Annotated in this window: 52 protein-coding genes and 2 rRNA genes (1 of these 54 running past the window's edge); 34 read left to right on the forward strand and 20 right to left on the reverse strand. The window is 53.9% G+C overall.

The window, feature by feature from the left end; genetic code table 11:
- The 4 genes from ACSIPU_RS12660 to ACSIPU_RS12675 form a co-directional block, all read left to right on the forward strand.
- A 23S ribosomal RNA gene (locus ACSIPU_RS12660) occupies positions 1 to 117 on the forward strand; the annotation flags it as partial.
- A gap of 201 nt (positions 118 to 318) precedes the next feature.
- A 5S ribosomal RNA gene (rrf, locus tag ACSIPU_RS12665) occupies positions 319 to 434 on the forward strand.
- Positions 435 to 648: 214 nt separating this feature from the next.
- Positions 649 to 1,104, forward strand: coding sequence for a DUF4385 domain-containing protein (locus ACSIPU_RS12670; RefSeq protein WP_024274570.1), 456 nt, complete (start codon positions 649 to 651; stop codon positions 1,102 to 1,104).
- A 273-nt stretch (positions 1,105 to 1,377) separates the two neighbouring features.
- Complete coding sequence (locus tag ACSIPU_RS12675; protein WP_004104606.1) at positions 1,378 to 2,676, forward strand: MFS transporter; 1,299 nt, start codon at positions 1,378 to 1,380, stop codon at positions 2,674 to 2,676.
- Between the two features lie 2 nt (positions 2,677 to 2,678).
- Here the strand turns inward: ACSIPU_RS12675 and ACSIPU_RS12680 are convergent, their stop codons facing one another.
- The 5 genes from ACSIPU_RS12680 to trxC all read right to left on the reverse strand — a co-directional run bounded on the left by ACSIPU_RS12680 (position 2,679) and on the right by trxC (position 8,402).
- On the reverse strand, positions 2,679 to 3,005 hold the full coding sequence (locus ACSIPU_RS12680; protein WP_004104604.1) for a YfiM family lipoprotein: 327 nt from the start codon (positions 3,003 to 3,005) through the stop codon (positions 2,679 to 2,681).
- Positions 3,006 to 3,045: 40 nt separating this feature from the next.
- Entirely contained in the window at positions 3,046 to 4,401 is a 1,356-nt protein-coding gene (gene pssA, locus ACSIPU_RS12685) for a CDP-diacylglycerol--serine O-phosphatidyltransferase (protein ID WP_004104602.1), read from the reverse strand.
- A gap of 93 nt (positions 4,402 to 4,494) precedes the next feature.
- A complete protein-coding gene (locus ACSIPU_RS12690) occupies positions 4,495 to 7,173 on the reverse strand; it encodes a bifunctional acetate--CoA ligase family protein/GNAT family N-acetyltransferase (protein WP_126489435.1) in 2,679 nt (892 codons plus the stop codon).
- A gap of 35 nt (positions 7,174 to 7,208) precedes the next feature.
- Entirely contained in the window at positions 7,209 to 7,907 is a 699-nt protein-coding gene (locus ACSIPU_RS12695; protein ID WP_016809503.1) for a tRNA-uridine aminocarboxypropyltransferase, read from the reverse strand.
- Between the two features lie 69 nt (positions 7,908 to 7,976).
- Entirely contained in the window at positions 7,977 to 8,402 is a 426-nt protein-coding gene (trxC, locus tag ACSIPU_RS12700; RefSeq protein ID WP_004104599.1) for a thioredoxin TrxC, read from the reverse strand.
- A 203-nt stretch (positions 8,403 to 8,605) separates the two neighbouring features.
- Between trxC and ACSIPU_RS12705 the strand changes: the two genes are divergently transcribed.
- Entirely contained in the window at positions 8,606 to 9,679 is a 1,074-nt protein-coding gene (locus ACSIPU_RS12705) for a tRNA/rRNA methyltransferase (protein WP_004104598.1), read from the forward strand.
- Between the two features lie 106 nt (positions 9,680 to 9,785).
- Here the strand turns inward: ACSIPU_RS12705 and ung are convergent, their stop codons facing one another.
- Entirely contained in the window at positions 9,786 to 10,475 is a 690-nt protein-coding gene (gene ung / locus ACSIPU_RS12710; protein WP_004104597.1) for a uracil-DNA glycosylase, read from the reverse strand.
- A gap of 311 nt (positions 10,476 to 10,786) precedes the next feature.
- Here ung and grcA point away from each other — a divergent pair, with 311 nt between their 5' ends.
- Positions 10,787 to 11,170 carry an autonomous glycyl radical cofactor GrcA gene (grcA, locus tag ACSIPU_RS12715; RefSeq protein ID WP_004104596.1) on the forward strand — a complete coding sequence of 128 codons (384 nt, stop codon included), beginning with the start codon at positions 10,787 to 10,789 and terminating at the stop codon, positions 11,168 to 11,170.
- A 44-nt stretch (positions 11,171 to 11,214) separates the two neighbouring features.
- Here the strand turns inward: grcA and srmB are convergent, their stop codons facing one another.
- Positions 11,215 to 12,546, reverse strand: a complete 1,332-nt coding sequence (gene srmB / locus ACSIPU_RS12720; RefSeq protein ID WP_023321440.1) for an ATP-dependent RNA helicase SrmB — start codon at positions 12,544 to 12,546, stop codon at positions 11,215 to 11,217.
- A 131-nt stretch (positions 12,547 to 12,677) separates the two neighbouring features.
- On the opposite strand from srmB, the gene trmN reads away from it, so the two are divergent.
- Entirely contained in the window at positions 12,678 to 13,418 is a 741-nt protein-coding gene (trmN, locus tag ACSIPU_RS12725; RefSeq protein ID WP_004104592.1) for a tRNA(1)(Val) (adenine(37)-N(6))-methyltransferase TrmN, read from the forward strand.
- On the opposite strand, the gene nadB is transcribed toward trmN, so the two are convergent.
- Positions 13,403 to 15,022: an L-aspartate oxidase gene (gene nadB, locus ACSIPU_RS12730; RefSeq protein ID WP_023329931.1), complete on the reverse strand. Its 1,620-nt coding sequence runs from the start codon at positions 15,020 to 15,022 to the stop codon at positions 13,403 to 13,405. The genes trmN and nadB overlap by 16 nt on opposite strands.
- Before the next feature lie 285 nt (positions 15,023 to 15,307).
- On the opposite strand from nadB, the gene rseD reads away from it, so the two are divergent.
- The 12 genes from rseD to acpS all read left to right on the forward strand — a co-directional run bounded on the left by rseD (position 15,308) and on the right by acpS (position 24,968).
- Positions 15,308 to 15,406 carry a rpoE leader peptide RseD gene (gene rseD, locus ACSIPU_RS12735; protein WP_148720832.1) on the forward strand — a complete coding sequence of 33 codons (99 nt, stop codon included), beginning with the start codon at positions 15,308 to 15,310 and terminating at the stop codon, positions 15,404 to 15,406.
- Positions 15,407 to 15,445: 39 nt separating this feature from the next.
- Positions 15,446 to 16,021 (forward strand): RNA polymerase sigma factor RpoE, encoded by a 576-nt coding sequence (rpoE, locus tag ACSIPU_RS12740; protein ID WP_004104583.1) that lies wholly within the window; start codon positions 15,446 to 15,448, stop codon positions 16,019 to 16,021.
- Between the two features lie 32 nt (positions 16,022 to 16,053).
- Complete coding sequence (gene rseA, locus ACSIPU_RS12745; RefSeq protein ID WP_004104582.1) at positions 16,054 to 16,704, forward strand: anti-sigma-E factor RseA; 651 nt, start codon at positions 16,054 to 16,056, stop codon at positions 16,702 to 16,704.
- Positions 16,704 to 17,660 (forward strand): sigma-E factor regulatory protein RseB, encoded by a 957-nt coding sequence (gene rseB / locus ACSIPU_RS12750; RefSeq protein WP_004104581.1) that lies wholly within the window; start codon positions 16,704 to 16,706, stop codon positions 17,658 to 17,660. The genes rseA and rseB overlap by 1 nt, the downstream gene beginning before the upstream one ends.
- Positions 17,657 to 18,136: a SoxR-reducing system protein RseC gene (gene rseC, locus ACSIPU_RS12755; RefSeq protein WP_004104579.1), complete on the forward strand. Its 480-nt coding sequence runs from the start codon at positions 17,657 to 17,659 to the stop codon at positions 18,134 to 18,136. Before rseB ends, rseC begins: the two co-directional genes overlap by 4 nt.
- Positions 18,137 to 18,321: 185 nt before the next feature.
- Complete coding sequence (lepA, locus tag ACSIPU_RS12760; RefSeq protein WP_004104577.1) at positions 18,322 to 20,121, forward strand: translation elongation factor 4; 1,800 nt, start codon at positions 18,322 to 18,324, stop codon at positions 20,119 to 20,121.
- Between the two features lie 15 nt (positions 20,122 to 20,136).
- Positions 20,137 to 21,111, forward strand: coding sequence for a signal peptidase I (gene lepB / locus ACSIPU_RS12765; protein WP_196557882.1), 975 nt, complete (start codon positions 20,137 to 20,139; stop codon positions 21,109 to 21,111).
- A gap of 224 nt (positions 21,112 to 21,335) precedes the next feature.
- Positions 21,336 to 22,016 carry a ribonuclease III gene (gene rnc / locus ACSIPU_RS12770; RefSeq protein WP_004104573.1) on the forward strand — a complete coding sequence of 227 codons (681 nt, stop codon included), beginning with the start codon at positions 21,336 to 21,338 and terminating at the stop codon, positions 22,014 to 22,016.
- Positions 22,013 to 22,918 carry a GTPase Era gene (gene era, locus ACSIPU_RS12775; RefSeq protein ID WP_004104571.1) on the forward strand — a complete coding sequence of 302 codons (906 nt, stop codon included), beginning with the start codon at positions 22,013 to 22,015 and terminating at the stop codon, positions 22,916 to 22,918. Before rnc ends, era begins: the two co-directional genes overlap by 4 nt.
- A 198-nt stretch (positions 22,919 to 23,116) precedes the next feature.
- The gene (gene recO / locus ACSIPU_RS12780; RefSeq protein WP_070555754.1) at positions 23,117 to 23,845 is read left to right on the forward strand and encodes a DNA repair protein RecO; all 729 of its coding nucleotides are present in this window, start codon (positions 23,117 to 23,119) and stop codon (positions 23,843 to 23,845) included.
- Positions 23,846 to 23,856: 11 nt separating this feature from the next.
- A complete protein-coding gene (pdxJ, locus tag ACSIPU_RS12785; protein ID WP_004114481.1) occupies positions 23,857 to 24,588 on the forward strand; it encodes a pyridoxine 5'-phosphate synthase in 732 nt (243 codons plus the stop codon).
- On the forward strand, positions 24,588 to 24,968 hold the full coding sequence (gene acpS, locus ACSIPU_RS12790) for a holo-ACP synthase (RefSeq protein WP_004104568.1): 381 nt from the start codon (positions 24,588 to 24,590) through the stop codon (positions 24,966 to 24,968). Before pdxJ ends, acpS begins: the two co-directional genes overlap by 1 nt.
- A gap of 45 nt (positions 24,969 to 25,013) precedes the next feature.
- Here acpS and ACSIPU_RS12795 read toward each other — a convergent pair whose 3' ends face one another.
- Positions 25,014 to 25,274: a YfhL family 4Fe-4S dicluster ferredoxin gene (locus ACSIPU_RS12795; protein ID WP_004114478.1), complete on the reverse strand. Its 261-nt coding sequence runs from the start codon at positions 25,272 to 25,274 to the stop codon at positions 25,014 to 25,016.
- A gap of 37 nt (positions 25,275 to 25,311) precedes the next feature.
- Complete coding sequence (locus ACSIPU_RS12800; RefSeq protein WP_026056006.1) at positions 25,312 to 26,238, reverse strand: LysR family transcriptional regulator; 927 nt, start codon at positions 26,236 to 26,238, stop codon at positions 25,312 to 25,314.
- A gap of 116 nt (positions 26,239 to 26,354) precedes the next feature.
- Here ACSIPU_RS12800 and ACSIPU_RS12805 point away from each other — a divergent pair, with 116 nt between their 5' ends.
- Positions 26,355 to 27,551 carry an L-lactate MFS transporter gene (locus tag ACSIPU_RS12805; RefSeq protein ID WP_004104562.1) on the forward strand — a complete coding sequence of 399 codons (1,197 nt, stop codon included), beginning with the start codon at positions 26,355 to 26,357 and terminating at the stop codon, positions 27,549 to 27,551.
- 21 nt (positions 27,552 to 27,572) lie between these two features.
- Complete coding sequence (locus ACSIPU_RS12810) at positions 27,573 to 28,490, forward strand: oxidoreductase (protein ID WP_016809504.1); 918 nt, start codon at positions 27,573 to 27,575, stop codon at positions 28,488 to 28,490.
- 38 nt (positions 28,491 to 28,528) lie between these two features.
- Here ACSIPU_RS12810 and ACSIPU_RS12815 read toward each other — a convergent pair whose 3' ends face one another.
- A complete protein-coding gene (locus tag ACSIPU_RS12815) occupies positions 28,529 to 29,377 on the reverse strand; it encodes a MurR/RpiR family transcriptional regulator (RefSeq protein ID WP_004104559.1) in 849 nt (282 codons plus the stop codon).
- Between the two features lie 209 nt (positions 29,378 to 29,586).
- On the opposite strand from ACSIPU_RS12815, the gene yfhb reads away from it, so the two are divergent.
- Together yfhb and tadA are read left to right on the forward strand one after the other, a co-directional pair.
- Positions 29,587 to 30,222 carry a phosphatidylglycerophosphatase C gene (yfhb, locus tag ACSIPU_RS12820; protein ID WP_004104558.1) on the forward strand — a complete coding sequence of 212 codons (636 nt, stop codon included), beginning with the start codon at positions 29,587 to 29,589 and terminating at the stop codon, positions 30,220 to 30,222.
- Between the two features lie 58 nt (positions 30,223 to 30,280).
- Positions 30,281 to 30,787: a tRNA adenosine(34) deaminase TadA gene (tadA, locus tag ACSIPU_RS12825; RefSeq protein ID WP_004104556.1), complete on the forward strand. Its 507-nt coding sequence runs from the start codon at positions 30,281 to 30,283 to the stop codon at positions 30,785 to 30,787.
- Here tadA and mltF read toward each other — a convergent pair.
- Positions 30,784 to 32,400, reverse strand: coding sequence for a membrane-bound lytic murein transglycosylase MltF (gene mltF / locus ACSIPU_RS12830; protein WP_004104554.1), 1,617 nt, complete (start codon positions 32,398 to 32,400; stop codon positions 30,784 to 30,786). The genes tadA and mltF overlap by 4 nt on opposite strands.
- Before the next feature lie 174 nt (positions 32,401 to 32,574).
- Here mltF and purL point away from each other — a divergent pair, with 174 nt between their 5' ends.
- From purL to glnB, 5 genes are all read left to right on the forward strand, one after another.
- The gene (gene purL, locus ACSIPU_RS12835; RefSeq protein WP_024274563.1) at positions 32,575 to 36,462 is read left to right on the forward strand and encodes a phosphoribosylformylglycinamidine synthase; all 3,888 of its coding nucleotides are present in this window, start codon (positions 32,575 to 32,577) and stop codon (positions 36,460 to 36,462) included.
- Between the two features lie 671 nt (positions 36,463 to 37,133).
- Positions 37,134 to 38,570, forward strand: coding sequence for a sensor histidine kinase (locus tag ACSIPU_RS12840; RefSeq protein ID WP_134882393.1), 1,437 nt, complete (start codon positions 37,134 to 37,136; stop codon positions 38,568 to 38,570).
- 13 nt (positions 38,571 to 38,583) lie between these two features.
- Entirely contained in the window at positions 38,584 to 39,288 is a 705-nt protein-coding gene (gene qseG, locus ACSIPU_RS12845; RefSeq protein ID WP_017145533.1) for a two-component system QseEF-associated lipoprotein QseG, read from the forward strand.
- Positions 39,275 to 40,612, forward strand: coding sequence for a two-component system response regulator GlrR (gene glrR, locus ACSIPU_RS12850; protein WP_004104547.1), 1,338 nt, complete (start codon positions 39,275 to 39,277; stop codon positions 40,610 to 40,612). The genes qseG and glrR overlap by 14 nt, the downstream gene beginning before the upstream one ends.
- Positions 40,613 to 40,677: 65 nt before the next feature.
- A complete protein-coding gene (gene glnB / locus ACSIPU_RS12855) occupies positions 40,678 to 41,016 on the forward strand; it encodes a nitrogen regulatory protein P-II (RefSeq protein ID WP_002914032.1) in 339 nt (112 codons plus the stop codon).
- 64 nt (positions 41,017 to 41,080) lie between these two features.
- Here the strand turns inward: glnB and ACSIPU_RS12860 are convergent, their stop codons facing one another.
- Genes ACSIPU_RS12860 through ACSIPU_RS12880 form a run of 5 tightly spaced genes read right to left on the reverse strand, consistent with a single transcriptional unit; the run spans position 41,081 to position 45,652 of the window.
- Positions 41,081 to 42,196, reverse strand: a complete 1,116-nt coding sequence (locus ACSIPU_RS12860) for a glycerol dehydrogenase (protein WP_204746110.1) — start codon at positions 42,194 to 42,196, stop codon at positions 41,081 to 41,083.
- 26 nt (positions 42,197 to 42,222) lie between these two features.
- Positions 42,223 to 42,888, reverse strand: coding sequence for a transaldolase family protein (locus ACSIPU_RS12865; RefSeq protein WP_014230388.1), 666 nt, complete (start codon positions 42,886 to 42,888; stop codon positions 42,223 to 42,225).
- A gap of 43 nt (positions 42,889 to 42,931) precedes the next feature.
- Positions 42,932 to 44,248, reverse strand: coding sequence for an MFS transporter (locus tag ACSIPU_RS12870; RefSeq protein ID WP_014230387.1), 1,317 nt, complete (start codon positions 44,246 to 44,248; stop codon positions 42,932 to 42,934).
- Positions 44,248 to 45,159: a PfkB family carbohydrate kinase gene (locus tag ACSIPU_RS12875; RefSeq protein ID WP_014230386.1), complete on the reverse strand. Its 912-nt coding sequence runs from the start codon at positions 45,157 to 45,159 to the stop codon at positions 44,248 to 44,250. Before ACSIPU_RS12875 ends, ACSIPU_RS12870 begins: the two co-directional genes overlap by 1 nt.
- Positions 45,146 to 45,652 (reverse strand): ureidoglycolate lyase, encoded by a 507-nt coding sequence (locus ACSIPU_RS12880; RefSeq protein WP_142448191.1) that lies wholly within the window; start codon positions 45,650 to 45,652, stop codon positions 45,146 to 45,148. Before ACSIPU_RS12880 ends, ACSIPU_RS12875 begins: the two co-directional genes overlap by 14 nt.
- Positions 45,653 to 46,036: 384 nt before the next feature.
- On the opposite strand from ACSIPU_RS12880, the gene ACSIPU_RS12885 reads away from it, so the two are divergent.
- Positions 46,037 to 47,041 carry a LacI family DNA-binding transcriptional regulator gene (locus ACSIPU_RS12885; RefSeq protein WP_071881745.1) on the forward strand — a complete coding sequence of 335 codons (1,005 nt, stop codon included), beginning with the start codon at positions 46,037 to 46,039 and terminating at the stop codon, positions 47,039 to 47,041.
- 53 nt (positions 47,042 to 47,094) lie between these two features.
- On the opposite strand, the gene hmpA is transcribed toward ACSIPU_RS12885, so the two are convergent.
- Positions 47,095 to 48,285, reverse strand: coding sequence for an NO-inducible flavohemoprotein (gene hmpA / locus ACSIPU_RS12890; protein ID WP_196557878.1), 1,191 nt, complete (start codon positions 48,283 to 48,285; stop codon positions 47,095 to 47,097).
- 325 nt (positions 48,286 to 48,610) lie between these two features.
- Between hmpA and glyA the strand changes: the two genes are divergently transcribed.
- A complete protein-coding gene (gene glyA / locus ACSIPU_RS12895) occupies positions 48,611 to 49,864 on the forward strand; it encodes a serine hydroxymethyltransferase (RefSeq protein WP_004104543.1) in 1,254 nt (417 codons plus the stop codon).
- A gap of 55 nt (positions 49,865 to 49,919) precedes the next feature.
- Here the strand turns inward: glyA and ACSIPU_RS12900 are convergent, their stop codons facing one another.
- Together ACSIPU_RS12900 and ACSIPU_RS12905 are read right to left on the reverse strand one after the other, a co-directional pair.
- The gene (locus tag ACSIPU_RS12900; protein WP_265090770.1) at positions 49,920 to 50,342 is read right to left on the reverse strand and encodes a DoxX family protein; all 423 of its coding nucleotides are present in this window, start codon (positions 50,340 to 50,342) and stop codon (positions 49,920 to 49,922) included.
- Between the two features lie 74 nt (positions 50,343 to 50,416).
- A complete protein-coding gene (locus ACSIPU_RS12905) occupies positions 50,417 to 51,613 on the reverse strand; it encodes an ROK family transcriptional regulator (protein ID WP_017145536.1) in 1,197 nt (398 codons plus the stop codon).
- Between the two features lie 112 nt (positions 51,614 to 51,725).
- Here ACSIPU_RS12905 and ACSIPU_RS12910 point away from each other — a divergent pair, with 112 nt between their 5' ends.
- The 4 genes from ACSIPU_RS12910 to ACSIPU_RS12925 all read left to right on the forward strand — a co-directional run.
- Positions 51,726 to 55,001 carry a DUF5107 domain-containing protein gene (locus ACSIPU_RS12910; protein ID WP_196557874.1) on the forward strand — a complete coding sequence of 1,092 codons (3,276 nt, stop codon included), beginning with the start codon at positions 51,726 to 51,728 and terminating at the stop codon, positions 54,999 to 55,001.
- Positions 55,002 to 55,071: 70 nt separating this feature from the next.
- The gene (locus ACSIPU_RS12915) at positions 55,072 to 56,508 is read left to right on the forward strand and encodes a sugar porter family MFS transporter (RefSeq protein ID WP_016809513.1); all 1,437 of its coding nucleotides are present in this window, start codon (positions 55,072 to 55,074) and stop codon (positions 56,506 to 56,508) included.
- Positions 56,508 to 57,344, forward strand: a complete 837-nt coding sequence (locus tag ACSIPU_RS12920) for an aldose 1-epimerase (RefSeq protein WP_016809514.1) — start codon at positions 56,508 to 56,510, stop codon at positions 57,342 to 57,344. Before ACSIPU_RS12915 ends, ACSIPU_RS12920 begins: the two co-directional genes overlap by 1 nt.
- Positions 57,345 to 57,421: 77 nt before the next feature.
- On the forward strand, positions 57,422 to 57,671 hold the start of the coding sequence (locus ACSIPU_RS12925) for a 3-phenylpropionate MFS transporter (RefSeq protein WP_004104522.1). It continues 884 nt past the right edge of the window; 250 of the gene's 1,134 nt are visible here — the first part of the coding sequence; the start codon lies at positions 57,422 to 57,424; the stop codon falls past the right edge of the window.

Raw genomic sequence — 57,671 nt, forward strand, 5'->3', positions numbered from 1 at the left:
CCTGACTCCTTGAGAGTCCTGAAGGAACGTTGAAGACGACGACGTTGATAGGCCGGGTGTGTAAGCGCAGCGATGCGTTGAGCTAACCGGTACTAATGAACCGTGAGGCTTAACCTTACAACGCCGAAGATGTTTTGGCGGATTTGAGAAGACAACAATTTCAGCATTGATTACAGATTTTCGGGAACGAAAGATTTTACGCTGAGGCAAGGCGGCAAATGAAGGAAAGGAAGGAGCATACTGAAGTATGTGACTGACTTTACGAATGCAGCCAACGCAGCATCGGTGTAAAAGATTCGTTTCTGACAACAGAATTTGCCTGGCGGCGATAGCGCGGTGGTCCCACCTGACCCCATGCCGAACTCAGAAGTGAAACGCCGTAGCGCCGATGGTAGTGTGGGGTCTCCCCATGTGAGAGTAGGGAACTGCCAGGCATCAAACAAGTGAAGAGCCCATCCTGACGGATGGGCTTTTTGCGTTTTAGTCGTCTGAAACTGTCGGATATCGTTCTCCCTGTATCCAATATCCCTCATGAATCCTGCCGGATTTATGCTGTCTCCCTGTATAAGATCCAGAGTAATTCCCTCTCCACATTCCAGACTTATGTACCAGGCTTATAATATGTACCTGTGGGCATGAGAGAAAATAATGGCCATTAAGCCTTTTAATTACCAGCAAGACTTTTCCTGCATCGATTTTCGCCAGCACCCGGAGCTCTATCAGGTAGGAAGAGGCGAACAGGGCGTGTTGTTGGTTGAGCCCTATAAAAGCGAAATCCTTCCCTACTGGCGCTATAAAGATGAAGCATCCGCGACTGAATCTGCCAGGGAAATTTATCAGCTCTTCGAGTTTTATCGACAGCAGAATGATTTCGTTGGTATGGATATGGCACGAAAATTTATTCAGATGGGCTACACCCGGGCAAGGCGTTATGCCAATTACAAAGGTGGTAAAAAATATGCAAAGGATGGCTGCCTGAATCCACGTGGTAATGATCCTGTTAAGGCAGCAGCTGCGGCAGTCTTTAAACAATGGTGGGATAAACTTCGGCAGGATGAAGATTATCTCCAGAGAAAAAAGAAACATCAGGCTCAATGGGGGTAATTTTCAACCTCAATGTTCCTCGCCCCGCATAAATATTTACCGTGATTTAGCCTATATAAAAAACTGTATTGCCCGATCTTCACCATATTTCACTTTGTTAATCCTTAAGAATCTACTTTTAATCGCGAAAAGATACATTACGAAAAAAAATGTGAATAGCATCACAAACTAAAAAATAACAATTATATAACATTTGATTTACTAACTGATTTGCCTGATGGCGCGGGGACACCCGATGAGGCAGATTGCAGTCTTTGCTGGAGCAGAATTACAATGACAGAAAGCAGTATTAGCGAACGTGAATCGCTGGAACATGCCGATACCCGGCGCCGTATATGGGCCATTGTTGGGGCATCGTCAGGGAATCTGGTGGAATGGTTTGATTTTTATGTCTATTCATTTTGCTCACTCTATTTCGCGCACATCTTCTTTCCTTCCGGGAATACCACAACCCAATTGTTACAAACGGCAGGAGTGTTTGCTGCCGGTTTTCTGATGCGTCCAATCGGCGGATGGATATTCGGGCGCATTGCTGATCGTCGTGGACGCAAAACTTCTATGCTGATTTCCGTATGCATGATGTGTTTTGGTTCACTGGTGATAGCCTGCCTGCCGGGTTATGCAACGATAGGAACCTGGGCTCCGGCTCTGCTTCTGCTTGCACGTTTATTCCAGGGATTATCCGTCGGGGGGGAATACGGTACCAGCGCCACCTATATGAGCGAAGTTGCCGTAGAAGGTAAGAAAGGGTTCTATGCCTCATTTCAGTACGTCACGCTGATTGGTGGTCAACTTCTGGCGGTGCTGGTTGTTGTTGCATTACAACAGATCCTCAGTGATGAAGATCTTCATGCCTGGGGATGGCGTATTCCGTTTGCCCTTGGCGCAGTCCTGGCTATCGTGGCCTTGTGGCTGCGACGCCAGTTGGACGAAACTTCTAAGCAGGAAACGCGCGCGTTAAAAGAAGCTGGTTCGTTCAAAGGGCTCTGGCGTAACCGCAAGGCATTTATTATGGTACTGGGCTTTACTGCCGCCGGGTCGTTAAGCTTTTATACCTTCACCACTTATATGCAAAAATATCTGGTCAATACCGCGGGTATGACAGCGGGCACCGCCAGCATGATTATGACCGCTGCTTTATTTGTTTATATGCTGGTTCAGCCGCTTTTTGGCGCCCTCTCGGACAAGATTGGCCGTCGTACCTCAATGCTCTGTTTTGGCGCGTTGGTCACCCTCTTTACCGTGCCGATTCTTAATGCGCTACAAAACGTGAGTTCGCCGTATGCGGCGTTTGCTCTGGTGATATGCGCCCTGCTGATCGTCAGTTTCTACACCTCAATCAGCGGCATTCTGAAGGCGGAAATGTTTCCGGCCCAGGTACGTGCTCTGGGCGTTGGGCTTTCTTACGCTGTAGCCAATGCGCTATTCGGCGGCTCGGCCGAGTATGTCGCACTGTCGCTAAAATCTGTGGGAATTGAGCACGCTTTTTACTGGTACGTGACCGTCATGGGGGCGATTGCTTTTCTGGTCTCTCTGACGCTGCATCGTAAAGGTAAAGGGCTGCGCTTGTAGATTTATTGATGTGCCAGCTGCCATACCGCATAGCCGGTTGTGGCGCCTGCCACATCCCAGGCGAAATCTTTCCAGCTCCAGCCGCTCCCCGACGGGCGGCTGTCCCATAGCTCCTTCGATGCCCCTAAGCTCACGGAAAACATAAAGCCAATAGCGCCGCTCCGGTCGCGACTATAGCCTTGATGCTGGGCATATTCGTTACCTGCGGCAGAAAGCATCGCTGAGGCGAGGAAGTGCTGGGCTTTGTCCTGACCGCTCCATGAATCATTGGCCATATGGCTGCAGCCGGTCAGTAGTAACAGCGGGGCAATAAGCATGATATTGCGCATACAAATTCCAGGAAAAAGCCCCGCTGAGCGGGGCGGAAATTCAAAGAATACGGCTGATAAGGCGGTCGATTCGAATACGTCGCAGGCGTCTGATCAGTTTGCGTACTTTTATCGGGTAGTCGGCAATACTTTGTAGATCGCGATAGTGCTTAACGATCGTGGTATGTTTACGGATGAGGCTGAGTTCTTTTTCGCGCATGGCACCAAGCTGATGCTTTGGATCGTGGATAAGAATCGCGTTTTCCAAATCCAGCCGCCATGCGCGCGGGTTCAGGTTATTGCCGGTCAGTAGCATCCACTCATCATCAACCCACATGCCTTTCAGGTGATAGCTGTTATCATCATCCTTCCATAAACGGACAATGAGCTGGTCAGTATTCACGTAATACTGCAGACGGCTCAGGAAGCGCCGCAGATTAATTTCATAAAGATAGGGCAGCGCGCCGATAATTTTAAATGGCTGATCTTCCGGAATATAGAAATCATTGGCGGTTTTATCGCCGACGATAATTTCGACTTTTTTGCCACTCCGCAACAGCTGAATGATATTACGTACCAGCAGAGCCGGCAGGTTGAAATAGGGGGTGCAGATAGTCAGCTTATGTTCAGCGCAGGGCATCAGATGGAAAATGGTTTTATTCAGCAGGCTCGTCTTGCCCAGGCCAACTAGCGGGGTTACCGACAGCTGTTCTTCGTCGGCATCGCCTGGGAAATGGTAGCGGCTATCGCGCAGCTCCTGGCGGTACTGGCGGATTTCATTCTTGATTTCCGGGCTTTTTGGGCGATCGGCCTTATCAAGGCGGTTAACGCCGCGACCTTGCACCAGGTTGTTCGTAACCCAGTCAAACATCACATCGGCCATTTTCGCGTTGCGAATGCACTGGTAGCGATCATAACGATACTTATCGTGCTGATGCAGGTAAACGTCGTTCAGACTGGCGCCGCTGTAGAGAACGCAATCATCAATGATAAAGCCTTTGAAATGGAGGACGCCGAGAGCTTCCCGGGTATTGACCGGAACGCCATAAACCGGGATATCGACGCCAGGGTTCTCCTGCGCCATGCGGCAATACCAGTCGGCGTTGGTGTTTGACGCGGCGACGCCAATACGCCCGCGCTGGGCACGATGCCAGTCAACCAGCACCTGGACATCTAACTCTGGACGCTGACGCTTAGCGTCGTACAGCGCCTGCAAAATTCCTTTACCGCCATCATCCTGTTCCAGATAGAGCGCAATGATACAAATACGCTGGGTGGCTTGAGCTATCCTGGCCAGTAACGCTTGCCGAAAATCTGCCGGAGCGTAAAAGAACTCGATATCATCAACTGACTGAGAAAGCTTAGGGAGTTGGGCAAGGTGTTGTTGATGTTTATTGCGTTTAAATTTTGACAACATCACAGTGCGTTTCTTCTCTGTTTATTGAAGGGTCTTCTGTACCATGCAGACGACGTAAGCGGGCAATAATACCATTACTACCCGTTAAAGTAGTCAACAATTGCGGCCAGCCGATTGTAATTGCTCAGATACAAGCTGTAGAGACAAACTGACAATTCCATCTTCAAGCTGAATATCAACTGAGAATCCTAGCTTTCTGGCGAGTCCAATCATGCCTTTATTATTAGGCATAGTAATGCCATTCAGCCGCTGCAGACCGTGACTTTGCGTATAGGCAATGAGCTTTTCCAGTAGCTTACGGCCTAAACCCATACCCTTTAAATCAGAGCGCACCAGTACGGCAAATTCGGCATCGATGTTATCCGGGTCGGAGATCGCTCGCGTCACGCCGAGGATCTCATTCCCTTCAGCCGTCGTGCGCACGGCAACAAAGGCCATTTCTCGATCGTAGTCGATCTGCGTCATGTTAGCTAAATCATCGTGAGTAAATTCGTTGATTTCGCTGAAGTAACGATAATAAAGATCTTCCTTCGTGACCTGTGCGATAAAGGCCAGCAGCTGCGGCTCATCTTCCGGGAGTATGGGACGGAAAAGGCAGCGTTCGCCATTCTTCATCACTACCCACTCCTCCTGCTGCTGCGGATAAGGGCGGATGGCCAGGCGGCTTTCACTATCGCCAGTGAACGGCGCGAGAGTTAACGTGACGTCAAGCGCGGTAAACTCGTGACCGGAAGCCAGCAGAGGGTGGATATCGAGGCGCTGGATTTCCGGGCAGTCGACGATCAAATTCGATACATGTACCAGTAGCTGACTCAGGCCGGGAATATCGAGCGGACGCAGCGCGCTGCGCCCGCGCACTTTTTTGCTTTTGATGGCCTGGATGACCAGGTAGCGCGCAAGGTTCATATTGAGCGGCGGGAGTGCGACGGCGGCCTGATCTTCTGCTCGCCATTCGACGCCGCCTTCGCCCAGCATGATCAGCGGTCCAAAAACCGGATCGTGCTCGACGACGACCCGCAGCTCCTGCGCCCCGGCTCGATTGGCCATGCTTTGCACCAGCAGTCCGTGAATACGCGCCTGCGGCCAGGTCATTTTGACACGATCGATAATCGCGTCCGCGGCCTGCTGTACCTCGGTAGCCGTACGTAGGTAAAGCATGACCCCCTGGACTTCCGACTTATGGGGGATGTCTGGCGAGCGGAGCTTGAGCGCGACGGGGTAACCTATCTGTTCGGCGATATGCACGGCCTCGGCGCTATCTGCGGCAATCCACGTCGGTAGAGTATGAATACCGTAAGCGCGCAGAACAGGACTCACTTCATGGGTATCCAGCGTGGTGGCACCTTCATTGATTGCGCGTTGTAACAGACTATGCGCTTCGGCTGTGTTAGTGGCTAATGAGACTGGCAGTACCGGGGTCTCTCTGAGCTGCTTCTGGTTACGCCGGTATTCCACCATATGCATAAACGCGGTTATCGTCCCTTCGGGGGTGCGATAGGTCGGTAGTCCCGCATCGCTAAACAGACGACGCGCCTCTTGCGATGAAAACTCACCGCACCAGTTAGTCAGAACCGTAACGTATTTACCGCGCGGATGGCGCTTCAGGGCGTCAATCAGCGCCAGCGCGCTTTCCGTCCCCGGAGCAGCAGCGCTGGGTGAATGGATCACCAGCAGCGCGTCGTAATCATGGCTATCCAGCAGCACGTTCAGCGCTTTGAGGTAATGCTCGCTACTGGCGTCATCGCGGAGATCCAGTGGGTTAGCGATATCCATGGTTTCAGGCAACGCCTGGCGGAGAAGAGCGCTGGTCTCTTCGCTGAGAGCGGCAAGTTTGCCGTTGCGCAGCCAAAGCTCATCCAGCGCCAGCGCAGCCGGCGCTGCGCCGTTACTGATAATCATGAGTTTCTCGCCGCGCAGTGGGCGCATATGGCTGAGGGTTTCCACCGCAGAGAACAGTTCGTGAGTATCCTGAACCCGCAACAAACCCGCGCGCTGAATAGCGGCGTCCCAGGCCGGATCCATACCGGAATTGACGTGCAGCAGCTTTTGCGCCGCCGGACTACGCCCGCTTTTGATCACCAGGATAGGCTTATTGCGCGACGCGCTACGGGCCGCGGAGACAAAGCGACGGGCGTCGCTAAGGTGTTCAAGATAGAGCAGAATAGCGCTGGTTTTACTGTCGCGAGCAAGGAAATCGAGCAGGTCATCAACGTCGATATCCAGGCTATCGCCGAGCGCAATAAAGTAAGAAAACCCCATTTCGCGCTGCTGGGCCCAGTCGAGGATGGTGTTGGATACGGCCGCCGATTGCGAAATAAACGCCAGTTTACCGCGATGGATAGGAACCGGCGAAAAGCTGGCGTTAAGGCCCTGCCAGGGCGCAAGCAGGCCGAGACTATTCGGCCCGAGCAGGCGCATTTGATAGCGGGCTGCGCATTCAAGCAGCGCGGGATACTGTTCGGGTAGTGAAGAGAGAATAATGCAGGTCTTACACCCTTTTTGCCCCAATGCTTCCAGAAGCTCAAGGTTTCTTCGGGCATTGGTGCAAAGCACCGCGAGATCGGGGGTAAAGGGCAGGCTGTTGACGTCAGGCCAGGCCAGTACGCCCTGAACCGCTTTCCACGCCGGCGTAACGGGAAGGACAGGGCCGTTAAATCCGCCAGCCAGCAGGTTGCGCATCATCAGATAACCGGCGCGCTGTGGTTTCATTGATGCGCCGATAACGGCGATCGATTTCGGCCGCAGCAATGCTTCGAGGCCTCGTTGGCTCATTCCGGTCTCCTTTGATCCCCAGTGACCGAATGATTTTAAACGTTTTCTGTCAGTTGTGCTGTGATACCGCCCTTATGCTGCGTTTTTCCTGCCAGATAGCGCTTTCTGAATAAGCTGAAATGATCGCCAAGGGCGCTGGCTGCGGTGACATCCCCCGCAAGATCCAGCAGCGCTATGGCGACTTCAGCGGTACAGTATTGGCCTTCTGCATGGGCTTCTCGCAGGCGATAAGCGGAGACGCGGGACAGATCAACGGAAATCATCGGCAGCGCATCAAGCCAGGGACTTTTGCGGAACATTTTTCGCGCCTCGGGCCAGGTGCCGTCGAGCATAATAAACAGCGGAGGTTTGCCGGGAAGCGGTGCGTCAAGTACCCGGCGCCCGGCGCTGGCATAGGAGGCCGGAAAAACCACCATTGGCTGATATCTCGCGTCGGCAACGAGATCGAGAAGCGCCTGCGGCGGTTCGGTTCGTGACCATTGAAAGGCTTCCGTATCCGGCAGGATATCGGCAATCAGGCGTCCGGTATTGCTGGGCTTCATTGGCTCGGTATCGAACATCACCAGGCAAAAACGGCTGGTGGCGGCAACGGGATTAAGGGTCGCGCAGAGGCACTGTTTCAACGGCAGCAAACAGCGCTGGCAGCGGTGAATACGGTTGCCGCGAGCAAGAAAAGGCCGGGTGGCGCGCGCGAGACGTTCGGCGCGAAGGCGAAGGACGGCGTTATCAGTCATGGGGATCGCTAAGAAAAAACGCCATTGTCGCAGAGGTAAAAACGGGGCACAAGCGGTGCCCCGTCGGGTTTATTGCTGGCCGGCTTCGTTCAACCAGCTATCGAAAGGCGCTTTCGGTACGGCGCCGTTCAGCATGTCGATGACTTCACCATTTTTGAACATCATAATGGTCGGGATACTGCGGATGCGGAAGCGGGCGCTCAGTTCGCGTTCCATTTCGGTATTCACTTTCACGAACCGCATTTCGCCGCTGCGCTCTTCAGCCACATCTTCGAAAATGGGCGCAAAGTTACGGCAGGGGCCGCACCACGGCGCCCAGAAATCAACGACAACGGGCAGATCGTCCTTCAGCAGTTTATCCAGCGTTGCCCCGGTCGCGTTGATCACATCGCCGTCAAAAAGATCGTGGCCGCAGCGCCCGCATTTCGCGCCATCAGCGCTACGATCGTCGGGGATGCGGTTCAGAGCCTGACAACTGGCACAAACGGTATTCATAACTAACCTCTGGTTATGGGTTGCAGCGCGGCACGTGGCCGATTTGTTTCTGTAATGTTACATATTATCGATGCAGTACTAATAAAGGACAATGAGTTTTATTCAATGATTACGATAGACTCAGGCTTTTAAATGAAATAATGGCTAAGTGATGGCACATCGGGTAATCTGCGCGCTTCGCGCAGCGCAGGTGGAGAAAATGAATGAGCGACGACGAACTGAAAAATAAAAGCGGCAAGGTCAAAGTGATGTATGTCCGCAGTGATGATGATTCTGACCGACGTACCCATAACCCGCGTACCGGGAAAGGTGGGGGACGCCCAGGAAAGTCTCGTGTTGACGGTCGTAACCGCCCTGCGCGCGATGAAAGAGACAGCCGCGGTGGCGATCGTAAACGTGACGATCGCAAGCGTGAAGGCTTCGGCGGTGAGGGTTCCTCTCCGTGGCGTACCGTATCCCGCGCGCCGGGTGATGAGGCGCCGGTAAAAGCGGATCACGGCGGGATCAGCGGAAAAAGCTTTATCGATCCTGAAGTGCTGCGTCGCCAGCGCGCGGAAGAGACCCGCGTTTACGGCGAAAATGCCTGCCAGGCGCTTTTCCAGAGCCGTCCGGACGCTATTGTGCGCGCTTGGTTTATCCAGAGCGTGACTCCGCGCTTCAAAGAAGCCCTGCGCTGGATGGCGGCTAACCGTAAAGCTTATCACGTCGTTGATGAAGCAGAGCTGGCGAAAGCGTCCGGCACTGAACACCACGGCGGAGTTTGCTTCCTGATTAAAAAACGTCATGGCACCTCTGTTGAGCAGTGGGTGGCGAAAGCCGACGCTGAAGATTGCGTGCTGGCGCTGGAAGATGTCGGCAACCCGCACAACCTTGGCGCCATCATGCGCAGCTGCGCGCACTTCGGCGTTAAGGGCGTAATTGTGCAGGATGCTGGCGTTATGGAGTCCGGTGCCGCGATTCGTACCGCAGAAGGCGGGGCAGAACACGTTGAACCGATTACGGGCGACAGCTTTATCGATACGCTTGAGCGCTTCCGTAAAGCGGGCTACGCGATTGTTTCAACTTCCAGCCATAACGGGACTCCGCTGTTTAAAGCCGAGTTGCCGAAGAAGATGGTGCTGGTATTAGGGCAGGAGAGCGACGGTCTGTCTGATGCCGCTATCTCCAGCGCCGATCTGAATATTGCTATCGAAGGCACCGGCAACGTTGAAAGCCTGAACGTTTCCGTGGCAACCGGCGTGCTGCTGGCAGAATGGTGGCGACAGAACAAAGCTTGATAGCTTGTCGCAGAACGATAAATGCCAGCGTAATGCTGGCATTTTCATTGTCATCCCTAAACCACCTCCTGGGGAGGTGGTGATTGATTTTTAACACTGGTCTGCTTTATTCGCTCTCAGCCGGCAGCCGGGGTAGCCAGTCAATTGGCGCTTCGCCGCGTTCAGCCAGCCATTCATTCGCCAGGACGAAATGATTACAGCCGAAGAAGCCGCGGTGCGCGGAGAGCGGTGACGGATGCGGCGCTTTGAGCACGCAATGGCGCTGGCGATCGATAATCGCGCCTTTCTTTTGCGCATGTGAACCCCACAGCAAAAATACAACCCCTTCCCGATGCTGGTTAATCAGTGAAATCACTTTATCGGTAAAGGTTTCCCATCCAAGACTAGCGTGAGAGTGCGCTTGCCCGGCGCGTACCGTTAATACGGTATTAAGCAGCAAAACCCCCTGACGCGCCCAGCTTTCGAGATAACCATGATTTGGGCGCTGAAAGCCCGGGATCGTGCCTTCCAGCTCTTTATACATGTTCAGCAGAGAAGGAGGGGTCGCAACGCCCGGTAAAACAGAGAAGGCAAGGCCGTGAGCCTGTCCTGGTCCGTGGTAGGGATCCTGACCGAGGATCACCACTTTGACGTCGCTTAGCTCGGTATAGCGAAACGCGTTGAAAACGTCTTTTTGTGGAGGATAGATAGTGATGCCCGATTGCCGCTCTTCAGCAACCGTTTTTAAGGTATTAACAAACCAGGGTTGCTGCTTCTCTTCTGCCAGCACATCGTGCCAGGTTAATGGGGTGGTCATTTTGCTCTCCTGCAAAGTGTCATTGCCATAGCTTAACTGCATCTTTCTACAACACAAAATTTACGCCATCCCACTGGCGTTCTTTGTGCAAAAAAAATTGAAAATTTACAAATTTTTTTGGTGAAGGGTGTAGCGTAACTTGATGTAAAACAATAATATCTGCCTATACCCACTTTTGTGATGGGGTTTTTGTTGATATAAATCAAAGAATGCCGGATGCCCGGCTGATATATATACACTCATACAACAATGGTTTTACCAATTGGCCGCGAAGGCCAATAATCGAACAAACACTGCCTGGGAGGCATAAAATGATTACTGGTATCCAAATTACTAAAGCTGCAAATGACGACCTGCTGAACTCTTTCTGGCTGCTGGATAGCGAAAAAGGCGAAGCCCGCTGCCTGTGCGCGAAAGCCGGTTTTGCTGAAGATGACGTGGTTGCGGTGAGCAATCTGGGCGAGATCGAATACCGTGAAATCCCGGTAGACGTGAAGCCTGAAGTCCGCGTTGAAGGCGGTCAGCATCTGAACGTGAACGTTCTGCGTCGCGAAACTCTGCTGGATGCGGTTGAACATCCGGAAAAATATCCACAGCTGACCATTCGCGTTTCTGGCTATGCGGTGCGCTTTAACTCCCTGACGCCGGAACAGCAGCGCGACGTTATCGCCCGTACTTTTACCGAAAGCCTGTAAGACTCAACTTTGATGTAAAAACGCCGGGATATCCCGGCGTTTTTTTACTCTTCGTTTGCCTTCTGCGCGGTATCCGCTCCGCTTGGTTTACGACGCTTACCAATGTTTTTGGTATCGCGGTGGCGTTTTTTCACGCGCGGCTTCTCTTTTTCTTTCTCTTTCTTCTCTGCACGCTTCGCTAATACTTTCCTGGACGGTTTACCGGTTTGCTTCTCGCTTGGCGCGCGGGTAGTTGGGCGCAGCCCATCAATAACGCGGGCTTTTAGCGGCTCTTCAGTATAGCGGCCAATTTTACCCAGCAGCAGATGATCGTGGGCTTCAACCAGTGAAATAGCCGTACCTTTTTTACCCGCCCGGCCGGTACGACCAATACGGTGCAGGTAAATATCTGCCGTGCGCGGCAGGTCGAAGTTAAATACGTGGCTTACGTCCGCGATGTCGATTCCGCGTGCGGCAACATCGGTAGCGATTAACACGTTAATTCGACCATCGGTCAGGCGGCTAATTGCTTCATTACGTTTCGCCTGCACCATCTCGCCTTCCAGCCAGCAGGTATTGATACCCGCTTCACGCAGCCAGCCCGCCAGTTCATGAACGCGCTCGCGCTTACGTACGAAGACGATAGAGCGCGTCGCTTCCGGCTGCTTCAGCAGATGGACCAGCAGAGCGGTCTTGTGCTTGACGTCATCGGCACGGTAATACCACTGGTGAATTTTTTTACGCTCGCGGGTGGAGGGCGTTGCCGAGACTTCTACCGGTTCTTCCAGCAGGCGTTCAGCAAAATCTTTAATGGCGTCACCTTCGAGGGTGGCGGAGAACAGCATCGTCTGCTTACGCCAGCGGGTTTCACCGGCAATGTGTTCGATATCCTGCGCGAAGCCCATATCCAGCATGCGGTCCGCTTCATCAAGGATCAGGGTTTCAACGGCGCGGCAATCAAAGTTTTCTTCTTTAATATACTGCAGCAGGCGGCCGGTCGTGGCGACCACAATATCCTGGTTCTCGCTGAACACTTCAGCATGGTTCATATAGGCGACACCGCCGGTAATGGTGGCGATATCCAGATGAGTATGTTTTGCCAGCTCACGCGCGTGGTCGGCAACCTGCATTGCCAGTTCGCGAGTTGGGGTCAGGATAAGAATGCGCGGCGGACCAGATTTCTTGCGTGGAAAATCGAGCAGATGCTGCAACGCGGGCAGAAGATACGCCGCCGTTTTACCGGTGCCTGTCGGGGCTGAACCGAGAATATCACGGCCATCAAGCGCAGGCGGAATAGCGGCGGCCTGAATGGCTGTCGGGCGTGTGAAACCTTTGTCCTGGAGAGCGTCCAGCAGGTTTTCGTCGAGTTCAAGTTCGGAAAAAGTCGTTACAGTCATGATCTACCTCTGAGTGGACCGCCGATTATAGACGTTACGGACGCAATGTTCATCTGTTTGTAAGGCTATCTGTTCTCCGGTATTGTGCATAGCCTTACGCTCAGGAGTTTTTGTCCGCAAGGTTATCGAGGATGTCCCAGTCGAAGTTCGCGCTGCCGCGCAATGGTTTTACGTTTAAGCAGTTTTTTGTCGCCCACGATCGCTGTGCGATGAAAGTGGGTACCGACGGTATTTTACTTGGCGCATGGGCCCCGATCGCGCAGGTTAAGCGCGTGCTGGATATCGGCGCGGGCAGCGGCCTGTTAGCCCTGATGCTCGCGCAGCGTACCGGGGAGACGGTCATCGTGGATGCCGTGGAGCTGGACGAAGAGGCGGCACAACAGGCGCGAGAAAACGCCGCGGATTCTCCATGGGCCGGGCGTCTGCAGATTCATCAGGCCGATATTCAGCAATGGCAGCCGCGGCAAACCCGACGCTATGAGCTGATTGTCAGCAACCCGCCTTTTTTCGCAGAAGGCGTACCTTGCGCCACCTCGCAGCGCGAGCAGGCTCGATACACTTCCTCTCTCGATCACGCAACATTATTAACCTGCGCCGCCGAACTTATTACGGAAGAGGGGTTTTTCTGCGTTGTGCTTCCGGTCGACATCGGTAACGCGTTTGTGCAGCGGGCGCAGAATATGGGCTGGCATCTGCGTCTACGAACGGATGTCGCGGAAACGGAAATGCGCCCGCCGCATCGGGTTCTGCTGGCTTTTTCGCCGTCGGCGGGGGAAGAGTGCTTTAGCGACAGATTAGTTATCCGCGGGCCAGAGCAGCAATATTCCGAAGGATTTACCGCTTTGACCCAGGATTTTTATCTTTTTATGTGAGCCAGCGGCGAGAGCACCGACGGTCCGCTGTCGGGCAGCTGCTCAGGATAATCCAGCGTATAGTGAAGCCCGCGGCTCTCTTTACGCTGCATGGCACAGCGTACAATCAGCTCAGCAACCTGTACCAGGTTACGCAGCTCCAGCAAATTATTAGAGACACGGAAGCGAGCGTAGTATTCGTCCAGCTCCTGTTGCAGCATAGTAATACGGCGCAGGGCGCGTTCAAGACGACGAGTGGTACGCACGATGCCGACATAATCCCACATCAGCAAGCGCAGCTCATGCCAGTTGTGCTGTATTACGACCAGTTCATCAGGTATTTCGACCTGGCTTTCGTCCCAGGAAGGCAGTTTATTGACCGCCTGAGCGAACGGCATACGCTTAACGATATCTTCGGCAGCGGACCAGCCGTAAACAAGGCACTCCAGCAATGAATTTGAAGCCATACGGTTAGCGCCGTGTAATCCCGTGTAGCTCACTTCGCCAATGGCGTACAGCCCGTCAACATCAGTGCGCCCATGATCGTCAACCATCACGCCGCCGCAGGTATAATGTGCCGCCGGCACAATGGGAACTGGCTCTTTTGTCAGGTCAATGCCCAGCCCCAGCAGCTTCTCGTAGATCATCGGGAAGTGGTGGCGGATAAATTCTGCCGGTTTATGGCTGATATCGAGATACATACAGTCAACGCCCAGGCGCTTCATCTCATGATCGATCGCTCTGGCGACAATGTCGCGCGGAGCCAGTTCGCCGCGCTCGTCAAATTCCGGCATAAACCGTGTGCCGTCCGGACGTTTCAACAGTGCGCCCTCGCCGCGCAGCGCTTCCGTTAACAGGAAATTGCGCGCTTGCGGATGGTACAGCGCCGTTGGGTGAAACTGATTAAATTCCAGATTGGCGACCCGACAGCCGGCTCGCCAGGCCATTGCAATACCATCCCCGGAAGAGACGTCAGGGTTGGTCGTATACTGATAAACCTTCGCTGCGCCGCCGGTCGCCAGCACCACAGCTTTTGCGCTGCAGGTCTCAACCGCTTCTTTATTACGGTTCCAGATCCAGGCTCCCACAACGCGCCGCGTTCCCGGCAGGCCGATTTTATCGGAGAGAATCAGATCAACGGCGTTGCTGCGCTCCAGCACCCGGATATTAGGGTGGGCCAGCGCCTTGCTCACCAGGGTGGTCTCTACGGCTTTCCCGGTCGCATCGGCGGCGTGGAGGATACGGCGGTGACTGTGCCCCCCTTCGCGCGTCAGGTGATAGCTCGCTTCGCCGTTTGCCTGTACCTCAGTATCGAACAAAACGCCCTGATCGATAAGCCATTGAACGCAGGGTTTAGCGTTGCTCGCAACAAAGGAGACCGCATGGCGATCGCAAAGACCCGCTCCGGCAATCAGCGTATCTTCGATGTGGGATTCAACGCTGTCGGTTTCATCAAACACGGCGGCGATGCCGCCTTGCGCATAGAAAGTAGACCCTTCACTAATGGGGCCTTTGCTGAGAACGGTGACCGTACAGCGTTCCGCCAGGCGCAGGGCGAGAGATAAACCAGCAGCGCCGCTGCCAACAATTAGCACATCACAGGAGGAATCAGGAGTTGTATTCATAGTCTTTGTTTAATTTACTAAACACGATTACCGAACAATAGCACCAGCCAGCGATAATTCGTACACTTTTTTTACTGCTGGTTGTGCAGGCTAAACATGGAGTCACAATGTGGCGGGAGATACGTCTACGAAAGGTTTTGCGAAGCCGCTCGTTAGCTTCAGATTTTATAGTGAAATAAAAGTCGGGTTACGTTACCCTTCTGGCGGGTCTTGCGCTTTTTCTTATTATCTTACATATCGTTTAGCTACCGGGACATATAATGAGAGATAACAATCCGTCAGCCGGTGCCGAACGAAAAACAAAGGCGTAACGGAACTTTATTGTTTTCAGACACTCCAACCCTCTGCTTGCTCATTTATGCAGTAATTGGGTGGTGTTTTTGAATACGCATGGGAATTGGGTTTGGGGAGACATTACCTCGGATGAGCGAGCAGTTAACGGATCAGGTCCTTGTTGAACGGGTCCAGAAAGGAGATCAGAAAGCATTTAACCTGCTGGTGGTACGCTATCAGCATAAGGTTGCAAGCCTGGTCTCCCGCTACGTGCCGCCGGGCGATATCGCTGACGTTGTTCAGGAATCGTTCGTTAAAGCATGGCGTGCGCTGGATTCTTTCCGGGGGGATAGTGCTTTTTACACCTGGTTATATCGCATTGCCGTAAACACGGCGAAGAATTATCTGGTTGCTCAGGGGCGCCGTCCGCCATCCAGCGATGTTGATGCAAATGATGCTGAAAACTTCGAAAGCGGTGGGGCGTTGAAAGAAATTTCGAACCCTGAGAACTTAATGTTGTCAGAAGAGCTGAGACAGATAGTCTTTCGTACCATTGAGTCGCTTCCGGAGGATTTACGCATGGCAATTACCCTGCGGGAGCTGGATGGCATGAGCTATGAAGAAATAGCCGCCATCATGGATTGTCCGGTGGGCACAGTGCGTTCACGCATCTTCCGGGCGCGAGAAGCTATTGATAATAAAGTTCAACCGCTCATCAGGCGTTGACGATAGCGGAATACTGGAAAAGGGTATCAGGCATGCAGAAAGAAAAACTTTCGGCCTTAATGGATGGTGAAACGCTGGATAACGAACTGCTCAATGAGCTGGAGCGTTCATCTGAAATGCAAAAAACCTGGGAGAGCTACCATCTCATCCGCGATACGCTGCGAGGCGATACGAGTGAGATGCTCCATTTTGATATCTCAGCTCGCGTCATGGCCGCCATTGAAAACGAGCCCGTTCGTCAGACGGTTCCTCTTATTCCGGAATCTCAGCCCGCACCGCACCAGTGGCGTCAGATGCCTTTCTGGCAAAAAGTTCGCCCGTGGGCCAGTTCGCTCACCCAGATGGGCGTTGCCGCGTGCGTGTCTCTGGCTGTGATTGTTGGCGTTCAACAGTATAATGGCCAGTCTGATACCTCTCAGCAGCCGGAAGCGCCGGTGTTTAACACCATGCCGATGATGGGTAAGGCCAGCCCGGTTAGCCTGGGCGTACCGGCGGATGCCTCAGCAGGTACCGGCCAGCAGGCTCAAGTGCAGGAACAGCGCCGCAGAATTAATGCTATGCTGCAGGATTATGAATTGCAGCGTCGCCTGCATGCGGAACAGCTGCAGTTTGGCCAGGCCCAGACTCAACAAGCCGCTGTTCAGGTGCCGGGCTATCAAACTTTAGGAACGCAATCGCAGTAATGAAGCAACTTTGGTGTGCCATGTCGCTCATGGCAGGCAGCCTGTTCTTCTCCGTCAACGCCTCGGCTGATACATCGTCCGGGGCGTTGTTGCAGCAGATGAATCTGGCCAGCCAGTCCCTTAATTACGAGCTCTCTTTCGTCAGCATCAACAAGCAGGGTGTTGAGTCGCTGCGCTATCGACACGCTAAACTGGATAATCGCACTCTGGCTCAGCTTCTCCAGCTCGACGGCCCCCGTCGGGAAGTGGTGCTGCGCGGAACGGAGATTAGCTACTTTGAACCCGGGCTCGATCCTTTTACGCTAAACGGCGACTATATTGTTGATTCGCTGCCCTCGCTGGTTTACTCCGACTTTAAACGTCTTTCATCCTATTACGACTTCATTTCCGTTGGGCGTACGCGTATTGCCGATCGTCTATGCGATGTGGTTCGCGTCGTGGCTCGCGACGGTACCCGCTATAGCTATATCGCCTGGCTGGATGCGGAAACTAAGCTTCCGCTGCGGGTGGATCTGCTTGATCGGGATGGCGAAACGCTTGAGCAGTTCCGGGTGGTCTCCTTCAACGTTGGCGATAACGTCAGCGCCAGCATGGAAACCCTGTCTAAAGCTAATCTACCTCCTCAGCTGTCCGTTCCGGAGGGGGGCAATAAGGCCAACTTTAACTGGGCGCCAACCTGGCTGCCGCAGGGTGTTGCCGAAGTGTCCAGCAGCCAGCGTCGCCTGCCCACTTTCGATGGGCCGGTAGAGTCTCGATTGTATTCCGACGGGCTGTTTAGTTTCTCCATTAATATCAATCGCGCCACGGCAAATAGCACCGATCAGCTACTGCGTACCGGCCGTCGTACCGTAGCGACTACCGTGCGTGATAACGCAGAAATCACCATTGTTGGCGAGCTGCCTCCGCAAACCGCCAAGCGGATTTCCGACAGTATCAAATTCAGGGCAGTACAATGATTAAAGAGTGGGCGACGGTTGTTTCCTGGGACAATGGCGTTGCGCTGGTGCATTGCGATGTCAAAGCCTCCTGCAGCAGCTGCGCTTCTCGCGCCGGTTGCGGAAGCCGGGTGCTGAATAAGCTAGGGCCGCAAACCAGCCATACCATTAGCGTTCCCTGCGAACAGCCGCTGTCGGCCGGGCAAAAGGTCGAGCTGGGTATTGCCGAGAGCAGCCTGCTAGGGTCGGCAGTATTGGTCTATATGGCGCCGTTAGTGGGTTTGTTCGTAATGGCATCAATATTCCAGGTGCTGTTTGCCAATGATTTCGCCTCCCTCTGCGGGGCGATACTGGGCGGCGTCGGCGGGTTTCTGGTAGCGCGCGGCCTCTCGCCGGGCCTGGCTTCCCGGCAGTCGTGGCAGCCGGTGATTCTTAGCGTCGGTTTACCGCCAGATTTAGTCCGCATCGAGACGACTTCCTCACCATTGGGTCAGTGATTTCACTGGCCCTTATCTTTATTTACAACTCACGCAAGAACTCGTCATTTACTCCAGCTATGCTAGCGGTAAGAGCATTTCCTGGTTTCGTGGATGTAGTGTAGAATGCGGCGTTTTCGGATTAAAAAACGTCAGGCACAGTACAGCGGCCTCATGATTCGCGTAAGGCATAATTAACTCTAAATATGAAGAATATACGTAACTTTTCAATCATCGCTCACATCGACCACGGTAAGTCGACATTGTCTGACCGAATTATCCAGATTTGCGGTGGCCTTTCCGATCGTGAAATGGCAGCCCAGGTTCTGGACTCCATGGATCTTGAACGTGAGCGCGGTATTACCATCAAGGCGCAGAGCGTCACCCTCGATTACAAAGCGTCTGATGGTGAAACCTATCAGCTGAACTTTATCGACACGCCCGGCCACGTAGACTTCTCTTATGAAGTTTCTCGTTCGCTTGCTGCCTGTGAAGGCGCTTTGCTGGTGGTTGATGCGGGGCAGGGCGTAGAAGCCCAGACGCTGGCTAACTGCTATACGGCGATGGAAATGGACCTGGAAGTGGTTCCGGTCCTGAACAAAATTGACCTGCCGGCGGCCGATCCGGAGCGCGTGGCGGAAGAAATTGAAGACATCGTCGGTATCGACGCTACCGATGCGGTGCGCTGTTCTGCAAAGACCGGCGTTGGCGTGCCGGACGTGCTGGAACGCCTGGTGCGCGACATTCCGCCGCCGGAAGGCGACCCGGAAGCGCCGCTGCAGGCTCTGATCATCGACTCCTGGTTCGATAACTACCTCGGCGTCGTCTCTCTGGTGCGTATCAAAAACGGCACCATGCGTAAAGGCGATAAAATTAAGGTGATGAGTACCGGGCAGGTGTATAACGCCGACCGCCTGGGCATCTTCACGCCGAAACAGGTTGACCGTACCGAGCTGAAATGCGGCGAGGTAGGCTGGCTGGTTTGCGCCATCAAAGATATTCTCGGCGCGCCGGTCGGCGATACGCTGACTCTCTCCCGCAACCCGGCGGAAAAAGCGCTGCCAGGCTTTAAAAAGGTTAAACCGCAGGTTTACGCCGGCCTGTTCCCGGTCAGTTCTGATGATTACGAGAACTTCCGCGATGCGCTGGGCAAACTGAGCCTTAACGATGCCTCTCTGTTCTACGAACCGGAAAGCTCCACCGCGCTGGGCTTCGGTTTCCGCTGCGGCTTCCTGGGTCTTCTGCATATGGAGATCATCCAGGAGCGTCTTGAGCGTGAATATGACCTGGATCTGATCACCACGGCGCCGACGGTCGTTTATGAAGTAGAAACCACCTCGAAAGAAGTTATTTACGTCGATAGCCCGTCCAAGCTGCCGCCGCTGAACAATATTCAGGAGCTGCGCGAGCCGATCGCCGAGTGTCATATGCTGCTGCCGCAGGAATTTTTAGGCAACGTCATTACCCTGTGTATCGAAAAACGCGGCGTACAGACCAATATGGTCTATCACGGCAATCAGGTTGCGTTGACCTATGAAATTCCGATGGCGGAAGTGGTGCTCGACTTCTTTGACCGTCTGAAGTCTACTTCCCGCGGCTATGCCTCGCTGGACTACAACTTCAAGCGCTTCCAGGCCTCCAATATGGTGCGCGTGGATGTGTTGATTAACGGCGAGCGCGTGGATGCGCTGGCGCTGATCACGCATAACGATAATGCGCCGTATCGCGGCCGTGAACTGGTTGAGAAGATGAAAGAGCTGATCCCGCGTCAGCAGTTCGATATCGCTATCCAGGCTGCTATCGGCAACCACATCATTGCCCGTTCTACCGTAAAACAGCTGCGTAAAAACGTCCTGGCGAAATGCTATGGCGGCGACGTCAGCCGTAAGAAAAAGCTGCTGCAGAAGCAGAAAGAAGGTAAGAAACGAATGAAGCAGGTCGGTAACGTTGAGCTGCCGCAGGAAGCGTTCCTCGCCATTCTGCACGTTGGTAAAGACGGCAAATAACCCTAAGGAGTTGGCATGGCGAACATGTTTGCCCTGATCCTGGTCATCGCTACTTTGGTGACGGGTCTGTTGTGGTGCCTGGATAAGTTTATCTTTGCGCCAAAACGTCGCGAAAGTCAGGCCGCTGCCCAGGCGGCGACCGGCGACCAGCTGGACAAGAAAACGCTGAAAAAGGTGGGCCCGAAACCGGGCTGGCTGGAAACCGGCGCTTCCATCTTCCCGGTACTGGCGATTGTTCTGGTGGTTCGCTCATTTATTTATGAGCCCTTCCAGATCCCATCCGGCTCAATGATGCCGACGCTGCTAATCGGCGATTTTATTCTGGTAGAGAAGTTTGCTTACGGCATTAAGGATCCGATTTACCAGAAAACGCTGATCGAAACCGGGCATCCGAAGCGCGGCGATATCGTCGTCTTTAAATATCCGCAGGATCCGCGCCTGGATTATATCAAGCGGGCCGTCGGCTTACCGGGTGATAAAGTCACTTACGATCCGATTGCTAAACAGGTCACTATCCAGCCGGGCTGCAGTTCTGGTCAGGCCTGCGGCAACGCTCTGCCGGTCACTTACTCCAACGTTGAGCCGAGCGATTTCGTACAGACCTTCTCCCGCAGCAACGGCGGTGAAGCGACCAGCGGTTTCTGGCAACTGCCGAAAGGCGAGACCAAAGCGAATGGCATTCGTCTGACCGAACGTAAAGAGACGCTGGATGACGTGACGCACCGCATTTTGACCGTGCCGATTGCGCAGGATCAGGTTGGGATGTATTACCACCAGTCCGGGCTACCGCTGGCAACCTGGATTGTCCCCCCGGGGCAGTATTTTATGATGGGTGACAACCGCGATAACAGCGCCGACAGCCGTTATTGGGGCTTTGTGCCGGAAGCGAATCTGGTGGGTAAAGCAACCGCAATCTGGATGAGTTTCGAAAAACAGGAAGGTGAATGGCCTACCGGCGTACGTTTATCGCGCATTGGCGGCATTCATTAATTTTCCTGCCTTATTCACGCTGCCGCCGCAATAACGGCAGCGTGAATTATTTAATATTTAAATCTATTCAAACTAACGACATCCCTTGTCGTTGCGTATAGAATATCCCCCCGAAGTTTTAGGTTGTCTCTCGTAAGATTGACACAGCACACGAAACCGCGTTGGTGTTTACTCAGGTCGGTTTCGTGTGCTGCATTTTTGACGCATTCATCTATTGGTAACGCATGAACCCCATCGTAATTAATCGGCTTCAACGGAAGCTGGGCTACACTTTTCATCATCAGGAGCTGTTGCAACAGGCATTAACTCACCGCAGTGCCAGCAGCAAACACAATGAGCGCCTGGAGTTTTTAGGCGACTCAATATTGAGCTTTGTGATCGCTAACGCCCTCTATCATCGTTTCCCTCGGGTAGACGAAGGCGATATGAGCCGCATGCGCGCGACGCTGGTACGAGGCAACACGCTGGCAGAAATTGCCCGCGAGTTCGAATTAGGTGAATGCCTGCGTCTTGGGCCGGGTGAACTGAAAAGCGGAGGCTTTCGCCGTGAATCGATACTGGCGGACACCGTTGAAGCTTTAATCGGCGGGATTTTCCTCGACAGCGATATTCAGAACGTTGAGCGCCTTATCCTCTCCTGGTACCAGAGCCGTCTGGACGAAATCAGCCCTGGTGACAAGCAAAAAGATCCGAAGACGCGCTTGCAGGAGTATCTGCAGGGGCGTCATCTGCCGCTGCCGTCTTACCTGGTGGTACAGGTTCGCGGTGAAGCGCACGATCAGGAATTTACTATCCACTGCCAGGTTAGCGGCCTGAGTGAACCGGTGGTTGGCACGGGTTCTAGCCGTCGCAAGGCGGAGCAGGCTGCCGCCGAACAGGCGCTGAAAAAGCTGGAGCTGGAATGAGCGAAGAAAAGAACTACTGCGGATTTATTGCCATCGTTGGTCGTCCAAACGTGGGCAAATCCACATTGCTGAATAAGCTGCTCGGGCAGAAGATCTCGATCACTTCCCGAAAAGCGCAGACCACGCGTCACCGCATCGTTGGTATCCATACTGAAGGCCCGTATCAGGCGATCTACGTCGATACCCCCGGTCTGCATATGGAAGAAAAACGCGCGATTAACCGCCTGATGAACAAGGCGGCAAGCAGCTCTATTGGCGACGTTGAGCTGGTTATCTTCGTGGTTGAAGGGACCCGCTGGACGCCGGACGACGAGATGGTGCTCAACAAGCTGCGCGACGGTAAAGCGCCGGTGATTCTGGCGGTCAACAAAGTCGACAACGTCCAGGAAAAAGCGGATCTTCTGCCACACCTGCAGTTCCTCGGCAGTCAGATGAACTTCCTCGATATCGTACCGATTTCTGCGGAAACGGGGCTGAATGTTGATACGATCGCCGGTATCGTGCGCAAGCATTTGCCGGAGGCGATTCACCACTTCCCGGAAGATTACATCACTGACCGTTCGCAGCGCTTTATGGCTTCCGAGATCATTCGTGAAAAGCTGATGCGTTTCCTTGGCGCAGAACTGCCATATTCCGTCACCGTCGAAATTGAGCGTTTTGTGACCAATGAGCGCGGCGGTTACGACATTAACGGCCTGATTCTGGTTGAGCGCGAAGGGCAGAAGAAGATGGTGATTGGTAACAAAGGGGCCAAAATCAAAACCATCGGTATCGAAGCGCGTAAAGACATGCAGGATATGTTTGAAGCGCCGGTTCACCTTGAGCTTTGGGTGAAAGTGAAATCCGGCTGGGCTGATGACGAACGCGCGCTGCGCAGTCTCGGTTACGGCGACGATCTTTAAGTTTGGATACTCTATGGCTTTCGAGGTGCAGGACAAAACACAAAGTGTTTTGAACAGCGCTTGCGCTGGCTCCGAAGGAGCGAGGCCAGAGGCTGAGTCGCGCGGCAAGAACGCGAGTCCCCGGGAGCTTACTTCAGTAATTGACTGGGGTGAGTGGGCGCAGCCAACGCACCTGCGGCTTGAAAGACGACGAGTATGATGGAAGGCTGGCAACGCGCTTTCGTACTGCATAGTCGTCCCTGGAGCGAAACCAGCCTGATGCTGGACGTCTTCACGGAAGAGTCCGGGCGCGTGCGCCTTGTTGCAAAAGGCGCACGTTCCAAACGCTCCAACCTCAAAGGCGCTCTTCAGCCTTTTACCCCCTTACTGCTCCGCTTTGGCGGGCGCGGCGAAGTTAAAACGCTGCGCAGCGCGGAAGCCGTCTCGCTGGCGCTCCCTCTCACCGGTATCACGCTCTACAGCGGACTTTACGTCAACGAACTGCTCTCTCGCGTGCTTGAGCACGAAACGCGCTTCTCGGAACTCTTTTTCGATTATCTGCACTGTATCCAGTCGCTGGCTGGCGCTACAGGTTCACCGGAACCGGCGCTTCGGCGGTTTGAGCTGGCGCTGCTTGGGCATCTGGGATATGGCGTTGATTTCCTGCACTGCGCCGGCAGCGGAGAAGCGGTTGACGATACGATGACCTACCGCTACCGTGAAGAGAAAGGCTTTATCGCCAGCGTGGTTATTGATAACAACACCTTTACCGGGCACCATCTGAAGGCGCTGGCCAGCCGTGAATTTCCGGACAGCGATGCGCTGCGCGCGGCAAAGCGTTTCACCCGAATCGCCCTGAAGCCCTATCTTGGTGGGAAGCCGTTAAAAAGTCGCGAGCTGTTTCGTCAGTTTTTGCCCGCACGGGCCGATAAAACAAATAACGATTAACGAGGATTGTCATGGCTGAATTACTGTTAGGGGTCAACATTGACCACATCGCGACATTACGCAACGCTCGCGGTACCGCTTATCCGGATCCGGTACAGGCGGCCTTTATCGCCGAGCAGGCAGGCGCTGATGGTATTACCGTTCATCTGCGCGAAGATCGCCGACATATTACCGATCGCGACGTGCGTATTTTGCGCCAGACTCTGGATACCCGCATGAACCTTGAGATGGCGGTGACGGAAGAGATGCTGAAAATTGCCTGTGAGACTCAACCGCATTTCTGCTGCCTGGTACCGGAAAAACGTCAGGAAGTGACAACCGAAGGCGGACTGGATGTGGCGGGGCAGCTCGATAAAATGCGCGATGCCTGTAAGCGTCTGGCCGATGCCGGTATCCTGGTCTCCCTGTTTATTGATGCTGACCACGCGCAAATTAAGGCCGCAGCGGACGTCGGCGCGCCTTTTATCGAAATTCACACCGGCTGCTATGCTGATGCGCAAACGGACGCCGGACAGGCAAAAGAGCTGGAACGTATCGCCAAAGCGGCAACCTATGCCGCGAGCCTGGGGCTGAAGGTTAACGCCGGTCACGGCCTGACGTACCATAACGTTAAGGCTATTGCCGCGCTGCCGGAAATGCACGAGCTGAACATCGGTCATGCGATTATTGGCCGGGCGGTAATGAGCGGCCTGAAGGAAGCGGTTGCGGAAATGAAGCGTCTGATGCAGGAAGCTCGCGGCTGATGGCGATTCTCGGACTGGGTACTGATATTGTTGAAATTGCCCGTATTGACGCGGTGATAGCCCGCAGCGGCGATCGTCTTGCCCGTCGCGTACTCAGCGATTTTGAATGGGCGATATGGGAACAGCATCAGCAGCCGGTCCGTTTTCTGGCGAAGCGTTTCGCCGTTAAAGAAGCGGCGGCCAAGGCGCTTGGCACCGGCATCCGCAACGGGCTGGCGTTCAATCAGTTTGAGGTTTACAACGACGAGCTGGGTAAGCCAAAGCTGCGATTGTGGGGCGAGGCAAAGGGTCTGGCGGAGCGTATGGGCGTAAGCAGCATTCACGTGACGCTGGCCGACGAGCGTCACTATGCCTGCGCCACGGTGATTATCGAAAGCTAATTGTTACAGGCCGGAGAGGTCGGTTAACGCCGCCATCCGGCAATATCACAGTTTGTCCGCGTGGTGCAGCAGGACAAACTTATCCCACAGCTGCTCTTCATTCTCGTTATGGGCCGGATCTTTCAGAATGGTATTTGGGATCGGGCACACCTTCTGGCAGGTTGGCGTATCATAGTGGCCGACGCATTCGGTGCAGCGATCGCTGTTAATTTCATAAATGCTATCACCCATGGATATCGCCTCATTCGGGCACTCCGGCTCGCACATATCGCAGTTGATACATTTTTTGGTGATTAACAGCGCCATCAGGAATTTCTCAGAAACAACACAAACAGGGCGGGCATTATACGCCCATTTTTCGCTCGGGCCAGCTCTTTTCCACCGCTGATTGGCCCTCAACGGTGTAAAAATTTTTGATCTGCTTGAGCAGACAGATAGTCGCGTTGTCCAGCGAAAGGTCGTTGCTATGCACCAGCATCACCGGAATAAAGAACGCAGGAATATTCAGGGAAACCAGACGAACGTTTTTCGGCGTGGACAAACGGGTTAACGAGCGGGTAATAAAGGCGATACCAATCTGGGCCTCAGCATATTCAAGGCACGAATAGTGGTTATCCAGCTCGCAGATGATGTTGGGAACGACCTTGCGGTGATTAAATTCAGTCGTGATGATGCCTCTCAATAGCAGGGAATCATTGAGCACTATAATGGATTGATCGTTTAAATCCTGTGGATCGATACGCTCGTACTGCGCCAGAGGATGCGAAAGCGGAATGGCGGCGATAATTTCATCCTCAAATAGCATCGTCGAGCTAAGCTGGGCGGGGAGGGGCGTTCGGTAAACAATGCCAATATCGACGGCGCTGTCCGTCAGCTTTTTTATCGTTTGCTCCGTAGAAAACTCCTTAACATTTAAAGAGATCGCCGGATGGTGCGCCATAAAGCTACGAAAGGCGGGCAGAACCAGATAGCTGCCTGACACGCCAATAGATATTGTGTCCCGTTGCTGGTTCTGATAAGGCAGAAGTTCGTTCTCTGCATTTTTCAGATCCACCATTATTTTGTTAGCGTGTTGTTGCAATATAATTCCGGCTTTTGTTAATTCAATACCTCGCCCTCTTCGTGAGAATAATATTGTTTTGAGTGATGACTCAAGTTGTTTTATTTGCTGGCTTAATGATGGCTGAGTAATAAACAAGCGTGCGGCTGCCCGGCCGTAATGCCGTTCATCGCACAATATCAGAAAAGAGTGCAGCTGCTTGATATTCATTAAGGTCAGATACCAATCGATTGAGTTTTGTTATAACGATTATAAAAAATACCAAATTGTTTGCCTATTTTGCTTTTTTTAAACTGTGATCAGTGCATTTTAAAAAAGGAATAATTATGACAGCATCAATCAACCGCTGGGGAATGCTTGCAGCCCACGTGTGCATAAATTTTGTACTCGGAGGCGTCTACGCCTTTAGCTATTTTAAAACGCCATTAATGGCGCAATATCACTGGGACCCGGCTACGCTGGCTTTAGCATTCTCTATCAATATGGGGATCATTCCTTTACCCATGATTTGGGGTGGGAGAATGATCGATAATGGTAAAGGCAAGCAGGCGATAGTTATCGGCGGTATCCTGTTCTCCTTAGGCTTTATCCTATCCGGATTCGTGGATAATTTGCCAATGCTATTCTTAACCTATGGCGTCATTGCAGGGCTCGGTTCCGGCCTTGCTTTTACCGGCAATCTGAATAATATTCTGAAGTTTTTCCCCGATCGCCGAGGTCTTGCCAGCGGTATTGTCCTGGCCGGAGTTGGCGTGGGTACGTTACTTTGCACCCGCCTGGCTGAATATTTTATGACGCAAACGCACGATGTCAGCCGGGCCTTATTATATCTCGGTATTGTATATCTGGTGGTTATCTTCATTGTTCAGTTTTTTATTCGTAGCGCGCCAGCGAAAGATAGTGGCGAAATTAAAGCATCGCCACTGGATAAAGACTTTCGACATATGTTAAAGGATCTCCGTTTTTGGCTGCTATTCGTCATTCTGGCTTTGGGCGTTTTCTCCGGAATGGTCATCAGCTCAAGTTCAGCGCAAATTGGTATGATGCAGTATGGTTTACTGTCTGGCGCCTTGGTTGTCAGTCTGGTATCGATATTTAATTCTATTGGCCGTTTATTCTGGGGGGGATTAACCGATAAGCTTGGAGGATATAATACACTGATAATCGTTTATCTTTTTACCTGCCTCTGCATGCTCTTGTTATTATTCTTTAATGGTAATACGGCGGTATTCTACTTCAGCGCTCTGGGCGTGGGCTTTGCTTATGCGGGTATATTAGTTATCTTTCCCGGATTGACCAGTCAGAATTTTGGGATGCGCAATCAGGGACTCAATTATGGCTTTATGTATTTTGGCTTTGCCGTCGGCGCAGTTATTGCGCCGTATGTAACCTCCGCCATTGCAAAATACACAGGAAGCTACAACACGGTATTTATCCTGACCGTGGCGCTATTGCTTATTGGTGTCGTATTAACCCTGATTACCAAAAAATATATCGCAGTGGTTTTAGCCAAAATTCATTGATCAAAGCGTAAGGAAATAAAGATGAAAATTGCAATCGCAGGCGCCGGGGCTATGGGCTGTCGTTTTGGCTACATGCTGCTGGGGGCCGGGCACGACGTGACGCTTATCGATGGCTGGCACGAACATGTCAACGCCATATGCAGCAACGGACTGTTTGTCGAAACGGAAGTAAGCCAGCAGTATTACCCCATTTCGGCAATGCTGGCTGATGAATCGCAGGGGGAGTTTGAGCTGATTATTCTGTTTACTAAAGCCATGCAGCTCGATCGCATGCTGCAGCATATTAAGCCGCTGCTGCCAGCCGCGAAGGTCGTCATGATTTTATCGAATGGCCTCGGAAATATTGAAACCCTGGAGAAATACGTCGATCGGCAAAAAATTTATGCTGGCGTGACGCTATGGTCCAGTGAACTGGAGGGCCCCGGGCATATTATGGCCACCGGTACCGGAACGATTGAACTGCAACCGGTTGCCAGCCAGGACGCCGCTCTGGAAGAAAATATCGTTGCCGTTCTCAATAGCGCCGGATTGAATGCTGAAATAAGCCCTGACGTACTCTTATCGATCTGGAAGAAAGCGGCTTTTAATAGCGTGATGAATACCTACTGCGCGCTGCTGGACTGTAATGTCGGCGGCTTCGGTCAACTGCCGGGCGCATTAGATTTAGCGCAGGCGGTGGTGGATGAATTTGTATTAGTTGCCGCCAGCCAGAATATTCCGTTGAGCGGAGAGATGGTAATGAATACGGTGAAGAAGGTCTTCGACCCGCGCGAAAGCGGCCATCACTATCCCTCTATGTATCAGGATTTGCAAAAGGGGCGACTTACGGAAATTGACTATTTAAACGGCGCCATCGCGCGAATTGGCATGCAGAATAATATCCCCGTGCCGGTGAATACGCTTCTGACGCAGCTTATTCACGCAAAAGAAGCGCAATAAACCCAGAGGCTCTTTCGCATGGTGCGAAAGAGCCTCTGTCAAACCAGCTTTTTCACCAGCGCTTCGCTATGGCGAATCCGCTCCGGGGCACGCTCAAGATCCTGCTGCACCAGTCCCATAAACAGAAGATCGGTCAGCATCATCTGCGCGCTGGTAGAGGAGATCGCGGCGCTGCGCGTAGCCTGTTCTTCCGCTATGGTATACAGGCACAGCGTCGCCTGTTGCTGAAGAGCGTTAGGGTTAAATCCGGTGATCGCCAGGATCTGGCTTCCTACTCGTAACGCTTCACCAGCCGCCATGTTGATCTCGCGTCGTTCACCGGAGTAGGAGATAGCCAACAGCAGATCGTCCGGCGACATCGCCTGTACCGTCGCCAGCAGCGCATGCATATCCTGTTCTGACACGGCATTAATGCCGATTTTCATCAGCTTCCAGCTGAAGTTTCTTGCCACCAGCCCCGACGCGCCGATACCGGTAATAATGACCCGGCGGGCGTGGCGCAATAGCGTGACGGCTTCGAACAGCTTCTCTTCGGCGTTGACGTCCAGCGAAGCGTGCATGGCCGCGATATTATCTTTAATGAGTTTTTCGCCTACCAGACGGAGAGGATCGTCGCCGCGGATCTGATTATGTACCGGCACGGACTGTGGCGTAGGGGCGCTTGCCAGGGCTTCGCTTAACGCCAGCTTTAATGCCGGAAAACCTTTGAAACCCATCTTCTGCGCAAATTTGACTACGCTTGACTGGCTGACCCCGGCTTCGCCCGCCAGCTGTTGTGAGCTAAGGTGGCGGGTTTTATCCGGTTGGGCCAGAATGAAATCGGCCAGTTTTTTATCGCTTGCGGCCAGCGTTGGGTAGCGCTGGCGAATACGGGTCAAACAGTTCATAGCGGCTCCGGAGGACGGCTTCACCCTCGACTGAAAGAATTTTGTATTCGATTATAAGAGGATTACTGCGAATTAAAAATTCTGAGCTTCAGATTTCTCTGCAGAAGCGTTTTCTTAATCCGGATTCAACAACAGCGTATGTTTTCGCTATTCGCAGCTTAAGACTGCTAAGCTATTGGTTATCAGGCGATCGTTCAGGGGAGTGGGTTTTGAATAGCAGTACGCGGAGAGTGGTTTTCTTTGATCTGGATGGAACCTTACATCAGCAGGATATGTTCGGCAGCTTTTTGCGCTATGTCCTGCGCCACCAGCCGCTAAATGTCCTGCTGGTGATTCCTTTATTACCGGTTATTGCCGCCGGGCTGATGCTGTTCGGACGCGCTGCGCGCTGGCCGATGAGCCTGCTGCTGTGGGCGTCAACTTTTGGCCGCAGCGAGCGTCACCTGAAACGCCTTGAGGCGAGTTTCGCCCGCTGGTTTCGCCAGCACGTCACGGCGTTCCCGGTAGTACAGGCGCGGCTCAACAACTATCTGACCAGCACCGATGCGGACGTCTGGCTGATTACCGGCTCGCCGCAGTCGCTGGTTGAGCAGGTTTATTTTGATACTCCCTGGCTGCCGCGAGTGAACCTGATCGCCAGCCGGATGGAGCGTCGTTGCGGCGGCTGGGGATTAACCCTGCGCTGCCTCGGCAATGAAAAAGTGGCGCAGCTGGAACAAAAAATCGGCGCTCCGCTGCGATTGTACAGCGGCTACAGCGACAGCGAGCAGGATAACCCGCTGCTCTATTTTTGCCAGCACCGCTGGCGGGTGACGCCGCAGGGCGATCTTCAGCAGTTAGAATAGTGTGTAATACATAACGTCCATGTATAATGCGCCCCGCTTTTCTGCAGGAGTGCCCGCTTTGTCTGACCATGAATTAAATGATGAATACTGGATGCGTCACGCTCTGACGCTGGCGAAACGCGCCTGGGAAGAGGGCGAAGTGCCGGTCGGCGCGGTACTGGTGCATAATCATCAGGTCATCGGCGAAGGCTGGAATCGGCCAATCGGACGTCACGATCCGACCGCGCACGCCGAAATTATGGCGCTGCGTCAGGGCGGACTGGTGCAGCAAAACTATCGTCTGATTGACGCAACGCTGTACGTTACCCTTGAACCCTGCGTGATGTGCGCCGGGGCGATGGTCCATAGTCGCATCTCTCGGCTGGTTTTTGGCGCCAGAGATGCGAAAACCGGCGCAGCCGGGTCGCTCATCGACGTGCTGCACCATCCGGGAATGAACCATCGGGTCGAGATAACGGAAGGTATTTTGGCTGAGGCCTGTTCCGGCATGCTGAGCGATTTTTTCCGCTGGCGACGCGAAGAGAAAAAAGCGCTGAAGCGAGCTAGCCGGCAAGTGGAAGGTTAATGCCCCGTACCGGGGATTTTCAGCTTCGCGTTGTCCACCAGCGTTTCTGCGCGGAAGCTGAAAAAGGACATGGCGTACTGCTCTTCCTTACCCAGCTCCTCCGGCATGACTGCCGGATAGTGCTCGCCTAGTGCCGCTATCTGGGCGTCCTTTCTCTCTTTTTCAGAAAGATAGCCCACGAGGCTAATATGATATTTACGGATATTTTCGACGTAGGCGTAGGCTTCGTGGCCGCGTGCAAAGCCGTACTTCAGCCGGCTGTAGTAGCTTTTCTGGCTTAGCAGCGGCAGACGCTGCTTCACATCGGCCCAGCTATTCGGGTTGCCTTTCTGCTTTTTCGTCAGCGCCATTGCGTCGAGCATGTGCGCGTAGCCCATATTGTAAGCCGCCAGCGCAAACCAGATGCGTTCATCCTGCGGGACCGACTCCGGCACTTTATTCATCATATCCTGTAAATAACGCATGCCGCCGTCGAGGCTTTGCTCGGCGTCGGTACGATCGGTCAGGCCCAGACTTTGAGCGGTATTGCGGGTCAGCATCATGATGCCGCGAACGCCGGTCGGGGAGGTGGCCTGCGGATCCCAGTGCGATTCCTGCCATGAGATAGCCGCCAGCAGCCGCCAGTCTATCTGACGGGCATATTTTTCAAACATTGGCTGCAGGTCCGGGAGCACGCTTTCCACGGCGCGCAGGAAGGTACGGGTGTCTACATAATCAAAATCGTTGCCGTGACCAAGGTATTTCTCCTCCAGCCTCGCCAGTGTGCCGTCCTCGTTAATATTATTGAAGAAATCGAGCATTGCCGCCGGCAGGGAGTTGTCCTCACCTTTTTCGCTAAACCAGGTGACCGGCTGCTCGTCGCTGATATCAAGCGCGACGGCCAGCTCCGGATGGACGCGCTGGAACAGGCTGACGGCGACCGAATCAGCAACGGTATAGTCGAGTTTGCCATCAATAACCGCCTGCATCAGCGCCGTCGTCCCGCGTTTCTCGTCCACGCGCCAGTCGAGATCGGGGTATTTTTGCTTTTTTAGGGCCTGAAGATCGTTAATCGCCACGTGTCCGGGAGCAATCGCCAACTGGTCGGCGGTAAGATTTGCCAGGCTGCGCGGACGCAGGCTGCCTTTGCGATAAACCAGCTGTTGCGAAACGGAGTAGTAGGTTGGCCCGACCTGATAGTTCTTCACCCGTTCGGAATTGTAGACCAGGCCGGCAGCCAGCATATCGGCTTTGCCTTCATCGAGGTCATCAAACAGCTGGCTGATATTCTGCCTGACGGTGACTTTTAGCTCGACGCCGAGGTAGTCGGCAAACTGCTGCGCCAGCTCATAATCAAAACCGTAGGTTCGATCGTTAATGGTCGCGAAGGTCATTGGCGAATTAATGGTGCTGATACGCAGTTCTCCGCGCGCCATGATCCCGGCCACGCGGTTTTCCGGCTTACCCATCCACGGGAGAGACGGCCACAGGGCAGCCGCCAGCAGGAGAGTCACAATGCCGATGAGCAGATAATTAATCTTTAATTTTTTCAGATAGTTAATCTTCTGCAGCTTCGGGTTCCTCAGCAGACTATGACCAGAATAAGTAAAAGGTTGTCGTGGAATGAGCGGCATTTTGCTTAAGAATGCGCCAGTTGGCAACTTATTCGCGAGGAGGGTCACATTTATTGATAAACCCCGGCAATCATTTTATTTCTACGCAAACGGTTTCGTCGGGGCGCAGGATTCACTATAATGGCGCCCGTTTCCCCCCTGGCTCACCATGAAAGCTTCGAAGACGAGAGACTTATGATGGAAATTTTGCGTGGTTCACCTGCACTGTCGGCATTCCGTATCAATAAACTGCTGGCACGTTTCCAGGCGGCCAACCTTCCGGTCAGCACGATATATGCCGAGTACGTTCATTTTGCCGACCTTAGCGCCCCGCTCAGCGACAACGATCGCGAGAGTCTGGCAAGGTTGCTCAAGTATGGCCCGAACTTAAGCAGCCATACCCCAACCGGCAAGCTACTGCTCGTTACCCCCCGTCCCGGCACCATCTCTCCCTGGTCTTCTAAAGCTACCGACATCGCCCATAACTGCGGCCTGTCTCAGATTGTGCGCCTTGAGCGCGGCGTCGCGTATTACGTCGAAGCCAGCAGCCTCAACGATGAACAGTGGTCGCTGGTGGCGGCCGAACTTCATGACCGCATGATGGAAAGCGTTTTCGGCACGCTGGAAGAGGGTGAAAAACTGTTTGCCCATCATCAGCCAACGCCGGTCACCAGCGTTGACCTGCTGGGCCTGGGGCGTCAGGCGCTGATTGACGCCAACCTCCGTCTGGGGCTTGCGCTGGCGGATGACGAAATTGACTATCTGCAGGATGCTTTCCAGACGCTGGGCCGCAACCCGAACGATATCGAACTCTATATGTTCGCGCAGGCTAACTCCGAGCACTGCCGACACAAGATTTTTAACGCCGACTGGGTCATCGATGGCGAAAAGCAGCCGAAGTCGCTGTTCAAAATGATCAAAAACACCTTCGAGAAAACCCCGGACTACGTGCTGTCTGCTTATAAAGACAACGCCGCGGTAATGGAAGGTTCAGCCGTGGGGCGCTACTTTGCCGACCACGCAACCGGTCGCTACGACTTCCACCAGGAAGACGCGCATATTCTGATGAAGGTCGAAACCCATAACCACCCGACGGCGATCTCTCCGTGGCCGGGCGCGGCGACAGGTTCCGGCGGCGAAATTCGCGATGAAGGCGCCACCGGACGCGGGGCGAAGCCAAAAGCCGGCCTGGTGGGTTTCTCGGTTTCCAACCTGCGGATTCCGGGGTTTGAACAGCCGTGGGAAGAAGATTTCGGCAAACCGGATCGTATCGTTACCGCGCTGGATATCATGACTGAAGGTCCGCTGGGCGGCGCGGCGTTTAATAACGAATTTGGTCGTCCGGCGCTCAACGGCTATTTCCGTACCTATGAAGAGAAGGTAACCAGCCACAACGGCGAAGAGCTGCGCGGCTACCATAAGCCCATTATGCTGGCGGGCGGAATCGGCAACATTCGCGGCGAACACGTGCAGAAGGGCGAAATTGTCGTCGGCGCGAAGCTGATTGTTCTCGGCGGTCCGGCAATGAACATCGGTCTCGGCGGCGGCGCGGCCTCTTCAATGGCCTCCGGCCAGTCCGATGCCGACCTCGATTTCGCCTCCGTACAGCGCGATAACCCGGAGATGGAACGTCGTTGCCAGGAGGTTATCGACCGCTGCTGGCAGCTGGGCGACGCTAACCCGATTTTGTTTATCCACGATGTCGGCGCTGGCGGTCTGTCGAACGCCATGCCTGAGCTGGTCAGCGACGGCGGACGCGGCGGTAAATTCCAGCTGCGCGATATCCTCAGCGATGAGCCGGGCATGAGCCCGCTGGAGATCTGGTGTAACGAATCGCAGGAACGTTATGTGCTGGCGGTTGCGCCGGAGCAACTGCCGTTGTTTGATGAGCTGTGCCGCCGCGAACGCGCGCCGTACGCGGTGATTGGCGAAGCAACCGAAGCGCTGCATCTGAGCCTTGATGATGCCCATTTTGACGATCGTCCGATCGACCTGCCGCTTGACGTGCTGCTGGGCAAAACGCCGAAAATGACCCGTGACGTGCAGACGTTGAAAGCGCAGGGCCAGAGTCTGCAACGCCAGGGCATCACGATTGCCGACGCGGTGAATCGCGTGCTGCACCTGCCGACGGTCGCGGAGAAAACCTTCCTCGTCACCATTGGCGATCGCACCGTCACCGGTATGGTGGCGCGCGATCAGATGGTGGGGCCGTGGCAGGTTCCGGTGGCTAACTGTGCGGTCACCACCGCCAGCCTCGATAGCTACTACGGCGAAGCGATGTCCATTGGCGAACGTGCGCCGGTGGCGCTGCTGGACTTCGCCGCCTCCGCCCGTCTGGCTGTTGGCGAGGCGCTGACCAACATCGCGGCGACGCAGATTGGCGCGCTCAATCGCGTGAAGCTGTCGGCAAACTGGATGGCCGCTGCCGGTCACCCGGGCGAAGACGCCGGTTTATATGAAGCGGTAAAAGCGGTGGGCGAAGAGCTCTGTCCTGCCCTGGGACTGACTATTCCGGTGGGTAAAGACTCCATGTCGATGAAAACCCGCTGGCAGGAAGGGGCTGAACAGCGCGAGATGACTTCTCCGCTGTCTCTGGTGATTTCCGCCTTTGCCCGCGTGGAAGACGTACGCCGTACCGTCACCCCACAGCTCTCCACCGAAGACAACGCCCTGCTGCTGATTGATTTAGGCAAGGGGAACAATGCGCTGGGCGCGACCGCGCTGGCGCAGGTTTATCGTCAGCTTGGCGATGTGACTGCCGACGTTCGCGATGTCGCGCAGCTGAAAGGCTTCTGGGACGCAATGCAGGCGCTGGTGGCTGAAGATAAGCTGCTGGCCTGGCACGACCGTTCCGACGGCGGTCTGCTGGTCACCCTGGCCGAGATGGCCTTTACCGGCCACTGCGGCGTCAACGTTGATATCGCCGCGCTCGGCGAGGATCGCCTGGCCGCGCTGTTTAACGAAGAGCTTGGCGGCGTCATTCAGGTTCGTGCCGCCGATCGTCAGGCCGTGGAAGCCACGTTGGCCGCTCATGGCCTGGCGGATTGCGTTCACTATATTGGCCAGGCTACGGCGGGCGATCGCTTCGTCATCGAGGCCGACGGTCATCCGGTATTCAGCGAAAGCCGCACCACGCTGCGCATGTGGTGGGCAGAAACCACCTGGCAAATGCAGCGTCTGCGCGATAACCCGGAATGCGCTGACCAGGAGCACGAGGCGAAAGCCAACGATGCCGATCCTGGGCTCAACGTGAAGCTCTCCTTTGATATCAATGAGGATATCGCTGCGCCTTATATTGCCACCGGCGCGCGTCCGAAGGTCGCGGTGCTGCGTGAGCAGGGCGTGAACTCCCATGTTGAAATGGCCGCGGCGTTCCATCGCGCCGGCTTTGATGCCATCGACGTGCACATGAGCGACCTGCTGGCGGGCCGTACCGGTCTTGCTGATTTCCAGGCGCTGGTGGCCTGCGGCGGCTTCTCCTACGGTGACGTTTTAGGCGCCGGTGAAGGCTGGGCGAAATCGATTCTGTTCAATGAGCGGGTTCGCGACGAGTTTGCCACCTTCTTCCATCGTCCGCAGACCCTGGCGCTGGGCGTGTGCAACGGCTGCCAGATGATGTCTAATCTGCGCGAGCTGATCCCGGGCAGCGACCTGTGGCCGCGCTTTGTGCGTAATCAGTCTGACCGCTTTGAAGCGCGCTTCAGCCTGGTTGAAGTGACGCAGAGCCCGTCTCTGCTGCTGCAGGGTATGGTGGGATCGATGATGCCGATTGCCGTATCCCACGGTGAAGGGCAGGTGGAGGTTCGCGATGGCGCGCATCTGGCGCAGCTGGAAAGTAAAGGCCTGGTGGCGCTGCGCTTCGTCGATAACTTCGGTAAGGTGACGGAAAACTATCCGGCCAACCCGAATGGTTCGCCGAACGGTATCACTGCGGTAACCAGCGAAAGCGGGCGCGCGACCATCATGATGCCGCACCCGGAACGCGTGTTCCGCACCGTGTCGAACTCCTGGCACCCGGAAAACTGGGGCGAAGACAGCCCGTGGATGCGTATTTTCCGCAACGCGCGTAAACAGCTGGGCTAAAAATCGTTTACAAATCGAATTAAGCCTCCTGCCCACGCAGGGGGCTTTTTTATTTGTGGGGTACTTCGAAAGCAGGTGTCGGGGATCGCCGACAAACGCGCTGTGGTGGTGTCGTCAAAAGGTGACATTTAACTTATTGATTCATAAAGGCATCACTGAATCATTCACCCGATGTTGCTAATCAGCGACACTTTGTACAAAAAGCGACCATCATCATCCGTGCCTATAAATAGTAAAAAGACATTATATTTCATTGTGTTAATAAAATGTTTTGAGATGTGGCATAGTTCGTGCATAATTATAACCAGTGGCTCATTCACCTTCTTATGTCAGCCCCTTCGGGACGCGCTACATAAACTTCGAATGACGCACAAACAGGTGCCTGCCGTCCAACTCCTGATAACAGCTCTGCTTTATCAGTCATCGGGCGAAACGTCGAGTAAGGCACCGCCTCATTTCTTAATAAAGCCAGGCTCCCGTAGCCTGGCTTTATTATACTCGTCGTCTTTTGTGCTACAGGTGCGTTGGCCGCATCTGTTCACCCCGGTCACTTACTTGAGTAAGCTCCCGGGGATTCTCAGCTTTGCCGCCTTCCTGTAACTCAAAATCCATAGAGTATATTGGGTATATTCAGGTAGCATCGTAGTGAGCTAATGATTGAGATCCTATCCGTGAAGCGACTCTCCCTTTTCCCCCGTTCGCTGCGCCAGCTGGTCACGCTATCCTTCGTGCTGATCCTGCTTCCGCTGCTGGTGCTGGCATGGCAGGCGTGGCAAAGCCTTAACGCCCTCAGCGCCCAGGCGGCGCATATTAATCGCACCACCCTTATCGACGCCCGCCGCAGCGAGGCGATGATTAACGCGTCGCTGGAAATGGAGCGTAGCTACCGGCAGTACTGCGTGCTGGACGATCCGACGCTGGCGCGGGTCTATCAAAATCAACGCCAACGCTACAGCGAAATGCTTGACGCTCACGCGGGCGTTCTGCCTGATGAAAAAATCTGGCAGGCGCTGCGTCAGGATCTCGACGATCTGGCCGAGCTGCAGTGTAAAAATAGCGGCCCGGCGGCGAAGTCAGCAGTCAGCCTGGAAGCGTTTGCTTCCGCCAATAGCGACATGGTCCAGGCAACCCGGACGGTGGTCTATTCGCGTGGACAGCAGCTGCAGCAGGAAATCGCCGAGCGCGGCCAGTTCTTCGGCTGGCAGGCGCTGGTGCTGTTCCTGCTCAGCCTGGCGCTGGTGCTGCTGTTCACCCGCATGATTATCGGCCCGGTAAAGGGCATTGAAAGAATGATCAACCGACTGGGCGAGGGGAAATCGCTGGACGATGCCGCGCTGTTTACCGGCCCGCGCGAGCTGCGCTCCGTCGGTAAACGCATTATCTGGCTGAGCGAACGCCTTGCCTGGCTGGAATCCCAGCGCCATCAGTTCCTGCGCCATCTTTCCCATGAGCTGAAAACGCCGCTGGCCAGCATGCGCGAAGGGACGGAACTGCTCGCTGACCGGGTGGCCGGGCCGCTGACGCCCGAGCAGCAGGAGATCGTGGAGATTCTGGATAACAGCAGCCGCAACCTGCAAAAGCTGATTGAGCAACTGCTGGACTATAACCGCAAACAGGCCGATGGCCCGATTGTGCGCGAGACGGTCAACCTGGCCGAACTGGTGGAAAATGTGGTTTCTGCCCATAGCCTGCCGGCAAGAGCTAAAATGATGCATACCGAACTGTTGCTCAGCGAGCGTTTTTGCGAAGCGGAGCCCGCTCTGCTGGTGAGCGTACTGGATAATCTCTACTCCAATGCGGTGCACTATGGTGCTGAATCCGGTAACATTCGAATCCATAGCTATCGGCACGGCGAGCAGGTGCGCATTGACGTCATTAACGACGGCGAGCCGATCCCGTCCGCAGAAAGAAACATGATTTTTGAGCCTTTTTATCAGGGAAGCCACCAGCGTAAAGGGGCGGTAAAAGGCAGCGGTCTGGGGCTGAGCATTGCCCGCGACTGCGTACGGCAAATGCAGGGCGAGCTGAGCCTGGTTGATGTGAAGTCAGGGCTAATCTGTTTTCGTATCACGCTCCCCGTCGCCGAGTCTGGAAAAAATAACGTATAACTATCGGGTGAATATGTCCCACTTCTTCGCATTTGTCCGTCCCCTCAGGGGATGGCTGCTGTCAGGCATTTCCTGCCTGGCGCTGGCGGGATGTTCCGCCTCTACATCACCATACGCCGCGGATGGCAAAACGCTCTCCGCGCTGCCGCAGCATCAGGTCGCCGATTTTCTTTCGGTGGAGTGCGCTGATATCTGGAATCTGCAAAGCGAAGCCAGCGACAAAAATCCGCTCTACTGGCTGCGTGGAATTGACTGCGCCGATCGTCTTGCTCCGGTGCAGGCACGGGCGGAGGCCCGGCTGCACAGTGGCGACAGCTGGCAGGATGCCTTTAAGCGCGGCATTTTACTGGCTGATGCCAAAATTACGCCTAACGAGCGCCGGGAACTGGTCGCCAGTCTGGATAGCTTCAGCCCGCAAATCGCCCCTCAGGTGCGCCCGCTCTATCAGCTCTGGCGCGATGCCCAGGGCCGGCAGCTTCAGCTGATTGACGAGCGTTCCCGCTACGCCAAACTGCAGCAGTCAAACGATGCGGAGCTGGAGACGCTGCGACAGCAGGAAATTGAGCTACGCAGTCAGCTCGAACTGACGACCCGCAAGCTGGAGAATCTCACCGATATCGAGCGTCAGCTCTCCAGCCGTAAACCCGGCGGGAACTTCAGCTCTGACGCCGGGCACGGCGGCGATAAAGTCCCGGAGGTGATTCATGACGATCCGTAAACCCGCCCGTCTGCTATTAGTGGACGACGATCCGGGGCTGCTGAAGCTGCTGGGTATGCGTCTGGTCAGCGAAGGGTATAGCGTAGTGACCGCGGAGAGCGGGCCGGAGGCGCTGCGCACGCTAAGTCGCGACAAGGTCGATCTGGTGGTCAGCGACCTGCGGATGGATGAGATGGACGGACTCCAGCTGTTCAGCGAAATCCAGAAGGTTCAGCCGGGGATGCCGGTGATCATTCTCACTGCGCACGGTTCCATTCCGGACGCCGTTGCCGCGACCCAGCAGGGCGTGTTTAGCTTTCTCACCAAGCCGGTGGATAAAGACGCCCTTTATAAAGCGATTGATGACGCGCTGGAGCAGAGCGCGCCAACCACCGACGAGCGCTGGCGTCAGGCGATTGTGACCCGTAGCCCGCTGATGGAGCGACTGCTGGAGCAGGCCGGGATGGTGGCGCAGTCGGACGTCAGCGTGCTGATTAACGGCCAGAGCGGTACCGGCAAGGAGATTGTCGCCCAGGCAATTCATAACGCCAGCCCGCGCCGCGATAAACCTTTTGTCGCCATTAACTGCGGCGCGCTTCCCGAACAGTTGCTGGAGTCAGAATTGTTCGGCCACGCGCGCGGCGCTTTTACCGGCGCAGTCAGCAATCGCGAGGGGCTATTCCAGGCCGCGGAAGGCGGGACCCTGTTTCTTGATGAAATTGGCGATATGCCGGTTGCGCTACAGGTGAAACTGCTGCGCGTTCTGCAGGAGCGTAAAGTGCGCCCGCTGGGCAGCAATCGCGATATCGATATTGATGTGCGGATTATTTCTGCGACCCATCGCGACCTGCCGAAGGCCATGGCGCGAGGCGAATTTCGTGAAGATCTGTTCTATCGTCTCAACGTGGTGAATCTGAAAATCCCGCCGCTGGCTGAGCGTACGGAAGATATTCCGCTGCTGGCGAACCATCTGCTGCGCCAGTCTGCCGATCGCCATAAACCTTTTGTCCGCGCATTCTCCACGGATGCGATGAAGCGGCTGATGGCCGCTAAATGGCCGGGCAACGTGCGCCAGCTGGTGAACGTGATTGAGCAGTGCGTGGCGCTGACCTCTTCGCCGGTCATTAGCGACGCCCTGGTAGAGCAGGCGCTGGAAGGGGAAAACACCGCGCTGCCGACGTTTGTCGAAGCGCGGAATCAGTTTGAGCTCAATTACCTGCGCAAGCTGCTGCAAATTACCAAAGGGAACGTCACGCATGCGGCCCGGATGGCGGGGCGCAATCGCACCGAATTTTATAAGCTGCTGTCGCGCCACGAGCTCGACGCTAACGACTTTAAAGAGTAGCTCCGGATGATGGCGCAAGTTATGATACGGTTAGCAACCGGTTACGCGACTAAAACAGGAACACCATGAAAAAGATTGATGCGATTATTAAACCCTTCAAACTGGATGACGTGCGTGAAGCGCTGGCCGAAGTCGGCATCACCGGGATGACGGTAACGGAAGTGAAAGGCTTTGGCCGTCAGAAGGGGCATACCGAGCTGTATCGCGGCGCAGAGTATATGGTCGATTTTCTGCCGAAAGTGAAAATCGAAATCGTTGTTACCGATGATATCGTCGACACTTGCGTGGATACCATTATCCGTACGGCGCAGACCGGCAAAATCGGCGACGGTAAGATCTTTGTCTTTGATGTCGCGCGCGTGATTCGTATCCGTACCGGCGAAGAAGACGACGCGGCGATTTAAGCCATCCAAAAAGCCCCGGTACCTGATGTCACCGGGGCAGCTGACTATGTTTTTGAATTAGGGCTTATCGTGCTGTTTTTTGGGCATTGATAAATGCGGATCCATAGCTATCGGCGGCGAGTAAAGCTGCATAAACCCTCTCCTCAGTCACCGCAAACGGCATATTGTGTATCGTTTCTCCCTCCACGCAGGCCAGCCCGGCGACTTTGCGCATTTTATTTTCGATATCATCCGTCACGTTTAGCTGCCTGAGCGTCACCGGCAGGCCGACGTCGATGCACAGCTGGATAACGGTATCGAGTTCTTCAGTCGGCGCATTTTCCAGCATCAGCTGGGTGAGCGTGCCGAATGCCACTTTTTCACCGTGATACATCGAATGCGTCTCTTCCAGTACGGTAAAGCCGTTGTGGATAGCGTGGGCAGCCGCCAGGCCGCCGCTTTCAAAACCTACGCCGCTCAGATAGGTGTTCGCTTCGACAATGCGCTCAACGGCTTCGGTCACCACATGGCGCTCGACGGCAAGGATGGCTTTTCTGGCATCGGCAATCAGTGTTTCATAACATAGCCGGGCGATACCGGTTGCGGCGACGGTGGGAAGTCCGCCTGCCATCGTCGCGGCCGAGCTTTTTATGCAGGCGCGGGCTTCGAACCAGGTCGCCAGCGCATCACCGATACCTGTCGCCAGTAGCCGCACGGGAGCGTTGGCAACGATCTGCGTATCGACCAGCACCAGCGTTGGGTTGAAAGGCAGGTCGAGATAAGCGTCGAACTCGCCGTCATCGGTATAGAGCACGGACCAGGAGCTGCAAGGCGCATCGGTAGACGCAATCGTCGGGATAATGACCAGCGGCAAGTTCATGTACCAGGCTACCGCTTTTGCCGCATCGATGGTTTTCCCGCCGCCAATACCAATAATTGCCGTGCACTGATTCTCCTCGGCTTCTGCCTGAATGGCCGCGATGGTATTGCGGGAGCATTCGCCGCTAAAGGTAGAAAATTGACAGGTGATATTGGCCTCTTTAAAGCTGGCGCTAAGCTTTTCCTGCGTCAATCCCATAACAAAGGCATCGCCAAGCACTAAAAATTTCGCGTTCAGGTGTTTGACATAGGCAGCGACAGAATTTAAAAGTCCTGCCCCCTGAATATATTTACCCGGTGACTGGATAATTTTTGCGCTCATAATCTTTTCCTTGATTTATACGTTGATTATTTGATGGCAAGGCTTCCGTAAGCGGATTGCCAGTCACTCTGAAACTGGGCCACAGCGGCATCGACGGCAGGGTTTTGCAGAAGGTTTTTTGCCAGGTCGGTAGGCAGCGTGATGCATTCGCAGCCCGCCAGCAGGCAGTCGAGGAACTGCTGATTGTTTTTGTAGCTGGCACCAAACACTTTGCAGTGGGGGGCATGCAAAGCAAGGATCTTAACCAGGGCGCTGACTGTCTCAAGACCGTTGCCGGACAGCGCCTCAATGCGGTTGAAATAGGGGGCAACAAATTCCGCACCGGCCAGCGCAGCCAGCAAACCCTGGGTGGTGGTATACACGGCGGTTCCCAGCGTTCTGACCTGATGGGATTTCAGCTTTTTGATGGCCTTCAAACCTTCCGACGTGACGGGAATTTTAATAACGATATTTTCATCCATTGCACTCAGCCGACAAGCTTCTTCCACCATGCCCGCGCAGTCGGAGGCAATGACCTGAGCGAAGATCATCCTGTCTTTTCCCAGCATAGCGCGAATTTGCGGAATAAGAACCGATAGCGCAATGCCGGATTTCGCGGTGATGCTCGGATTCATGGTTACACCGGCCAGCGGTAGATTTTCTTCCAGCAGTTTTATTTCATTGAGATCGGCAGTATCAACATAGATTTTCATAGTATTATTCCTGATTAATTAAAATTAAATTTATTTCGCTGAATTAATAGCTGGGCGCGATTTCGCTATTCTGTCCACGATATAATTTGGTCCAAGCTAAGGCGTAAAATAGAATGAACGCAAAGCAGATTAGCGGCATGATAAAACCCGTTGCCATATCGTAATGGTCGGCGATAGCGCCCATAAGTATGGGCATTACGGCTCCGCCAACTATGGACATGACAATAATCGATGAGGCTTTTTTGGTTTGTCCGCCAAGTCCCGCGATACCCAGAGAGAAAATAGCCGGGAACATAATCGACATAAAATAAAAGCTCAGAACTAAAGAGATTGTTGCCAGATAACCATCTGAATAAATAATAATAACCATCAACACTGAGTTGATTAACGCAAAGGTGGAGAGAACCACCTGAGTTTTAATTTTGCTCAGCAGCATTCCTCCGGTCAGGCGACCAATCATAAAGAGCCCAAAACCGCCGAAGGCCAGTATTTGTGACGCACCGCGTTCGGTAATTTGGTAGAAGCTCCCCGTGCTAAAGGTCCATGTTGATGGCAGCAGGCTGGCAAGACCGAGCGTCATGGCTGGCGAGTGTTCGACAACGTAGTTGATGAAGAAGCTGAAGATACCCGTTTGCCCGGCAACGTATAAGAACTGGGCAATGACGGCGAAAACAAAATGCGGTAGCTGCCAGAAGGGCTTCTCGGTCGCGCCGATTCTTTCATCTGCTTCCGGCGTCACCTCAGGCACTTTGGTTCTGAAGAAGACCAGCAGAATCAGCGTCACCGCAAGGAAAATCCCCAGATACGGGACGAAGAGTCCATCGTTGGTTTTAGACACCTCACCCGTGGCAGAGAGGACAAAATGGCCGCCGATCAGCGGGCCAAAGATCAGGCCGAGACCCGCAATAGACTGTGAAATATTCAGCCTTGCCGCACCGCCGTCTTTATTCCCGAGGACAATGACGTATGGGTTGGCGATGGTTTCGATAAAGGTCAGTCCGGCGGCGAGAATAAAAATACCAATAAGAAAGAAAAAATATTCGCCGTGCACCGTTGCGAGCATAAACGTACTGGTACCGCACATAATCAGTACTAAGCCTATAATAATCCCCGATTTATATCCATAGCGCTGCGCCAGGATCCCGGCCGGGATAGCGACGAAAAAATAGCTAATATAGTTAGCAAATTGGATTAGCGCCGATTTTGCTTTGGTGATCTCGAGCGTATTTTGAAAATGTTTATTCAGGATATCGATCATACCGGTGCTGAAACCAAGGACCAGAAACAGCATCGAGATGATGCAGAAGATCTTGAATTGATTATTACCATCAGGAGAAATGAACAATCCTGTTTTTTTCATCACAGCACCGCCTGGTAGTTAAAAAGTTTATCCATTATATTGTTGTCATATTCCGGCTGGGCGCCTGCTTTCGTCGCCACCCATGACCCTAACGCCGAGGCTTTATATAGCGCTGTCGTGGGGTCGAAGTCAGGGTTAATTAACGCGTTGATCATGGCTGCAAAGAAGGCATCACCGGCGCCGATAGTATTTTTAACGTCTACACGGATGACTTGCCCGTGGTAAATATTACCTTCCCAGTAAAGCACCGGAGATTTATCGCCTCGGGTGATACAAATAATCTTGTGACCAATAATGCTGGTCAGGGCAAAGATCCGTTCTTCAATATTTTCACTGGTAATATGAAAATGAGCGGCAACCTGCTCCAGTTCACTTTCATTTAACTTAATAAAATCAGCGTGCTGTAAAAAATTGCCTACAATCTGGATATTATTTTGCCCTTCGCGCAGGTTAACGTCGAAACACTTTAGCCCCTGATATATCTGTAAAAAGTCAGCGAAAGCGCGCTGGTTGAATGCGCTGCGCAAAGCCACGGACCCGTAAACAAAGGCGCTGCAGGCAAGATTTTTGGCGCTGTGGCTGATGCTAATATAATCCCAGGCTGCAGGGGTATGGATGTTATAAGTTGCATCGCCTGCAGCGTCGATTTTGACATCAACAACGCCCGTTCCCACATCTTTAAGCACCTTGATTTCGCTAATATCGCAGCACCACTCATTTTTAATAATGCTGAGTGACTGATTGCCGAGCCTGTCGCTACCGACGCTGGATACCGGGATCGTTCTGCAACCTAATCTTTGCAGATGATAAGCTACATTAAGGGTAGCGCCTCCCTGCTGAGGAGGGTGATCTTCAACGCAGTCCCAGAGGATTTCGCAGGCCAGCAGACATGAAGGATTAGCATGAGGCATTTGAGCGCTCCTCCTTCTTCACCTGGGGCACAATCACCGTATCAATATCCAGCACTTCAATATCGTCAGGAGTGTGGCGGCCGGATAGCAGCATATAGGTGGCATTTTCCCCATCTAATGGAAACGGTGCAAAATGCCAGGCGTTGCGGCGCATGATGATCCCGAAAGAACCATCAAGATGGACAGCAACCAGTTTATTGATATCAAACTCACCCACTGGCCCGAGAACAATCACGCTCTCACCGGTTAAGGGGATCACGGCCTCTTCGGTCTGCATGTGGCGTTCAATATTGGACAGCACAAAAGGGTGCGGTTTCGCTTTCAGGAAGCTGGCTACCGGTATATTGGTGAAGTCATTTGCATCGCAAATATCGTGAAAGTAAGTGATATCGGTACGATCTACAGAAGGGGATCTGTTTGCTGGTAAACCGATGAGTTTTGCGTAAGGGGCCAGGCTTTCTGCGGTGGCTTCGATCAGTGGGATGGTCAACATGTTTAGTGCTCCTTATTGATGATAACGTTGTCTTTTTATGTTTTTTAATATTTGAATTTTGTGTATTAATTGATTGTTTTAAATGTATTAATTTTTGATTTATGCAAAATGACAACGTTGTCATTTTTTGTGGATTCTAGCCTGGGGGATGGCGATCGAAAAGAGAGAGAGATCACAGAAAGCGATCATCAGTCATTTGACGGCTTTTACAGTTCGCGGCGACAGGAATTGCCAGAAAATGGTTATGTGAAGTAACCTGTTGAATAGCTGAAGAGTTTAATTGGATGTCAGGACTCAAGGGGCGTGCCAGAATGTGTGAGTGACCTGGCGTTGGTCATAGAGTCATTGAATGAAAAGAACGACGGATCGTCTTAAGAGAAGAATATGGCAAGCATCGCAGATATCGCTAAAAAACTTAATTTATCCAACTCTACTGTTTCGAGAGCATTACGCGATTCGGGGCTCGTGACGAAGGAAACCCGAGAGAAGGTGTTACTTGCAGCACAAGAAGTAGGGTATGAGGTGAACGCAATAGCCAGAAAGCTGCGTAGCGGTGAGTCGAAAACCATTGGCGTGATCGTATCCGATATTACCAATTTATTTCACGGTGAAATCATCACCGCCATTCAGAAAGTTGCGATCGATAATGGCTATACCGTTATTTTTGGTACCTCTTCAGAAGATGAAACTACCGAAAAAGAGCTTATCGACCTGCTAAAAAGTAATATGCTTCAGGGGCTTATTATTGTTCCGACACATCAGTCAATAAATAACATTAGACCGCTGGAGCATCTGCCGATTGTCGAGGTTGACCGCCTGTCCGGGCTTGATTCCAGCGATCAGGTGCTAATTAGCAACTATGAAAGCATGAAGCTTGCTACCAACTATCTTATCAGCCAGGGGCACAAAAATATTCTCTACTGTACTGGTGATTTAGCCATTACCACATTTGATGAACGCCTGAACGGGTTTCAAAGCGCAATAGCGGAAGCAGAATCAGATATTGCTCACGAAGTTTTGCTGGTGAAAGATACGGGCAAGCTGCAGGCCAGGACCAGCAGTGAAGTTATTAACAATCTGACCGGGAAAAAGCGGCCTTCAGCCATTATTGCGGCAAATGACTTTATTGGTGAAGGAGTTATTTCTGCGATTTATAAATGTGGTCTGGCGGTGCCGGATGACATCTCTTTTTTGATGTTCGACGATCCGCGGTGGGCAAGCTTCTTCCCGACGCCGTTAACGGTGATTAAGCAGCCTGCATATCAGCTGGGCTTAACGGCGGCTGAGTTGCTTATTTCCAGAATTGAGAACAAAGAAAAGGGAAGCAAAAGAGTTAAGCGCCTCACCGCTGACCTGATCGTCAGACAGTCGGTCGCGAAAATAGGGTAGGTTATCTTAACAGAGTCCACAGGCCGGTATCCCGGCCTGTCATCGATAACGTTTTACAGCACCTTATGCGGGCCGAAGCACTCATAATGAATGTTGTCGCTGCTCACGCCCAGATCTACCAGCTGCTTCGCGGCAAACTGCATAAACGCCACCGGGCCGCACAGATAGAACTGCATCTGCGGGTCGCCGATCTTGTCGGCCAGGGCCGATAAATCCATCAAACCTTCGCTGTCAAACGCGCCGGATTGACGGTCCGCTTCGCTCGGGCTGCGGTACCAGACGTGAGAAGTAAACTTCGGCAGCGTTTCACCCAGCGTTTTCACTTCGTCCGCGAAGGCGTGCACGTCGCCGTTCTCTGCCGCGTGGAACCAGTTCACCTGCGCCGGATGCTGCGCTTTTGCCAGCGTGTCCAGCATTGCCAGCATCGGCGTCTGACCGACGCCGCCGGAGAGCAGCGTGACTGGCGTTTCCGGCGCCACGTTGAGGAAGAAATCGCCGGCCGGCGCGGCCAGATAGATCACGTCGCCTTCTTTCGCTGAATCATGCAGCCAGTTTGAAACCTGGCCGCCGTTTTCACGTTTAACCGCGATACGATAGCCTTTACCGTCGGGTTTGCGGGTCAAAGAGTACTGGCGAATTTCCTGATGCGGAAAACCTTCCGGCTTCAGCCAGACCGCCAGATACTGGCCTGGATGATATTCCGCTACCGAGCCGCCGTCGACCGGCTCAAATTCAAAGCTGGTAATCAGCGCGCTGCGCGGCGTTTTTTTGACGATGCGGAATGCGCGGGTGCCTTCCCAGCCGCCGGTTTTGCTGGCGCTTTCGTTATAGATTTGCGCTTCACGATTAATAAAGACGTTGGCCAGCACTCCGTAGGCCTTGCCCCAGGCATCCAGTACTTCCTGGCCCGGACTGAACATCTCATCGAGGGTCGCCAGCAGGTGAGTACCAACAATATTGTACTGCTCGGGTTGAATCTGGAAGCTGGTGTGCTTCTGGGCGATTTTCTCTACCGCCGGCAGCAGGGCGGGCAGGTTCTCGAGATTGCTGGCATAGGCGGCAATCGCGTTGAACAGCGCCTCGCGCTGGTCGCCGTTGCGCTGATTGCTCATATTGAAGATTTCTTTTAATTCGGGATTGTGAGCAAACATGCGGTCGTAAAAATGAGCGGTCAGTTTTGGACCGGTTTCAACCAGCAGGGGGATGGTGGCTTTCACCGTAGCGATGGTCTGGGCGTCGAGCATAGCAGCTTCCTTTATAAGTTATCTTAATGATGCATATTAAATGCATCTTATAAAAATAACCCTGCTTTGTAAATGGTTCTTTAACGCTTTACCTTAAGACAGTTACAACATGAATTATTTGCATCACAAACCTGAAAAGAAATCCGTTGATAATCGAAGGTGCTTTATTGCTCAAAGCCTTGTGTAATGCGGAGCCAATCGTTTGCGTAAAATCCTTTGTCAAGACCTGTTATCGCAGAATGATTCAGTTATACTGTGGGCCGTTGTCCAGGTGGACCGCCTTTTTAGGCCGAAATTTTATTGTTAGCTGAGTCAGGAGATGCGGATGTTAAAGCGTGAAATGAACATTGCCGATTATGATGCCGAACTGTGGCAGGCTATGGAGCAAGAAAAAGTACGTCAGGAAGAGCACATCGAACTGATCGCCTCCGAAAACTACACCAGCCCGCGCGTAATGCAGGCGCAGGGCTCTCAGCTGACCAACAAATACGCTGAAGGATACCCGGGCAAGCGCTACTACGGCGGCTGTGAATACGTCGATATCGTAGAGCAGCTGGCGATTGACCGCGCTAAAGAACTGTTCGGCGCTGACTACGCTAACGTGCAGCCGCACTCCGGCTCCCAGGCGAACTTCGCGGTCTATACCGCTCTGCTGCAGCCGGGCGATACCGTTCTGGGTATGAACCTGGCGCAAGGTGGTCACCTGACTCACGGCTCTCCGGTCAACTTCTCTGGCAAACTGTACAACATCATCCCTTACGGTATCGATGAGTCCGGTAAAATTGACTACGACGATATGGCTAAGCAGGCTCAGGAACATAAACCGAAGATGATTATCGGTGGTTTCTCGGCTTATTCCGGCGTGGTTGACTGGGCAAAAATGCGTGAAATCGCTGACAGCATCGGTGCATACCTGTTCGTCGATATGGCTCACGTTGCCGGTCTGATCGCCGCAGGCGTTTACCCGAACCCGGTTCCGCATGCTCACGTCGTGACCACCACCACCCACAAAACCCTGGCCGGTCCGCGCGGCGGCCTGATCCTGGCGAAAGGCGGTAGCGAAGAGCTGTACAAAAAACTGAACTCCGCCGTATTCCCGAGCGCCCAGGGCGGCCCGCTGATGCACGTTATCGCGGCGAAAGCCGTCGCGCTGAAAGAAGCGATGGAGCCAGAGTTCAAAGTTTACCAGCAGCAGGTAGCGAAAAATGCCAAAGCGATGGTCGAAGTGTTCCTGAACCGCGGCTACAAAGTGGTTTCCGGCGGCACTGAAAACCATCTGTTCCTGCTGGATCTGGTCGATAAAAACCTGACCGGTAAAGAAGCTGACGCTGCTCTGGGCCGCGCCAACATCACCGTCAACAAAAACAGCGTGCCGAACGATCCGAAGAGCCCGTTTGTGACCTCTGGTATCCGTATCGGTTCTCCGGCGGTGACCCGTCGCGGCTTTAAGGAAGCAGAAGTCAAAGAGCTGGCCGGCTGGATGTGCGACGTGCTGGACAACATCAATGACGAAGCGGTCATTGAGCGCGTGAAGGGTAAAGTGCTGGATATCTGCGCACGCTTCCCGGTCTATGCATAAGCGTTAGCATTGAGCTAAAAAAGGCCGCTGATGCGGCCTTTTTTGTGCCTGTTAATTAGCGGCGGTCGAGCGAAATCGCTCCGGGCCCGGTTATTGCCAGCAGCAGGAAGGCGCCGGCAATACTGATGTTTTTCCAGAAGTTAATCATGTTCGGTAGTACCGCATCGCCGGACATATTCCAGTAGTGATGGCCAATCACCGCGGTACCAAGAGTATAAAAAATAAAGATCACCGCCAGCGGGCGGGTGAAAAAGCCCAGCACAATTAAAATGGCCGCCGGCACCTCCATAATAATGGCAATGATGGCCGCAAGCGTTGGCATCGGCGCGCCGGAGGAGGCCATATACTGCACCGTGCCGCTAAAGCCGAGCAGCTTGGGATAACCGAAAAGAATAAACAGCACCACTACCGCGATACGCGCAATCAGCAGCAGCAGAGAGCGGGAGGAACCAAAGTCAAAGTAGCGTAGAGTGTTCATGATCAGCTCGTTATGAGAGACGTGTGATTTAAACGTAATACACAAATTTGCGCTCCGCCACGTCCCCCTGACGATTAACGCAGCGTCTGCAGTTGCTCCTCAACATACAGATAACCGATCCCCATCAGCTGCTGAGCGCGGGTCAGTGTGCCAAAACCGATTTGGGTGGCATGCGCTCTCGGCGTATCGCCGTGGTCAAACGGATTAAAGCCGGTTTGTTTGACGATACTCTCCAGCCACTGTTCGCCAAAAGCACAGCTGCGACCGTATAGCCAGATCTGGTTAATATTCAAAATATTTAAGAAATTATAAAGACTTAAGCCAATAGCGTTGGCGGCGTTATCAACCCATGCGCGAATATGCACGTCTCCCTGTTCCCAGGCCTCAATGAGCGATGCCGTGGTTAACTGCTCCGGAGATCGCTGCGCCTCAGGCTGGGTTTTAAGCCACATCCGCGCCTGTTTTTTCAACGCGCTGAGGGAGGCTACGGTTTCAAGACAGCCATATCTCCCGCAGTCGCAGGCTTTGCCGTCAGGGTTCACAATCGTGTGTCCAATCTGCCCGCTGCCGTAGAGGCTTCCTCGATAAATCTGATCGTTAATCACAAACGATGATCCAATACCGTAATCGACGTTGATCACGCAAAAATCCGGTTGTGGGCCCGGATGCTGCCATTTCTCCGCCAGCGCCAGCATCACGCAGTCATTATCTACCCGTACCTGCACGCCGAGCTGTTCTTCCAGCAGATACTTTATTTCAATCGGCGTTTTCCAGCGCGCCTGGGGCATGGTTTGTGAAACGCCGGTGATCGGATCAACCTGACCATGGACGCCAAGGGCGAGATTGATGCTGTGCTGCGGGTAGAGGCGGTGGATACGCCGCCAGCATTCCACGATGGCCTCCAGAAGGGCCTGCGGCGTAGGGGCATCGATGGGCAAATGCTGGTGGCCGTCAACCGCCAGTAGACGGGCATCGGCAAGCTGATACTCAATACTGGTCGGCGTAATATTCATGCATAGCGTCCAGGCTCCGCGCGCGGGGATCTGGTAGCTTCCGCTGTTCACGCCGCGTTTGCTCATTTTTTCCGTGGAGTGATCGATCAGTCCCTCGCTGAGCAGCTCTTCAAGAATATTGCTCACCGCCGGAATAGAGAGTCCGGTGAGCTGAGAAAGCTGGGATTTACTCAGCTGCTTCTCCCGCCAGAGATGAGCCAAAAAAATGGATTTATTGGCCTGTCTGACCCGGGCATTATTTAAACCGGTACGCTGCATACACTTAACTCCCTTAACTTTATTGCGTGAGCATTGCGCATTTTAGCAGCTAAATGACGATATAAACTCCTCTCATAGCGAATTTTACCTTACTTTGTTTAGTGGAGGCGTCATGTACGGTTCGGTTAAGGTCTGGCAGGAAATAATTACATTACCTACGTGGACAACGGGGGCGGAGGATCCGAACCCCATGTTTCTGGAAAAACGCGTTTATCAAGGTTCTTCAGGTAACGTCTATCCCTACGGCGTGATTGACACCCTGACCGGCGAACGTGAGATGCGCGATTATCAGGCAGTATGGATGGAGAATGATTTCATTCGAATTATGCTGTTACCGGAACTCGGCGGCCGTATACATCGGGCGTATGACAAGGTTAAACAGCGCGATTTCGTGTATTACAATGAAGTTGTGAAGCCCGCCCTGGTGGGGCTGCTGGGGCCATGGATCTCCGGCGGTATCGAGTTCAACTGGCCGCAGCATCATCGCCCGACGACCTTTATGCCGGTCGACTTTTCGATCCAGTGCGGGGAAAACGGCGTGCAGACCGTATGGATGGGGGAAGCGGAGCCCATGCGCGGTTTGCAGGTCATGACCGGGTTTACTCTCTATCCTGACCGCGCGCTGATTGAAATTACCGGTAAGGTCTTTAATGGTAACGCCACGCCGCGCCATTTCCTGTGGTGGGCTAACCCGGCGGTAAAAGGCGGCGATGCTCACCAGAGCGTTTTCCCGCCCGACGTCACCGCCGTGTTCGATCACGGCAAGCGCGATGTTTCCGCTTTCCCTATTGCCACCGGTACCTACTACAAAGTCGACTATTCTGCGGGCGTCGATATCTCCCGTTATAAAAACGTTCCTGTGCCCACCTCGTATATGGCGGAGAAATCGGATTACGATTTTGTCGGCGCTTATCACCATGACGAGCGCGGTGGGCTACTGCATGTTGCCGATCATCACATCTCTCCGGGCAAAAAACAGTGGAGCTGGGGCTATGGCGACTTTGGCCAGGCATGGGACCGCAATCTGACCGACGAAAATGGCCCTTATATTGAGCTGATGACTGGCGTCTACACCGATAACCAGCCTGACTTTACCTGGCTTGCGCCTTATGAAGAGAAGATTTTTGTGCAAAATTTCCTTCCCTATAGCGAGCTGGGAATGGTGCAAAATGCCAATACGCAGCTGGCGCTGAAGCTGGTTCGCGAGTCTGAGCAGCTACAGCTCGGCGTTTACGCCATTGCGCCGCTGGAAAATATCGTTGTTGAACTCAGTGCTGAACAGCAGCCGCTGTATGAAACTCAGCTTACGCTGAAGCCCGGCGAGAGTTGGCGGCATACGCTGCCGGAACATGACGTCGGTCGCTTGACCATCAAGGTGAAAAGTGCAGACAAGCAAGTGCTACTGGATTATCACGAACATATTACTCAGCAGACGCCGCTGCCCGAACCGGCCTCAGCGCCAGCGATGCCGGAAGAGATTCACAACGGTGATGAGCTCTATTTTATCGGCCAGCATCTTGAACAATACAATCACGCCAGCCGCTATGCCGCAGATTACTATCGCCGGGCGATAGCCCTCGATCCGCAGGATTATCGCAATAATGTTGCCCTCGGGACGCTGGCGTTTAACCAGGCCGACTGGGTTTTAGCGGAGCAATGCTCCCGCGCCGCGCTACTTCGCGCCCATCGTCTGAATAAAAATCCGCGCGATGGCGAAGCCAGTATGCTGCTTGCCAGCGCGCTGGAAAGGCAGGGAGATGAACAAGGCGCCTGGGATCACTATTACAAAGCATCCTGGAGCGGTAACTGCCGCGATGCTGCATGGTGGGCGCTGGCAAGGCTGGCGATGAAGCGTGGTGATACGGCCGACGCGCTGGAAAAGGTCAACACCAGTCTGCAGTTCAACGCCAGCAACCATCTGGCTATGGGGCTGAAAGCGCTGGCGTTAGCGGACAGCGGGCGGACGAAAGCGGCGCAGGAGTATATTTTCGCCTGTCTTAAACAATACCCGTTGAGCTATCCGCTGCACTGCGCGCGCTGGATGATTGAGCCCAGCGACGAAGCGCGAGAGAACCTACTGCGGGTAACGGGGCGCAGAGGGATCAACGGCAGCCTGCTGGCGGGCTGGCTGCTTTCTATCGGACAGAAGCAGGCGGCGAAAGAGATGCTTGAGGTGCTGGATTGCCAGGAAGCGCTGCCGATGCTGTGGCGAGCCTCGTTAAGCGATGACGCAAATAAACGGCAATGGTTGATTGCCGAAGCCGAGCGCTGCCATCCGCAAAAAGTGCGTTTCCCCAATACGCTCGATGAAGTTCAGATGCTGCAAACCCTGAGCGACAGCGCTTTCGCCCGCTATCTGCTCGGTTGCTTCTGGTACAGCAAACGACGCTATGAAGAGGCGGTCAGCTGCTGGCGCGAGACGCTGGCAAAATCACCCGACTATGCGCCCGCTCATCGCCTGCTCGGGGTTTACGCCTGGAACAAACAACAAGATGCAGCGCAGGCGCTGGCTTATCTACAGCGCGCCGTAGAGCTTGAGCCCGAAAACGCGCGCTTCCTCTTTGAGCTTGATTTTCTGCAAAAATCACTGGGTACGCCGGTAAACGAACGACTGGAGAAGCTGGCGGCGCGCAAATCGGTGGTGCTGAAGCGGGACGATCTGACCGCTGAGCTGCTAAGCCTGTGGAATGCTTCCGGCCATTATGCCGATGCCGCCGCTATTCTCGGTACGCGCGTGTTTCATCCCTGGGAAGGCGGGGAAGGGAAAATCACCGGTCAGTATTTGCTCAATCAGCTGCATCGGGCTTTGCAGTTTATTGAACGCGAGGCGTTTACGCAGGCTGCGGACTGTCTGAAAGACGCATTACGCTATCCCGATAATCTGGGGGAGGGGCGACTGCCCGGGCAGACGGACAACGATATCTGGTATTTGCTGGGCTACTGCGCGGAACAGGCTGGGGATGCGCAGCAGGCAGAGGAATATTATCAGCTTGCCCTACAAGGAGGCTCAACGCTGGACGCCGGGCGTTACTACAACGATCAGCCCGCTGATTACCTTTTCTGGCAGGGCATCGCGCTGCGTAAGAGCGGTAACCCGGCGCAGGCCGAGCAGCACTTCCAGAATTTTATCACCTGGGCCGGGCAGCATCGGGATGACGTTCCGCAAGCCGACTTTTTTGCCGTCTCTCTTCCGGATTTGGTGGTGCTTGATGTCTCAGCGCAGCAGCAACATCAGCAGCACTGCTTGTTTATTGAAGCGCTGGGCCATCTGGGGCTGGGGAATGTATCCGCCAGCCAGCAGGCGATGCAGCGGCTTCTGCAACTGAACCCGGCTCATGATAAGGCGCATTTGATTCGTCATGCCCTGCAAAGCGGCATTTTTTCCTGAACCTCAAATGGGCGGGCCTGGCTCGCCTGTACCCTACTGTTCCCTGCGTTTCCCTTATAGAGGAATCATTATGAATAACGCGCAGACACATCTCAAAATGGGCTACGTCTGGACTATCTGTCTGGTCGCCGCCTGCGGTGGTTTACTGTTTGGCTATGACTGGGTAGTCATCGGCGGCGCTAAGCCATTTTATGAAGCCTGGTTTTCCATTACCGATCCGGCACAATCCGGCTGGGCTATGAGTTCGGCGCTGGTGGGCTGCGTTTTCGGCGCATTAATCTCGGGATGGTGCGCCGATAAACTCGGGCGCAAGCTGCCCTTAATACTTTCCGCCGTGCTGTTCAGCGCGTCGGCGTGGGGGACGGCGGTCGCCAGCAGTTTCGACATGTTTGTGGTTTACCGCATTGTGGGCGGTGTGGGGATTGGTCTGGCATCCGCTCTCAGCCCGCTTTACATCGCCGAAGTCAGCCCGGCAGAAAAAAGAGGGCGCTTTGTTGCGGTCAACCAGCTCACTATCGTGATTGGCGTGCTGGCCGCTCAGCTTATTAACCTGATGATTGCGGAACCCGTAGAGACGGGGGCGACGCAGCAAATGATTGTAGAAACCTGGAACGGGCAGATGGGCTGGCGCTGGATGTTCGGCGCAGAACTGGTTCCGGCGCTGGCGTTTCTGGTACTGATGTTTTTTGTTCCCGAATCGCCGCGCTGGCTTATGAAAGCCGGTAAGCCTGAGCGTGCCCGAGCCGCGCTGGAACGCATTGGTTCTGCCGACTATGCCGACAGAATATTACGCGACATCGCGCACACGCTGGAAAAAGATAACCATAAAGTATCCTATGGCGCACTGCTGGCTCCGCAGGTGAAACCGATCGTGATCATTGGCATGGTTCTCGCCGTTTTCCAGCAGTGGTGCGGAATCAACGTCATCTTTAACTACGCACAGGAGATTTTTGCCTCAGCGGGCTTCGATATTAACAGCACGCTTAAATCGATCGTCGCGACGGGGGTTGTAAACCTGGTATTTACCCTCGCCGCGCTGCCGCTGGTGGATAAAATCGGCCGCCGTAAACTGATGCTGCTTGGCGCTTCAGGCTTGACGCTGATCTATGTGCTGATTGCCGGCGCTTACGCCATGGGCATTATGGGCTGGCCGGTACTGCTGCTGGTGCTGGCGGCTATTGCCATTTACGCCTTGACCCTGGCGCCGGTCACCTGGGTACTGCTGGCGGAAATCTTCCCCAACCGCGTTCGCGGACTCGCCATGTCTTTAGGTACCCTGGCGCTGTGGATTGCCTGTTTCTTGTTAACCTACACTTTCCCGCTGCTTAATGCCGGACTGGGCGCGGCGGGCAGCTTCTTGCTGTATGGCATCATTTGCGCTGCCGGCTATCTCTATATTCTGCGCAACGTGCCGGAAACAAAGGGGATCACTCTCGAAGCCCTGGAAGAACAGCTGGCGCAACGCCATACGGGCGTTAATGCGGCGAAGCAGGAGCAGACGCGCTAATGGCGGAAGAGTGGATTATGGAGAACGCGCATCTGCGGATGTGCGTCTCTTCTCTGGGCGGCAAAGTGCAAAGTTTATTCTCGCGGCAATATCAGGCGCCGGTGCTATATGAAAATCCCGCAGGCGGCATGTTTCCGATGCTGCCGATGGCCAATCGCGTTGCCGGAAATCGCTTTATTTTTCAGGGACGCGAGATAGTCCTGCCACGTCACCACGCCGACGCGCATTTTTTTCTCCACGGCGACGGTTGGCTGCAGTGCTGGGATATCATTGCGCGCGGCGGCGATTTTTGCGTGTTACAGCTGCGTCGGCAACATGTCTGCGGTTTCGATTACCTGGCGCAGATCCGCTATCAGTTGCTGCGTAACCAACTGATAGCGTCGCTGACGCTTACCCACTGCGGTAGCACGCCTATCCCCTACGGCTGCGGTTTTCACCCCTTTTTCTCCTTTGATAAGCGCAGCACGGTACAGTTTGCCGCCAGTGGCTACTGGCCGGAAGGGGAACAGCATCTTCCGCTGGACTGGCAAAGCCCTCTTCCCGGCTATGCCGATTTCAGTCACCCGCAGTACGGTGAGGATCGCTGGCTAAACGTCGGCTATTCCGGCTGGAGTGGACGAGCGAGGATAGTAAGTAATGTGATGAATATCGCAATTCTTTCGCAAACTTCGTGGTTGATGCTCTTTAGAATGCAGGGTGAACCGTTCCTTTGCCTCGAGCCGCAAACTCACCCGGTAAACGCCCATAACATGGAAGGCCAGCCGGGGCTGCGGGTTTTGGGCACCGGAGATACGCTGAATTTTTCGCTAAAAATAGACGTTCAGGGGCGCGAGTAGCGCCATTTTTGGGGCGAGGGCATCTTGCACCCGCCCCGCTTTATCGCCAGACTGTCGCCTCCATTCGGGAGGGAATCATGGTCTTACACTCCACGCGCTGGCTGGCGCTTAGTTACTTCACCTATTTCTTTAGCTACGGTATCTTCCTGCCTTTCTGGAGCGTCTGGCTTTCCGGACTTGGCCTGACGCCGGAAACCATCGGTATGCTGCTCGGCGCCGGGCTGGTGTCGCGTTTTCTTGGCAGCCTGCTGATTGCGCCGCGGGTCAGCGACCCGTCCCGACTGATCTCTTCTCTACGCATTCTGGCTTTGCTGACGCTGCTTTTTG

Origin of the sequence: Klebsiella sp. HN106 (assembly GCF_051209435.1) — a bacterium.
GTDB classification, from domain to species: Bacteria; Pseudomonadota; Gammaproteobacteria; order Enterobacterales; family Enterobacteriaceae; genus Klebsiella; species Klebsiella oxytoca.

Coding starts and splice junctions, on each gene's coding strand:
- ACSIPU_RS12670 (WP_024274570.1), top strand. CDS start 649: ATGGCCATTAAGCCTTTTAATTACCAGCAAGACTTTTCCTGCATCGAT.
- ACSIPU_RS12675 (WP_004104606.1), top strand. CDS start 1,378: ATGACAGAAAGCAGTATTAGCGAACGTGAATCGCTGGAACATGCCGAT.
- ACSIPU_RS12680 (WP_004104604.1), bottom strand. CDS start 3,005: ATGCGCAATATCATGCTTATTGCCCCGCTGTTACTACTGACCGGCTGC.
- pssA (WP_004104602.1), bottom strand. CDS start 4,401: ATGTTGTCAAAATTTAAACGCAATAAACATCAACAACACCTTGCCCAA.
- ACSIPU_RS12690 (WP_126489435.1), bottom strand. CDS start 7,173: ATGAGCCAACGAGGCCTCGAAGCATTGCTGCGGCCGAAATCGATCGCC.
- ACSIPU_RS12695 (WP_016809503.1), bottom strand. CDS start 7,907: ATGACTGATAACGCCGTCCTTCGCCTTCGCGCCGAACGTCTCGCGCGC.
- trxC (WP_004104599.1), bottom strand. CDS start 8,402: ATGAATACCGTTTGTGCCAGTTGTCAGGCTCTGAACCGCATCCCCGAC.
- ACSIPU_RS12705 (WP_004104598.1), top strand. CDS start 8,606: ATGAGCGACGACGAACTGAAAAATAAAAGCGGCAAGGTCAAAGTGATG.
- ung (WP_004104597.1), bottom strand. CDS start 10,475: ATGACCACCCCATTAACCTGGCACGATGTGCTGGCAGAAGAGAAGCAG.
- grcA (WP_004104596.1), top strand. CDS start 10,787: ATGATTACTGGTATCCAAATTACTAAAGCTGCAAATGACGACCTGCTG.
- srmB (WP_023321440.1), bottom strand. CDS start 12,546: ATGACTGTAACGACTTTTTCCGAACTTGAACTCGACGAAAACCTGCTG.
- trmN (WP_004104592.1), top strand. CDS start 12,678: ATGTCCCAGTCGAAGTTCGCGCTGCCGCGCAATGGTTTTACGTTTAAG.
- nadB (WP_023329931.1), bottom strand. CDS start 15,022: ATGAATACAACTCCTGATTCCTCCTGTGATGTGCTAATTGTTGGCAGC.
- rpoE (WP_004104583.1), top strand. CDS start 15,446: ATGAGCGAGCAGTTAACGGATCAGGTCCTTGTTGAACGGGTCCAGAAA.
- rseA (WP_004104582.1), top strand. CDS start 16,054: ATGCAGAAAGAAAAACTTTCGGCCTTAATGGATGGTGAAACGCTGGAT.
- rseB (WP_004104581.1), top strand. CDS start 16,704: ATGAAGCAACTTTGGTGTGCCATGTCGCTCATGGCAGGCAGCCTGTTC.
- rseC (WP_004104579.1), top strand. CDS start 17,657: ATGATTAAAGAGTGGGCGACGGTTGTTTCCTGGGACAATGGCGTTGCG.
- lepA (WP_004104577.1), top strand. CDS start 18,322: ATGAAGAATATACGTAACTTTTCAATCATCGCTCACATCGACCACGGT.
- lepB (WP_196557882.1), top strand. CDS start 20,137: ATGGCGAACATGTTTGCCCTGATCCTGGTCATCGCTACTTTGGTGACG.
- rnc (WP_004104573.1), top strand. CDS start 21,336: ATGAACCCCATCGTAATTAATCGGCTTCAACGGAAGCTGGGCTACACT.
- era (WP_004104571.1), top strand. CDS start 22,013: ATGAGCGAAGAAAAGAACTACTGCGGATTTATTGCCATCGTTGGTCGT.
- recO (WP_070555754.1), top strand. CDS start 23,117: ATGGAAGGCTGGCAACGCGCTTTCGTACTGCATAGTCGTCCCTGGAGC.
- pdxJ (WP_004114481.1), top strand. CDS start 23,857: ATGGCTGAATTACTGTTAGGGGTCAACATTGACCACATCGCGACATTA.
- acpS (WP_004104568.1), top strand. CDS start 24,588: ATGGCGATTCTCGGACTGGGTACTGATATTGTTGAAATTGCCCGTATT.
- ACSIPU_RS12795 (WP_004114478.1), bottom strand. CDS start 25,274: ATGGCGCTGTTAATCACCAAAAAATGTATCAACTGCGATATGTGCGAG.
- ACSIPU_RS12800 (WP_026056006.1), bottom strand. CDS start 26,238: ATGAATATCAAGCAGCTGCACTCTTTTCTGATATTGTGCGATGAACGG.
- ACSIPU_RS12805 (WP_004104562.1), top strand. CDS start 26,355: ATGACAGCATCAATCAACCGCTGGGGAATGCTTGCAGCCCACGTGTGC.
- ACSIPU_RS12810 (WP_016809504.1), top strand. CDS start 27,573: ATGAAAATTGCAATCGCAGGCGCCGGGGCTATGGGCTGTCGTTTTGGC.
- ACSIPU_RS12815 (WP_004104559.1), bottom strand. CDS start 29,377: ATGAACTGTTTGACCCGTATTCGCCAGCGCTACCCAACGCTGGCCGCA.
- mltF (WP_004104554.1), bottom strand. CDS start 32,400: ATGCCGCTCATTCCACGACAACCTTTTACTTATTCTGGTCATAGTCTG.
- purL (WP_024274563.1), top strand. CDS start 32,575: ATGATGGAAATTTTGCGTGGTTCACCTGCACTGTCGGCATTCCGTATC.
- qseG (WP_017145533.1), top strand. CDS start 38,584: ATGTCCCACTTCTTCGCATTTGTCCGTCCCCTCAGGGGATGGCTGCTG.
- glrR (WP_004104547.1), top strand. CDS start 39,275: ATGACGATCCGTAAACCCGCCCGTCTGCTATTAGTGGACGACGATCCG.
- glnB (WP_002914032.1), top strand. CDS start 40,678: ATGAAAAAGATTGATGCGATTATTAAACCCTTCAAACTGGATGACGTG.
- ACSIPU_RS12860 (WP_204746110.1), bottom strand. CDS start 42,196: ATGAGCGCAAAAATTATCCAGTCACCGGGTAAATATATTCAGGGGGCA.
- ACSIPU_RS12865 (WP_014230388.1), bottom strand. CDS start 42,888: ATGAAAATCTATGTTGATACTGCCGATCTCAATGAAATAAAACTGCTG.
- ACSIPU_RS12870 (WP_014230387.1), bottom strand. CDS start 44,248: ATGAAAAAAACAGGATTGTTCATTTCTCCTGATGGTAATAATCAATTC.
- ACSIPU_RS12875 (WP_014230386.1), bottom strand. CDS start 45,159: ATGCCTCATGCTAATCCTTCATGTCTGCTGGCCTGCGAAATCCTCTGG.
- ACSIPU_RS12880 (WP_142448191.1), bottom strand. CDS start 45,652: ATGTTGACCATCCCACTGATCGAAGCCACCGCAGAAAGCCTGGCCCCT.
- ACSIPU_RS12885 (WP_071881745.1), top strand. CDS start 46,037: ATGGCAAGCATCGCAGATATCGCTAAAAAACTTAATTTATCCAACTCT.
- hmpA (WP_196557878.1), bottom strand. CDS start 48,285: ATGCTCGACGCCCAGACCATCGCTACGGTGAAAGCCACCATCCCCCTG.
- glyA (WP_004104543.1), top strand. CDS start 48,611: ATGTTAAAGCGTGAAATGAACATTGCCGATTATGATGCCGAACTGTGG.
- ACSIPU_RS12900 (WP_265090770.1), bottom strand. CDS start 50,342: ATGAACACTCTACGCTACTTTGACTTTGGTTCCTCCCGCTCTCTGCTG.
- ACSIPU_RS12905 (WP_017145536.1), bottom strand. CDS start 51,613: ATGCAGCGTACCGGTTTAAATAATGCCCGGGTCAGACAGGCCAATAAA.
- ACSIPU_RS12910 (WP_196557874.1), top strand. CDS start 51,726: ATGTACGGTTCGGTTAAGGTCTGGCAGGAAATAATTACATTACCTACG.
- ACSIPU_RS12915 (WP_016809513.1), top strand. CDS start 55,072: ATGAATAACGCGCAGACACATCTCAAAATGGGCTACGTCTGGACTATC.
- ACSIPU_RS12920 (WP_016809514.1), top strand. CDS start 56,508: ATGGCGGAAGAGTGGATTATGGAGAACGCGCATCTGCGGATGTGCGTC.